We start from the raw sequence: 52,329 nt of genomic DNA on the forward strand, positions 1-52,329 counted from the left end.
GAAATCCCTAACCGGTCAGTACCTCTCCGGCAAAAAGAAAATTGCCGTACCGGAAGAACGCTACGTACCCGACCCGGACTATTTGTTGCGCCTCGAAGGGGCCAGTGGAAATAATTTACAGGACGTCGATCTGGAGATCCCAGTAGGATTATTTACCTGTGTAACCGGTGTATCCGGCTCTGGTAAGTCCACCCTGATTAATACAACCCTCTATCCACTTGCCGCCACTGCACTTAACAAAGCAACAACCCTTAAGGCCTCTCCCTATAAAGAGGTGCACGGTCTGGAGCACTTCGACAAATGCGTGGATATTGATCAGAGTCCTATCGGGCGCACTCCTCGCTCAAACCCGGCAACCTATACCGGTATTTTTACCCCAATTCGCGACTTGTTTGCTGGCACCCAGGAAGCCCGCTCACGGGGCTATAAACCTGGACGCTTCAGCTTTAACGTCAAGGGTGGGCGCTGTGAAGCCTGCCAGGGCGACGGGGTGATTAAGGTAGAAATGCACTTTTTGCCGGATGTCTATGTACCCTGTGATACCTGTCACGGCAAGCGCTACAACCGCGAGACCCTGGAGGTACACTACAAGGGCAAGAATATCCACGAAGTATTGGAAATGACCGTGGAAGATGCACGGGAATTCTTTGACCCTGTGCCCGCAATCGCGAAGAAGTTGCAAACCCTAATGGATGTCGGCCTCTCATATATCAAGCTAGGCCAGGCTGCCACCACTCTCTCAGGTGGTGAAGCCCAACGGGTAAAACTCTCCCGCGAGCTATCCAAACGAGACACTGGGCAAACCCTGTACATCCTCGACGAACCGACTACCGGCCTGCACTTTGCCGATATCCAATTACTGCTGGATGTTCTCCATCGCCTGCGCGATCACGGCAATACCATCGTAGTGATCGAACACAATCTGGACGTGATCAAAACTGCAGACTGGATTGTAGACCTGGGCCCGGAGGGTGGCTCTGGCGGCGGGCAAATTATTGCCACGGGGACACCTGAGGATGTTGCAGAAATGGACATTTCCCATACCGGGCGCTTTCTAAAAACCATGCTGAACTAATTGAATAGGAAAGGATGCCAATCTATAGACCGGCATCCTTTCTAGCTCAATTCACTTAAAAATAACTAGTAGGTAGGTGCGACAAGATATGAAGTTATTCAATCGCGACCGCTTAAACTCAGTGATCGCAGTAAGTGCAATTATGATTTCTCTGGCATCCTTCTATGCCACCTATTTACAAGCCAGAGCTGCCAATCAACAAGTCAAAATAATGACAATGCCTGTTATTCAGTTCAGCCATGGCAACTATGACGAGGAGAGCAATCAAAGCAAAATTACATTTGGCTTTCGCAATGCTGGGGCCGGCCCTGCCATCCTAAAATCCGTTAGCTTTAAATATAAAAATGTAGAATACTCAAGCACCCATGATTTTTTGCGCGCCTGCTGTCAGGAAGAGCATAAAATGATGAAAAATAAATTTAATAGAAACTATAATAATCACCACCCACCCCTTGACGAAGGCTTTCAAAGCTCTTCAGAAATAAATGAAGTTATCATTCCCTCACAGTCGGAGTACCCTTTCTATTCTTTAAGTCGTGGCACTGCAACTTCTGAACTATGGGAAAAAATTAATCAAGAAAGATGGAACCTTTCAATTTCCGCCTGCTTCTGCTCCCCACTGGGGAATTGCTATGAATCAAATTCAAAGAAAATCTCTATGGAAGTAAATCAGTGCCCTGACAATTAACTACTTTAATAGGCAGATTCTTAGCGTTAAAACCCATTCAAAATATATACAGGCAGGATGCCACAGTGAACATTGATATCAACTGCGATCTGGGTGAAGGTGCTGATTTACACAGCTGTGACAGGGACGCCCAAATCATGCCGTTTATTTCCCGTTGCAATATAGCTTGCGGCGGTCACGCTGGCACTCCCGAGATCATGGGTAGATCAATCGAAAACGCCCTAAAAAATAGTTTAAAAATCGGCGCGCACCCCAGCTACCCCGACAGGGAAAATTTTGGCCGCAAATCTCTAGTTATTCCTCAAAATAAATTACTCGATTCTCTTTGCGCACAAGTAAACCAACTAGAAAATATCGCGCGTAGCCTAGGAGCAACTTTAGACCATATTAAACTACACGGCGCTCTCTACAATGATACAGAGTCAAACAGAGAACTCGCTAAAAGTATTATTACCCTACTCGACAAAGAATATCCTTCACTGAAAATTATTGGGTTAGCCAACGCTGCCATGCAGTTCGCTGCTGCCAAACAAAATAAAACATTTATTCGCGAAGGATTTATGGATAGGCAGTACCTCAGCAATAACCAACTAGCTCCACGCTCAATGGCGGGTGCTGTTATTGCTGAGACAGAACAGTGCTTACAGCAGGCTATCTGCTTGGCAAAGGGCTTAGAATTTAACGATTATCTTGGTGAAAAATTGCAATTCTCTGTGGATACCATCTGCCTCCACGGCGATAATCCCCAAGCGCCCATTATCGCCAGACAACTTAATCAACATCTCAATGCAAACGGCGTGAGTATAGCTCGGTGACACACCCTGCCCCCCATATACCACTAGCTATTACCATTAACGGAGATTGTGCAGTAGATATCCGCTTTTCCGGCAAACCATGCAAAGCTCTTAGCCGGACAATTATCGGTTTGAGAGCGGCTCTATTAAATGAAGTGCATCCAGGTATCATTGATATCATTCCTGCATACCAGTGCTTAACTGTTATTTTCAATCCTTCCCTATGGGATCACAAAACCTTATACCAATTACTCACTAAAACTACCGAGGACTTTCTAAACAACCCTGCCCCCTTCACCAGTAGACCACGTATAGTGCGTATTCCCGTATGCTACGAAGAAGGCTTTTCTCCAGACCTTGAGGCATTATCAGAACATACCAAATTATCGTCACAGGAAATCATCAAACGACATACCGCACAACGTTACTTAGTGCATATGTTGGGCTTTACTCCAGGCTTCTTATACCTTGGCGGACTTGACCCAAAGCTATATTGCCCCAGAAAAGAAACTCCCCGAACCAGAATTCCCGCAGGCGCTGTCGGGATAGGTGGAGAACAAACAGGCATCTACCCACAAGCTACACCGGGGGGATGGCAAATTATTGGCCAGACACCCCTTAGTCTTTTTCAACCTGCGGAACCCTCCCCATTTATCGCTGCACCTTTAGATGAAATTGAGTTTTATGCAATAGATTCTCAGCAATTTCATATACTCTCGCAGAGTACTAAAAGTAGTTCACCCTAAAAAGGAGGGTCTATGGGTATTCACTTTCTTCGAGCAGGGCTACAGACAAGTATTCAGGACCTGGGTCGTCCAGGCATGATGCACTGTGGAATTCCATGGGGAGGTGCTGCCGACCCACTATCGATGAAAATAGCCAACCTGTTATTAGGAAACCCGTTAGGGCACCCAACCTTTGAGATCACCCTGCTCGGTCCTAGAATCGAATTCCTCTGCAATCTCACTATCGCTATAGCCGGAGGCCAATTCAGAGGTTCCTTAAATAACGAGTCAATTGATAATTTCCGAACCTATAGGGTTAAGCCTGGTGATATTTTGGATATAGCTCAAGCTATTTCCGGTGCAAGAACCTACCTTGCGATTTCTGCCAAGATAGACGCACCCAATATCTTAGGTAGCTCTGCAACTCACGTTATAAGTAAATTTGGCGCAAATAGTGGCAAACCGATCACATCTAACGAAGTCATCCACTTTAAAGAAGTCCACACCGCAAAAGAATCTGTACTAAATAAAAGGTTTCACCTTCACTACTCACATAATTCAAAGCTACGACTAGTGGCTGGACCAGAGAGCAATTTATTTTCCAAGAAATTTATTGAACACTTTTACGGCTCAACCTATCTGGTTTCTACCCAAAGCAATCGTATGGGCATTCGTCTATCCACTAAAAACAATTCTACAATTCATAAAATTACAAACGGAAAGACACAACTATCATCAGCAGGACTCTATCCCGGCAGCATTCAAGTACCACCCGATGCCAATCCTATTATTTCCTTTATTGAGGGACAGACTATTGGCGGGTACCCCCGAATAGGCCATATTATAAAATCGGAACTTCATCGCCTGGGTCAGCTAGCCCCAAAAAACAAAATCACATTTCAAGAAATAAGTATTGAAGAATCGCGTGAAATTTTCAAAAAGAAACAAGACCTAATTAAAAAACTCCAACAGAGCCTGAATCTTAATCACAGGGAGGCACTATCCCTTTAATGCAAGCATAAACATTATCAGATACAGAACTATTTAATACTCAAAAATAACAGCATAAAGTAGAGAATAAAAATTACGCCAAAATAGACAAAATAATTTTATTAAAAATTTAAATGGAATATTTTTGGACAAAAAAAGAAAAAATATTACAGAAATTCTGTGACCGGCAAGTTTCCCCTCATATCTTTCTAGACCAAAACATCATTATTAACTAACCTCATTGGGTTTTACCCAAACAGCGATTTGGACTAGCGTGCAAGTTGATTATCTATAGGGAGCAAATAAATCTCCAAACAATTATTTCAGGATCAACAAAGCACATTCCAAAGAGAAAACACACAATACCTTAAGGGGATTAATAATGATAAAAATTCTCCGCGGTTTTATTTCAATACTCTTAGCGAGTTCTCTACTTATCACAGGTCATGCAAATGCAGAACCGGGTGATTACAACTTCTGGACTACCCTAAAGCATTTGTTTGATCCACCCAATGCCGATGCGCCAGTCACCTCGCAGCAAGCTGAAGGGATGTATCCACTAACTATGGATGATCCCAGTTTTAATGATGATTTTGATCCTGGCGACTACAACACCTGGCAAAAAATTGATGTACCTACCAGTACAGGTGCCATGTGTGGGAATGGATCACCCTATAAGTTCTTTGTTCACCGTGTTCCAGATACCAGTAACACCATTTTCTATTTCGAGGGTGGTGGGGCATGCTGGGACTATGAAAGCTGCTCAGGACAAGCTGGTATTCGCGGGGCTCGCAACCCCAATGGCATTCCCGATGATTACCTAAGCAATGTGCATTTGTTAGATTTTACAAATTTCGAGAATCTTACTACCGCTGGCGTATCCCCTTTGATTTATACACATCATCCCTACGACCAGTATAAAACTGGCGAGTGGAATATGGTTTACGTGCCATACTGCACTGGGGATATCTACGTAGGCGATAAAACTGAAATATACGAGGACACTACTGGCGAGAACCCCGACCTTATCTGGCACCACAATGGATTACGCAACGTTCAGGCAGTTACTTCCTGGGTGAAAAATAATTTGCAAAAACCGAAGCAGATGCTCGCTGCGGGTTGTAGTGCGGGCAGTATTGGTGCCCTGTTTAATTATTCAAAATTGCGCGAGGATATGAATGTCGATTATGGCTATCTCCTCGATGATTCAGGCCCTCTCTATCAGGCACCTTTAGACGGGAGTGACAGCACCCAATATCCCTCATTACCGCTACATAAAGAAGTGCTGCGCTCTTGGACTACCTATACCGCCGATAGCGATGAAAGCTCGGAAAACCCCATCACTATGTTAAAAGCCATAACACCGGGATTCGAAGCCAATCAGCTAGCCTCACTTTATGCTGCGCTTTCCAATAAATTCCCCTCAGATCGATTGGGTATTACGCACTTTCTTGCTGACGGGAATTTTTCATCGTACTCCTACGAGAGATTTTATGAGGATATTTATAATGATCCCGATGCAGACTCCCGTTTAAATAAATTGCGACAGCGCTGGCAGAAAGATACCCATGAAAATTTGATTCCACTGCTGGATCAAACTAGTAACTGGGGCTATTACTTCCCGATGTTCCGCAACTTGAACGAGAGCCACTGCACAACCATTATCGATTTAAACTATGGTGAGATTGCCGAGCACGGGCTTGAATTAAAAGATTTCCTCGACAACATCGTCAATCATAACGGTGGAGGAATGATTCGGGCATACGAAACCGATGAGGTTTCAGATTATGAGGACAATAGTAACTGGTTCTATGATCTGATCGGCTTGTTTATGTAATTAAAATGCCCCCAGCGCTGCCGGTAACTAGCTGGCAGCGCTGAATGATAGAAAGCCTAACTGCCATATACCGCCTCACGGGCGTCCTGAAGGCGTTTACGTAAGTATTCATGTCTACTCATACCATCGGGAAAGGACGTCATCTGCTGAACTTCCTCAACGATCGAGCGCTCAAGATCCTTATAGGTGGAAAAGCCCGGAACCTCGACATGAGGGTCGTAATCCCTGATCACCGTTTGCGCTTTATCCCGATAAATATTAAATAGCTCTTCAGCTCTTTGGGTGAACTCTGCCTGGTTAAGGCTATTTTTTTCCAGCCAGGCCAACTTCATTGAAAGCGCTTCATAGCCTGTAATACGCGATTCCCGCTCTACTTTTTCAATTGCATCCCAAGCCTCTTCACCAGAGAGATTGCCCAGGCCTGCAAAGTAGTCCTTAAGCGCCTGCTTAACATTCTCACGGTCCAGATAAGCCTGAACCCGAGGATGATTTAATAACTCTTCGACCTCCGCATGTTCCAGCTGGGACCAGGGTATGCTGTCAGAAATATTCTTTACTAACTCACTATCATCTTTTAGTGGCTCTATCATCTGGCGCACCTTGGCCACACTTGAGCGCACATCAATATCGTAGTGATCAACCCCTACAACGGCGAGCGTTACTGCTCCGGCAAGCAAAATCAGCTTTTTCATAATTAGTTACCGAGCAAATTAGAAATTATGTATTTGTCTGTCGGTAACTATCTAAGCAGAGAATTGGGAGAGCATGAAAGAAAATAACGCCCTCACCAATGAATAAAGTGCCAATATCTTACAGACTGATTAGCTAGCCAACCCAGTTAACAGCTTGCTCATCGTCTTTTTTTCCTACACAGGGCTCATCCTTGGTCTTCGGCGCCACATAGCCTACCTGTTGCTCCCGCGGAAGGTTTGCGGACTCCCAATTGGAAACCGCTTCTGCGCAGAGGCTGCGTTGCTCAGGGGATAGCGCAACACCATTAGGCCATTTTCCAAGTTCAATGGCCCGCTTTAAGCTGCCCACAATCTCGGGATTCAAACTCTTTAACAGTTGCTCAAAAGACATACAAAAATCTCCTTATGGCAAAAAAAAGGCCGGTCAAAGACCGGCCTTCCGTAGCGCTATGGCTAATAACGCTTAAGCTTCAGCAGCTTCGTCTTCTACTTGAGGACGGTCTACCAGCTCAACGTATGCCATCGGCGCCTTATCACCAGCGCGGAAACCACACTTCATGATACGGATGTAACCACCAGGACGGGCTTCGTAACGAGGACCCAGCTCGTCGAACAGCTTGCGCACAGCATCCTTATCACGGATACGAGCGAAAGCCAGACGGCGGTTAGCAACACTGTCTTTCTTAGCCAGAGTGATCAGCGGCTCGGCAACGCGGCGCAGTTCTTTGGCTTTGGCCAGTGTGGTTTTGATCAGTTCGTGCTCCACCAGAGAGGCGCTCATGTTCTTGAACATGGCCTTGCGGTGAGCGCTCGTGCGGCTGAATTTACGGCCACTATAGCGATGACGCATGACTCAATTCCTTACGACCTAAGTTGCTGTCACAGCAGGTCGTTCTGGAGCGGTGTCGCGCTAAGCTGTAGCACCGCTCGGGTTCTTTCTACTAATCACGACACCGTCGCGACTACCAAATGCTTACAGGGGGCTTAACTTGCTGTCGCCTTTCAGGCTGGCCGGCGGCCAGTTTTCCAGGCGCATACCCAGGGACAAACCACGGGAAGCCAGTACGTCCTTGATTTCAGTCAGAGACTTCTTACCAAGATTCGGCGTCTTCAGCAGTTCTACTTCAGTGCGCTGAATCAGATCACCGATGTAGTAAATATTCTCTGCCTTCAGACAGTTCGCCGAACGTACAGTCAACTCCAGGTCGTCTACCGGGCGCAGTAGTACCGGATCAACTTCAGGCTCTTCAGCCTTCGGCTGTGCATCCTTCTCGCCTTCCAGGTCCACAAATACTGCGAGCTGTTGCTGCAGAATAGTGGCGGCGCGACGAATAGCCTCTTCCGGGTCCAGGGTACCGTTGGTCTCCAGATCCAGAACCAGCTTATCCAGGTCAGTGCGCTGTTCTACACGCGCGCTTTCCACGCTGTAGGAAACGCGACGCACTGGGCTGTATGAAGCATCCAGCTGCAGACGGCCAATTGCACGGCTTTCCTCTTCCTCGCCACGACGAGCATCGGCGGGCTGGTAGCCGCGACCGCGCGCTACAGTGAGACGCAGGTTGAGCTCGACATCACCAGTAATATTGGCGATCACGTGCTCAGGATTAACGATCTCGATGTCGTGATCTACCTGGATATCTCCAGCAGTCACCGCACCTGGGCCCTTTTTGCTCAGGCTCAATACCGCCTGATCCTTACCGTGCATAACAACGGCGATTTCTTTCAGGTTGAGCAGGATTTCAATTACATCTTCCTGCACACCTTCGATCGCGCTGTACTCGTGCTCGACACCTTCGATTTCCACCTCGGTGACGGCGCAGCCCGGCATGGAGGACAGCAGGATGCGACGCAGCGCATTGCCAAGAGTGTGGCCAAAGCCACGCTCCAGGGGCTCCAAAATCACTTTGGCGTGATTCGGATTGTACTCGGTGACGTCAATACGACGCGGTGTCAAAAACTCGTTGACAGCAGTCTGCATAGCCATACCTGTTTACAGTTGCATTCCTTAAAGTGGACTTATTGTTACTTGGAGTACAGTTCCACGATAAGGTTTTCGTTGATCTCTGCCGGCAGATCGACACGATCCGGAGTGCGCTTGAAAGTGCCTTCCAGTTTGCTCGCGTTTACGTCTACCCACTCGACATCGCCACGCTGGGCAGCGAGGGAAACGGAATTCTGGATACGCAGCTGCTTCTTGGCTTTCTCACGTACAGCGATAACGTCGCCTTCTTTAACCTGGAAAGAAGGGATGTTAACGGTAGTGCCGTTTACAAGAATCGCTTTGTGGGAAACCAGCTGACGCGCTTCAGAGCGAGTTGAGCCGAAGCCCATGCGGTAAACCACGTTGTCCAGACGCTGCTCGAGAAGTTGCAGCAGGTTTTCACCTGTAGCGCCCTTCAGACGTGCTGCTTCCTTATAGTAGTTACGGAACTGCTTTTCCAGTACGCCGTAGATACGACGAACTTTTTGCTTTTCACGCAGCTGAATACCGTAGTCGGACAGACGACCGCGACCAGCGCCGTGCTGACCGGGTTTGGATTCTGCGCGACACTTGGAGTCGTGCGGACGAACACCACTCTTCAGCTGCAGGTCAGTCCCTTCACGACGGGACAGTTTACATTTTGGTCCAATATAACGTGCCATTTTGTCAGCCCCCTCTTACACGCGACGCTTTTTAGGTGGACGACATCCGTTATGCGGGATAGGCGTCACGTCGGTGATGTTGGTGATCTTGTAGCCGCAGTTGTTCAGTGCACGAACGGCAGATTCGCGACCGGGGCCAGGGCCCTTAACTTCTACGTCGAGGTTTTTCAGGCCGTATTCCTGAGCTGCAGTACCTGCGCGCTCAGCGGCAACCTGGGCTGCAAACGGGGTGCTCTTACGCGAGCCACGGAAGCCAGATCCACCTGCGGTGGCCCAGCTGAGGGTATTACCCTGGCGATCAGTGATCGTCACGATCGTGTTGTTGAACGATGCGTGGATGTGGGCAATACCGTCGACAACGGTCTTTTTGACCTTTTTGCGAACAGTAGTTTTTGGCTTAGCCATACCAGTATCCTAAATCCTGTATCAAATCCCCTCGGCGATTAGCCGGACGGGGCATCTTGAACCGCGATTTCGCGCCTTTTAGTTAAGGCTTACTTGCGAATCGGCTTGCGCGGACCCTTACGGGTGCGAGCATTGGTCTTGGTGCGCTGACCACGCAGCGGCAAGCTGCGACGGTGACGCAGACCGCGATAACAACCCAGATCCATCAAACGCTTGATGTTCATGGATATTTCACGGCGCAGGTCGCCTTCCACGGTCAGTTTTGCAACTTCACCACGGATGGTTTCGATCTGCTCTTCAGACAGTTCGCGGATTTTGGTGGATTCAGCGATACCAACCGCTGCCAAAATAGACTTAGCCGTAGTGCGACCAACCCCATAAATGTGGGTCAGGGAGATTACGGCGTGCTTGTGGTCTGGTACATTGACACCAGCAATACGTGCCATAGAGGCGTACTCCACGTATTGGAGTCACTGCTTTATATTAAGTATGTGACTCTACTTTGATTTCGGCGCTGACAGCGACTAAAAAACCGGCGGCGCCACCAAAAAGGCGCGCAAGAATAGCTTTTCAGACACTAATTTGCAATAGCCAACGTCCGCATCGGTCCCCCGAAGCGGATGAAGACGACAGTCAACGCCCCCAGTTGGAAGTTTGCTGTTGCTAACTTCCCACCCCAAAAATCTTCCCGGGGTGTTGCCATTCGATACGGGGCTGTATCGAGTAGCGAATTTTTCCAGCTTTTACAGAGGCGCCCTGTGGGCGCTCTCCGCAAGGGGCTGGCCCCTTCTTAGCCTTGACGCTGCTTGTGACGTGGCTCAGCGCTGCAGATTACCCGCAGAACACCCTTGCGACGCACGATTTTGCAGTTACGGCAGATCTTTTTTACAGAAGCGCGTACTTTCATGACCTTACCTCAATTCAATCAAACTGCGAGCAGGCGACGCCCTAGCGACGACCGTAGCTTTGCAGGTTAGATTTTTTCATCAAACCCTCGTACTGGTGCGACAGCAGATGCGATTGTACCTGTGCCATAAAGTCCATCACTACGACTACAACGATCAGCAGTGAGGTACCCCCCAGATAGAAGGGAACGTTAAACCCAACCACCAGGAACTGCGGCAGCAGGGATACCAGTGCGATGTATACAGCACCCACCAGAGTGAGGCGAGTCAGCACGCTATCGATATAGCGGGCCGTCTGCTCTCCAGGGCGAATACCTGGCACATAAGCACCGGACTTTTTCAGGTTATCCGCAACTTCATTCGGGTTGAACATCAACGCCGTGTAGAAGAAACAGAAGAAACCAATCAACAGTGCGAACAGAATAATGTTCAGCGGTTGCCCTGGTCCAAGCTGCAACGCCATCCACTGCAGGATCTCTGCACCGAGACCTTCCCCGCCCTGACCAAACCACTGTGCCAGTGTGGCCGGGAACAACAGGATACTGCTGGCAAAGATTACCGGAATTACACCGGCCATGTTTACCTTCAGCGGCAAGTGGCTCGCCTGTGCAGCTGGAGCTGCAGAGTAACGTCCCGCTTGGCGCCTGGCGTGATTGATCGTAATGCGGCGCTGGCCGCGTTCCATAACAACCACAAAGAACACTACAGCAAGAGCGATGACGCCAATCATCAACAGCATGAGTATGTGCAGCTCACCCTGTCTCGCCTGTTCAAATGCCTGGCCGATGGCACCGGGTAAACCGGCGACGATACCGGCAAAAATCAGCATGGAAATGCCGTTGCCAACACCGCGCTCAGTGATCTGCTCACCGAGCCACATCATAAATACAGCACCAGTCACCAGTGACGTTACCGCCACAAAGTAAAAACCAAACGCGGGCTCAGATGAGTAAGCCAGGTTCTGCCCTGCCAGGCCGAAAGTCATACCGATCCCCTGAATCAGGGCCAGTATTACCGTCAGATAGCGGGTGTACTGGTTGATCTTACGTCTTCCGGCCTCCCCTTCCTTCTTCAACGCTTCCAGAGAGGGAGTCACCGCGCTCATCAACTGCATGATGATGGACGCGGAGATGTAGGGCATGATGCCCAGCGCCAGAATACTCATCCTTTCCAGGGCGCCGCCTGAAAACATGTTAAACAGGCCAAGGATGGTTCCCTGGTTCTGGTTAAACAGGTTTGACAGCTTTTCCGGATCAATGCCGGGCACCGGAATATGTGTCCCCAGTCGATAAACAAGAATCGCTAGAAACAGAAAACGAAGGCGAGCCCAAAGCTCGCCCAATCCCTTGCTGTTGCCCAGGGGATTTCCACCGGATCCTGGTCGTGCCATTGGCGCCTCGATTAGTCTTCTATTTTACCGCCAGCAGCTTCAATCGCTGCCTTTGCACCTTTGGTAACTCCCAGACCCTTAACGGTAACAGCTTTGGTCAGCTCACCTGAGAGGAACACTTTGGCGCGTTTAATATGGCTGCCGATGATATCGGCATTCTTAAGCGCTGCCAAATCGATTACGTCATTTTCTACCTTCGCCAGCTCAGCCAGACGTACTTCTGCGGTAAAGCGAGAAACACGAGCGGTGAAACCGTACTTAGGAAGACGCTTCTGCAAAGGCATCTGACCGCCTTCGAAGCCCGGACGAACACTGCCGCCGGAACGCGCTTTCTGACCTTTGTGGCCGCGGCCACCGGTCTTACCAATTCCGCTACCAATACCGCGACCAACGCGCTTGGCGCTGTGCTTGTGGCCTGGTGCTGGAGACAAGTCGTTCAAACGCATGTTATTCCCCCTCAACCTTAACCAGGTAGTTTACTTTGTTGATCATACCGCGCACGGAGGGAGTATCCTCCACTTCCACTGTGTGGCCGATGCGGCGCAGGCCCAGACCCGCAACGCACGCCTGATGACTTTTCAGGCGTCCGTTGATGCTTTTGGTCTGGGTCACTTTTATGGTCTTCTTAGCCATGGTCTTAACCCACCAATAACCTTAAATCCGAGCTGTAATTAGCCCAGAATCTCTTCGACAGATTTACCGCGCTTGGCAGCTACATCTTCCGGGCTCTGCATTTGCTCCAGAGCTTTGAAAGTTGCACGTACTACGTTCACCGGGTTGGTGGAGCCGTAACACTTAGCCAATACGTTGTGTACACCAGCCATTTCCAGAACGGAGCGCATAGCACCGCCGGCAATTACACCGGTACCCTGGGAAGCGGGCTGCATGTAAATCTTGGAACCGCCGTGGCGACCATTGGTAGCGTACTGGATGGTGTCACCATTCAGGTCTACCTGGATCATGTTGCGGCGTGCAGATTCCATCGCCTTTTGAATCGCTACAGGCACTTCACGTGCCTTGCCGCGACCAAAGCCAACACGGCCATTGCCATCACCAACTACGGTCAGTGCGGTAAAGGCGAAGATACGACCACCTTTAACAGTCTTGGCAACGCGGTTGACCTGGACCAGCTTCTCCTGCAGGCCTTCGTCGTTGCTTTTGTCTTTCTCTCTAGCCATAACTCAACCCTTAGAATTTCAGACCGGCTTCGCGGGCAGCGTCAGCCAGAGCCTTAACACGGCCATGGTATCTGAAGCCGCTACGATCGAAGGCAACTTGTTCAACGCCAGCGGCTTTCGCGCGCTCAGCGATCAGTTTGCCAACTGCGGCAGCAGCGTCAGCGTTGCCAGTTTTACCAGAGCGCAGGTCCTTGTCCAGGGTAGAGGCGGAAGCCAATACCGCGCTGCCTTCGGCAGACAGGATCTGTGCGTAAATGTGGCGCGGGGTGCGGTTCACGGTGAGGCGAACGGCGCCCAGCTCACGGATCTTGGCGCGGGCACGACGTGCACGACGCAAGCGAGATGCTTTCTTAACGTTCATATCTATGCCCTACTTACTTCTTCTTGGCCTCTTTGCGATACACGCGCTCGTCGGCATAACGGACACCCTTACCTTTGTAGGGCTCCGGCGGACGGAACGAGCGGATCTCAGCGGCCACTTGGCCCAGCAGCTGTTTATTGCTGCTCTTCAGTACGATTTCAGTCTGGGATGGAGTTTCCGCAGTCACACCTTCCGGCAACTGATAATCGATCGGATGGGAGAAGCCCAGGGTCAGGTTAACCGCTTTACCGGCTGCTTTCGCACGATAACCAACACCCAGCAACTGCAGCTTCTTCTCGAAGCCCTTGCTTACGCCTATCACCATGTTATTGACCAAAGCACGGGTGGTACCCGCCAAGGCTCTGGCCTGCTTGGAGTTATTGCGCGCGGCAAAAGTCAGCTGGCTTTCAGCCTCGCTCACTTCTACATCACCGTGAATAACCATATCCAGGTTACCGCTACCGCCTTTAACAGCGATATTTTGACCTTTCAGGTCTACGGTTACACCTGCGGGGATAACTACCGGACTATTTGCTACTCGAGACATTGCAACCCCCGCTTAGAATACGGTGCAAAGCACTTCGCCACCGATACCAGCCTGACGTGCAGCGCGGTCAGTCATCACACCATTAGAGGTGGAAACGATCGCGACACCCAGGCCACCACGTACGGTAGGCAGAGCTTTTTTACCAGTGTAAGCGCGCAGGCCCGGACGGGAAACGCGATTGAGCTCGGCAATAACCGGCTTGCCCTGGAAGTATTTCAGAGCAATGGTCAGTTCCGGCTTAGCGCCTTCGCTTACGTTTAAATCAGTAACGTAACCTTCGTCTTTCAGGACTTTGGCCACTGCTACTTTCAGTTTGGATGATGGCAGGGTGACTTCCGCCTTTCCGCGCGCCAGGGCATTGCGGATGCGAGTCAGCATATCTGCCAACGGATCTTGCATACTCATCTTATGAGACTCCTCAAATCTGCCTTAAACCAGCTGGTAATTACCAGCTGGACTTCACGAGGCCAGGAACATCACCACGCATCGCAGCTTCACGAAGCTTGTTACGGCACAGGCCGAACTTGCGGTATACAGCGTGGGGGCGACCAGTAATACGACAGCGGCGTTGCTGACGTACCGGGCTTGCATCGCGCGGCATTTTCTGCAGCTTGAGTTGAGCCTCCCACTGCTCCTCTTCGGAAGCAGTGGAACTGGCGATGATCGCCTTCAGCTCTTGACGCTTCTCGGCGTACTTAGCTGCGGTTCGAGCGCGCTTGTTTTCGCGCGCAATCATGGATTTCTTCGCCATGGAATCCTCTTAACCCTTGAAAGGGAAGTTGAACGCTTTCAGCAGCGCGCGACCTTGATCGTCGTTTGCAGCTGTAGTGGTAATACAAATATCCAGACCGCGGAGCTTGTCTACTTTGTCGTAGTCAATTTCCGGGAAGATGATTTGCTCAGTCACGCCCATAGAGAAGTTACCGCGGCCGTCGAACTGCTTCGGGCTAATGCCACGGAAGTCGCGGATACGCGGAATCGCGATGTCAACCAAACGCTCCAGGAACTCATACATGCGCTCACCGCGCAGAGTTACCTTACAGCCGATCGGCCAACCGTCACGAATCTTAAAGCCCGCAATAGACTTGCGCGCTTTAGTAACGATGGGCTTTTGACCAGTAATTGCTGTCATATCGTTGACAGCGTGCTCCAGCACCTTCTTATCACCAATCGCTTCACCAACACCCATGTTGATGGTGATCTTGGTGATGCGCGGCACTGCCATCACATTCTCGAGACCAAGCTCTTCTTTTAGCTTGGCCACGAGGTCCTTAGTGTAGAGCTCTTTAAGCTTTGCCATGATCTACCAACCTGCTTTTGCGTCAAGAGCCTTAGATGGCTTCGCCGCTGGATTTGAAGACGCGAATCTTAGTGCCGTCTTCCAGTACTTTAAAGCCCACCCGGTCAGCCTTCTGGGTGTTAGGGTTGAAGATGGCTACGTTGGAAGCTTGGATAGCAGCTTCTTTCTCAACGATGCCACCTGCAATACCCATCTGTGGGTTTGGCTTTTGGTGCTTTTTGATCATCTGTATGCCGGAGACAATCAGACGACCGTCGTTCAGTACTTTACGTACTGAACCACGTTTGCCCTTGTCACGACCGGCGATAACGATCACTTCGTCGTCACGCTTGATCTTGCGCATAACTCTTCTCCGCTCGAGGCCTAGATAACTTCGGGAGCGAGGGAGATGATCTTCATGAACTTCTCACCGCGCAATTCGCGAGTTACCGGACCAAAAATACGGGTGCCAACCGGCGCCAGTTGCTGGTTCAGCAGCACCGCTGCGTTATCGTCAAATTTAATCAGGGAACCGTCCGCGCGACGCACACCTTTTTTGGTGCGAACCACAACGGCGTTCATTACCTGACCTTTCTTCACTTTACCGCGGGGGATGGCTTCCTTAACGGTTACCTTGATAATGTCGCCCACGCCGGCATAACGACGATGGGAGCCGCCCAGCACCTTGATGCACATGACGCGGCGAGCCCCACTGTTGTCAGCTACTTCTAAGTAGGATTCCGCTTGAATCATTGTCTCTCTCCGAAACCTTTCAATTCGGCAGTCAATGCGCTAGGGGTTATACCTTCGCCGCACGCTCTACAATTTTCTGCAAAGCCCAAGATTTGCTCTTGGACAGAGGACGAGATTCCTCGATGGTTACAACATCACCGATGCTGCAATCATTGTTCTCATCATGTGCCTTGAGCTTTGTGGACTTGTTTACAATTTTGCCGTAGATCGGGTGCTTAACACGGCGCTCGATCAAAACGGTGATGGTTTTATCCATCTTGTCACTCACAACCTTGCCGGTCAGAGTACGCTTCAGTTTTGCTTCAGCCATGATTAATTACCTGCCTTCTCGGTCAACACAGTCTTTATGCGAGCAATGTCGCGACGAGTCTGCTTCAGCAGATGAGTCTGAGCCAGTTGACCGGTGGATTTTTGCATACGAAGCTTAAATTGAGCTTCGAGCTGGTTCAGCAGTTCCTGGTTCAGCTCTTCAACTGACTTTTCGCGTAGATCTGCAGTCTTCATTACATCACCGAACGCTTAACGAAAGTTGTTTTTACAGGCAGCTTGGCCGCAGCTAGTGCGAAAGCCTCACGAGCCAGCTCCTCGGACACACCCTCCATCTCATAGAGGACCTTGCCCGGCTGGATCTGAGCTACCCAGTATTCAACGCCACCTTTACCTTTACCCATTCGAACTTCGAGGGGCTTATTGGTAATGGGCTTGTCTGGAAACACACGAATCCAGATTTTACCGCCACGTTTAATGTGACGAGTCATTGCGCGACGAGCCGCTTCGATCTGGCGCGCAGTAATGCGACCACGACCGGTAGCCTTAAGGCCAAACTCGCCAAAGCTCACTTTAGAGCCGCGCTGAGCAAGACCGCGGTTGCGACCCTTCTGTACCTTGCGGAATTTTGTACGCTTTGGTTGCAGCATTTGCGTACCCCTTATTTAGCAGCTTTTTTGCGGCTCTTTACCGGCTTCTCATCGGGCACTTCGTCACCGATTACCTCGCCTTTAAAGATCCACACCTTGATACCGATGATGCCGTAAGTAGTCTTCGCTTCAACATTGGCGTAGTCGATGTTGGCGCGCAGGGTGTGCAGGGGCACACGGCCTTCGCGATACCATTCGGTACGCGCGATTTCTGCACCGCCGAGACGGCCACTTACTTGAATCTTGATACCTTCGGCACCCTGACGCATAGCGTTCTGTACGGCACGCTTCATAGCGCGACGGAACATAACACGGCGTTCCAGCTGCTGGGCAACGTTCTGGCCAACCAGAGCCGCGTCCATATCAGGCTTGCGCACTTCTTCGATGTCGATGTGCACAGGTACGCCCATCTGCGCGCTTACTTCTTTGCGCAGACGTTCTACGTCTTCACCTTTTTTACCGATCACGATGCCCGGACGTGCAGTGTGAATCTTCACACGTGCAGTGTTTGCCGGACGTTCGATCTCAATACGGCTCACAGAAGCGTGGGCCAGTTTTTTGCGAATGTATTCGCGAACTTTCAGATCCGTGTACAGCTTGTCTGCGTACTCGTCGCTGCCGGCATACCAAACAGAGGTATGCTTTTTAACGATACCCAGACGAATGCCGGTAGGATGTACTTTTTGTCCCATGGTTTTCTCGCCTGCTCTCTTATTTCTCGGCCACTTTCACAGTGATGTGACAAGTACGCTTAAGAATGCGATCAGCACGACCTTTAGCACGCGGCTTAATGCGCTTCATGGTCATACCTTCGTCCACAAAAATTGTGGAAACCTTCAGCTCGTCAACGTCAGCACCTTCGTTGTGCTCAGCGTTGGCAATGGCCGACTCCAGTACTTTCTTAATGATCGCCGCACCCTTTTTAGTACTGAAAGCCAGTATATCCAGGGCCTCTTCAACGCCTTTGCCGCGAACCTGATCAGCTACCAGTCGCGCCTTTTGCGCCGATAGACGTGCGCCGCGTAATTTTGCTGCTACTTCCATCTTTATAACCTCGGCTTAGCGCTTCTTCGCTTTCTTGTCCGCAGCATGACCGCGGTAAGTGCGGGTAGCAGCGAACTCGCCCAGTTTATGGCCAACCATTTCTTCGTTAACCAAAACGGGCACGTGTTGACGACCGTTGTGCACGGCAATCGTCAGTCCAACCATTTCCGGCATAATCATGGAACGGCGGGACCAGGTTTTAATCGGCCGACGATCGTTTGCTGCAATCGCTGCCTCCACCTTCTTGATCAAATGCAGATCAATAAAGGGACCTTTCTTTAATGAGCGTGGCACTGTCGATTCCTCTCTAGCTGCTCAGACATCGCGCGGCTTACTTGCCGCGACGACGTACTATCATCTTATCGGTGCGCTTGTTCTTGCGCGTTTTCTTACCCTTGGTCGGAACGCCCCACGGAGTAACCGGATGACGACCACCAGAGGTACGGCCTTCACCACCACCGTGCGGGTGATCTACCGGGTTCATCGCCACACCGCGAACGGTAGGACGAACACCACGCCAGCGTGCAGCACCAGCTTTACCCAGCTTGCGCAGGCTGTGCTCGGAGTTGCTCACTTCACCCAGGGTTGCGCGGCACTCAGCGAGAACCTTGCGCATTTCGCCGGAACGCAGACGAATGGTCGCATACTGACCTTCACGAGCTACCAGCTGCACAGAGGCACCAGCAGAACGGGCCAGCTGAGCGCCTTTGCCTGGCTTCAGCTCGATCGCGTGGATTACAGAACCTACCGGAACGTTGCGCAGAGGCAGAGTGTTACCCACAACAATCGGTGCGGCATCGCCGGACTGAATGGTGGCACCTGCTTTCAGGCCTTTCGGTGCGATAATGTAACGACGCTCACCGTCGGCGTAACACACCAGAGCGATGTGTGCGCTGCGGTTGGGATCGTACTCCAGACGCTCAACTTTAGCCGGAATACCGTCTTTGTTGCGCTTGAAGTCGATTACACGGTAGTGCTGCTTGTGGCCACCACCGATGTGACGGGTAGTGATACGACCATTGTTGTTACGGCCACCACTTTTGCTCTTGCTCTCCAACAGAGGAGCGTAAGGAGCACCCTTGTGCAGGTCGGTGTTAACAACCTTAACCAGGTGACGACGGCCGGCGGAGGTCGGTTTTGTTTTTACAATTGCCATTGTAACGGTCCCCTTTACTCAGCAGCTTCAAAATTGATGTCGCTGCCCTCAGCCAGGCGAACGTAGGCTTTTTTCCAATCGCTGCGCTGGCCCATGCCATTGCGAGTGCGCTTGGTTTTGCCCTTTACGTTCACGGTGCGAACCTGCTCAACGGAAACGTTAAACAGCTTCTCAACCGCAGCCTTGATCTCAGCTTTTTCGGCGTCGGTGGTAACCTTGAAAACTACCTGATTGGCGCTATCCGCCAGTCCAGCAGCTTTTTCGGAAATTACCGGGCCCAGCAGTACTTTGTAGAGTCGCTCTTGGTTCATCCCAGCACCTCTTCAATTTTCTTGAGCGCAGAAACGGTAACCACGACCTTATCAAAGCGAATCAGGCTTACTGGATCGATCGCCTGTACATCGCGGACGTCGATCTTGTGCAAGTTGCGTGCGGCCAGGTAGAGGTTTTCGCTAACCTCTTCAGTCACGATCAGCGCATCGGACAGGTCAAACTGAGCCAGTTTGCTTACCAGCTGCTTGGTCTTGGGTGCGTCCACATCAAAGGACTCAACCACTACCAGGCGCTCCTGACGAGCCAGCTCAGACAGAATGCAACGCAGTGCAGCGCGGTACATTTTTTTGTTCAGCTTAACGCTGTGATCGCGCGGATCAGCGGCGAAGGTTACGCCACCGGAACGCCACAGCGGGCTGCGGATAGTACCGGCACGTGCGCGGCCAGTACCTTTTTGGCGCCATGGCTTCTTACCACCACCAGAAACATCGGAACGATTTTTCTGCGCCTTGGTACCCTGGCGAGCGCCGGCCATGTAGGCCACAACTGCCTGGTGCACCAGATCTTGGTTGAACTCACGTCCGAAAGTCACTTCAGAGACAGCTACTGTGCCTTTAGCGCCTTCGGGAGTAGCGATATTCAGTTCCATATCTATTTCCCCTCAGACTTAGGCTTTAACTGCCGGACGAACGATAACGTTGCCACCGGGTGCACCGGGTACAGCGCCTTTAACCAACAGCAGGTTGCGTTCGGCATCGACACGAACCACTTCCAGGTTTTGCACGGTTACGCGCTCAGCACCCATATGTCCGGCCATCTTCTTGCCTTTCCATACGCGGCCAGGAGTCTGACATTGACCGATAGAACCGGGTGCGCGGTGAGACAGGGAGTTACCGTGGGTTGCGTCCTGGGTGCGGAAATTCCAACGCTTAACGCCGCCCTGGAAGCCTTTACCTTTGGAAGTGCCGGTTACGTCGATCATCTGGCCAGCTTCGAAGCTGGAAACAGTAATTTCAGAACCGATTTCGAAAGTCTCTTCGGAACCGTCAGTGCGCAGTTCGAAAAGATTTGTGCCAGCCTCTACATTGGCTTTGGCGAAGTGGCCCGCTGCGGGCTTGGAGACACGGGAAGCTTTGCGGCTGCCTACTGCTACTTGAACAGCGCTGTAACCGTCAGTTTCCTGAGTTTTCACTTGGGTGACGCGATTCGGAGCAACCTCAACAACGGTTACCGGAATGGATACGCCATCTTCAGTGAAGATGCGAGTCATGCCGCTCTTGCGGCCGACAATACCTATAGTCATCTTTTTTAACCTCTCAGTGCACGGGGCTTTAACCCACTGCGGCCGCCCAATTTCAGAGCGTTACACTACCCGGACCGTTTTCGTCCGGGATTCGGTAGTTAGTAAAAGTGTTAGCCGAGACTAATTTGGACCTCAACACCGGCCGCCAGATCGAGCTTCATCAGCGCGTCGACGGTTTTCTCGGTAGGCTCAACGATGTCCAGCAAACGCTTGTGAGTACGGATCTCATACTGATCGCGAGCGTCTTTATTAACGTGCGGGGAAATCAGTACGGTGTACTTCTCTTTGCGAGTCGGCAGCGGGATAGGACCGCGAACTTGTGCGCCAGTGCGCTTAGCCGTCTCTACGATCTCCTGAGTGGACGCGTCGATCAGCTTGTGATCGAAGGCCTTCAGGCGAATACGGATACGTTGACCCTGCATGGAATCAAACTCCAATTATTAACTAAAGAACGTCCTCTTACGCAGCCCCGAGGGCGGGCGAAAAGGAGCGCGAATTCTACGGGGAGCGCAGCAGGCTGTCAACTGTACAGGCTGATCAAATTTCAATCTGCTGAAACTACAATTGAGTACCCCAAGCGGAACGAGGTATCCACAATGACTATCGCCGCAACACTGAGTCAATATTTAAATGACCAATCGGTCGATTATCATCTGATTCAGCATCCACACACTCGCACCAGCCGGGAAAGTGCCCGCGCCGCCCATGTGCGTGAGGATCAGGTGGCAAAAGCGATTTTGCTTCAGGATATAGAGGGTTACGTAATGGCTGTGATCCCAGCCAGCAGCAGCCTCGACATGCGCTCTCTTCACAATGAGACAGGGCGAAACTCACTGCAAATGGTCTCGGAAACCGAGCTCGGCGCCATATTCCCAGACTGTGAACTGGGCGCCCTGCCCGCCCTAGGCCAGGCTTACGGAATTACCACCCTGCTAGACACCAGTCTTGGACACCGTGAAACCATTTACTTTGAGGCCGGTGACCACGAAGAGCTGGTCGAGATGAGCGGCCCTCAATTCACCAAGCTGTTTGCGGGCAGCAGAAGCTGTGATTTAAGCCGGGATTGGCCATAAGCTCGCTAGATTAAAAGCAAATATTAGCGGCCGCAGATATGCCGGAAAGGATTCAATATTGAGCCCCTAACAGAGAGGGGTGATGCTCGCAGCACCAAACAACACCAGCTGGTGCAAGTAGGCAATTATCGGGCACAAAAAAAGCCGCAGCGCGTCCGCTGCGGCTTTTTATTTAGATCAGGAGTAACTATTACTCGATGATCTTGGCAACAACCCCCGCACCTACGGTACGACCACCTTCGCGGATAGCGAAGCGCAGGCCGTCTTCCATGGCGATCGGAGCGATCAGGGTAACAACCATTTGAATGTTGTCGCCCGGCATTACCATTTCAGTACCTTCCGGCAGCTCTACCGCACCAGTTACGTCGGTAGTACGGAAGTAGAACTGAGGACGGTAGCCTTTGAAGAACGGGGTGTGACGACCACCTTCGTCCTTGGACAGTACATACACTTCCGCTTCGAACTTGGTGTGCGGAGTGATGGAGCCCGGCTTAGCCAGTACCTGACCACGCTCTACTTCGTCACGCTTGGTGCCGCGCAGCAGTGCGCCGATGTTCTCACCAGCACGACCTTCGTCGAGCAGCTTGCGGAACATTTCAACACCAGTACAGGTAGTAGTGGTGGTTTCTTTGATACCAACGATTTCGATCTCGTCGCCAGTGTTGATCACACCGCGCTCTACACGACCAGTTACAACGGTACCACGGCCAGAGATAGAGAATACGTCTTCGATCGGCATCAGGAACGGCTGATCTACAGCGCGCTCTGGCTCAGGGATGTACTCGTCCAGGGTCTCTACCAGCTTCTTAACAGCGGTAGTACCCATTTCGTTGTCGTCTTCGCCGTTCAGGGCCATCAGAGCGGAACCAACGATGATCGGAGTGTCGTCACCTGGGAACTCGTACTGGTCCAGAAGTTCGCGAACTTCCATTTCCACCAGCTCGAGCAGCTCTTCGTCGTCTACCATGTCCGCTTTGTTCAGGAATACAACGATGTAAGGTACACCTACCTGACGGGAAAGCAGGATGTGCTCACGAGTCTGAGGCATGGGGCCGTCAGCTGCGGAACATACCAGGATAGCGCCGTCCATCTGAGCAGCACCGGTGATCATGTTCTTAACGTAGTCGGCGTGTCCCGGGCAATCTACGTGCGCGTAGTGGCGAGTCGGGGACTCGTACTCAACGTGAGAAGTAGCGATGGTGATACCGCGCTCACGCTCTTCCGGTGCATTGTCGATACCGTCGAAAGCAACAGCGTCACCGCCCCAAACTTCCGCACATACGCGGGTCAGAGCAGCGGTCAGGGTGGTTTTACCGTGGTCAACGTGACCGATGGTGCCCACGTTCACGTGGGGCTTGGAACGTTCAAACTTTTCTTTTGCCATCTTTAGATGTCCTCTAGCTAAAAGTTTGCCAAAGGGGCCCCAGCTGTTGGCCCGGCCCCCTTTAAGCAGAAGTTAATTAGGCCTTAGTCTTGGCGATGATCTCATCGGCAACATTTTTCGGCGCTTCGGCGTACTTCAGGAATTCCATGGTGTAGGTAGCACGGCCCTGAGTAGCAGAACGCAGGTCGGTTGCGTAACCGAACATTTCTGCCAGAGGTACTTCCGCATTGACAACCTTACCGGAGGGGTTGTCTTCCATACCCTGGATGAGACCACGGCGACGGTTGAGGTCACCAACCACATCACCCATGTTCTCTTCCGGAGTTACCACTTCCACCTTCATCATCGGCTCGAGCAGCACCGCACCGCCCTGACTGGACAGCTTCTTGGTCGCCATAGAACCGGCGATCTTAAACGCCATTTCATTGGAGTCCACATCGTGGAAGGAACCGTCGTACAGAGTCGCCTTCAGGCCCAGCAGCGGATAGCCAGCCAGAACACCGTTCTTCATCTGCTCTTCGATACCTTTCTGTACCGCAGGAATGTATTCCTTCGGTACCGCACCGCCCACGATTTCGTTAACGAATTCCAGACCTTCCTGAGACTCGTCTTCGGCAGGCTCAAACTTCACCCATACGTGACCGTACTGACCGCGACCACCGGACTGACGAACGAACTTACCTTCGATCTCAGAGGTGTTGCGGATAGTTTCACGGTAGGCAACCTGAGGCTTACCGATGTTCGCTTCAACGTTGAACTCACGCTTCATGCGGTCAACGATGATATCCAGGTGCAATTCACCCATACCGGAGATAATGGTCTGACCGGTTTCCTCGTCAGTCTTCACGCGGAAGGACGGATCTTCCTGGGCCAGCTTGCCGAGGGCAATACCCATTTTTTCCTGGTCCGGCTTGGACTTGGGCTCAACCGCAACAGAAATTACCGGCTCGGGAAACTCCATACGCTCCAGAACAATCTTGTTGTCTTCGGCACACAGGGTGTCACCAGTGGTTACGTCTTTCAGACCAATCGCAGCAGCGATGTCACCAGCCAGTACTTCTTTAATTTCCTGACGATCGTTGGAGTGCATCTGCACCATACGACCGACACGCTCTTTCTTCATTTTTACGGAGTTGTATACCGCAGTACCGCTCTCCAGCTTACCGGAGTAAACACGGAAGAAAGTCAGGGTACCAACGAAGGGATCGGTAGCAATTTTGAACGCCAGTGCAGCGAACGGCGCGTTGTCGTCAGCTTCGCGGCTCTCAACAGTTTCGCCATCTTCCAGAGTACCTTCGATCGCCTTAACTTCAGTCGGCGCCGGCAGGTATTCGATAACTGCGTCCAGTACAGCCTGTACACCCTTGTTCTTGAACGCAGAACCGCCCAGAACCGGTACAATTTCGTTGGCCAGGGTACGCTGACGGATAGCTGCCTTGATTTCTTCTTCGGACAGCTCACCTTCTTCCAGGTATTTTTCCATCAACTCTTCGCTGGCTTCAGCGGCCGCTTCTACCAGGTACTCGCGCATTTCGTCGCACTCGTCCTGCAGCTCAGCGGGGATGTCAGCGTAGTCGAAAGTCATGCCCTGGTCGGCTTCATTCCACAGAATGGCCTTCATCTTCACCAGGTCAACAACACCCTTGAACTCGTCCTCAGAGCCGATGGTCATCTGCAGAGGTACAGCATTCGCGTTCAAGCGGTCTTTCAGCTGGCTCACAACGTTGCGGTAGTTCGCACCGGCGCGGTCCATTTTGTTTACGAATACCATGCGCGGTACTTCGTATTTGTTCGCCTGGCGCCATACGGTTTCAGTCTGAGGCTGAACACCAGAGGAGCCACACAGTACAACAACAGCACCGTCGAGTACGCGCAGGGAGCGCTCAACTTCAATAGTGAAGTCAACGTGTCCTGGGGTATCGATGATGTTTACGCGGTGCTGGTCGAATTGCTGCTGCATGCCAGACCAGAAACAGGTAGTTGCAGCAGAAGTAATGGTGATACCACGCTCCTGCTCCTGCTCCATCCAGTCCATGGTGGCAGCACCTTCGTGTACTTCACCAATTTTGTGGGATAGACCAGTGTAGAAAAGTACGCGCTCGGTAGTAGTGGTTTTACCGGCGTCTACGTGGGCACAGATACCGATGTTACGGTAACGTGCGATGGGCGTTTTACGTGCCACAGTTGTATCCTCGATATAACGGCAAAAGGCAGCCTGGAATTTTCCGTGCTGCCTTTCGGTATTAATTTCCGATGTTGGTATTCATCAGACTTAGAAGCGGTAGTGAGAGAATGCCTTGTTGGCTTCTGCCATGCGGTGTACATCTTCACGCTTCTTGACCGCGCCACCCTTGTTTTGGGCTGCATCGATCATTTCGTTGGCCAGACGCTGAGCCATAGATTTCTCACCGCGCTTACGGGAGAACTCCACCAACCAACGCATTGCCAGAGCCGTACGACGCGAGGGGCGCACTTCTACAGGCACCTGATACGTCGCACCACCAACACGGCGGGACTTTACTTCCACCATAGGCGCGATATTTTCCAAAGACTCCTCGAATACTTCGATCGGATCTTTGTTCAATTTTTCAGAAATAGTTTCAAGTGCACCGTATACGATACGCTCTGCAACTGACTTCTTGCCGCTGATCATGACGTGGTTCATGAACTTGGCCAGGGTGACGTTCCCGAACTTGGGGTCCGGTAGCACTTCGCGCTTGGCGACTACTCGTCTTCTCGGCATGGGTATTGCCTCTCTTCAGGGTTATTCTGAGACGCCGCCGTAAAACATTACAATCCGGCGAGCTCAGCCTTACTCCGGTTGGAAACCGAAACGCAAATCGTTAAAGGTGATTAACCTTTAGGACGCTTGGCGCCGTACTTAGAACGGCCCTGCTTGCGATCGTTTACGCCGGCACAGTCAAGTGCACCGCGTACAGTGTGGTAGCGCACACCCGGCAGGTCTTTTACACGACCGCCGCGAATCAGTACCACGCTGTGCTCTTGCAGGTTGTGGCCTTCACCACCGATGTACGAAGTTACTTCGTAACCGCTGGTCAGACGCACACGGCAAACCTTACGCAGTGCAGAGTTCGGCTTCTTCGGTGTAGTGGTGTACACACGAGTGCAAACTCCGCGACGCTGCGGGCTAGCCTGCAGAGCAGGAACGTCGCTTTTTTCAACTTTGCGTTTTCTCGGCTTACGAACCAACTGGTTGATCGTTGCCATTAAAAATCACTCCAAAAATAAAATGCCCCCACCTCTAACAGTGAGGGCCTATCGTCTGTGTGTATCGTCCGATCCTGGGATCAAACGGAACACCCCACATAAGCGGGGGCCGCATTCTATAAGCGACAACCCGCCTAGTCAATCGGCGACGGAAGTAAGTGCTTACATCACAGACAGTCGCCAATATCAGATCGGGCACCTAAGTGCCCCAACCTACCCCACTCCACCAACAGATAGAGTGGGATACGCCTTATTCGCCTGAGGACTTCAGTGCCTCAGTCAGAGCTGCTTCAACCTCAGCTGCGGAAGGTCCTTCACCGAAGGCCTCTTCCAACTGCAGGCTGCGCTTGCGCTTGCGCTCGCTGTGGTAAGCCAGACCGGTACCAGCCGGGATCAAGCGACCCACAACCACGTTCTCTTTCAAGCCGCGCAGGTTGTCTTCCTTACCAGTTACCGCCGCTTCGGTCAGAACGCGAGTGGTTTCCTGGAACGAAGCCGCTGACAGGAAGGACTCAGTTGCCAGAGACGCTTTGGTAATACCCAGCAGCAGGCGTTCGAACTGAGCGGGCTGCTTGTTCTCGGCACGCAGCTGTTCGTTTTCTTCGATCACGCGCTGGTATTCAACCTGGTCGCCCTTAATCAAGCTGGAATCACCCATCTCGGTGACTTCAACTTTACGCAGCATCTGACGCACGATGGTTTCGATGTGCTTATCGTTAATACCTACACCCTGGAGGCGGTAAACCTCCTGGATCTCGTTGGTGATGTATCGAGCCAGCTCTTCAACACCTTTCAGGCGCAGAATATCGTGCGGGTTGGACGGGCCATCGGAGATAACCTCACCCTTCTCTACGGTTTCACCTTCGAACACGGTCAGCTGGCGATGCTTTGGAATCAGAACCTCGTAGTGGTCCTTACCATTGGCCAGCGGCTTGCCGTCACGCGGAGTAATCTGCAGACGAACCTTGCCTTTGGTCTCTTTACCGAAGGAAACGGTACCGGAGATTTCCGCCAGAATGGACGGCTCTTTCGGCTTACGCGCTTCAAACAGGTCGGCAACGCGGGGCAGACCACCGGTGATATCCTTGGTACCGCCGGATTCCTGCGGAATACGTGCAATTACGTCACCCACGTTCACCTGCTTACCTTCAGCCAGGCTGAGGATTGCACGCGGCGGCAAGGCGTAGTGCGCAGGCGCATTACTGTTAGCCAGAGTCAGCTCTTCGCCGTTCTCATCCAGCAGGGTTACCGCTGGGCGCAGATCTTTACCCGCTGCCGGGCGCTCGGCCGGATCGATAATCTCGATAGAGGACAGGCCGGTGATATCGTCGGTCTGCTTGCGGATGGAGAGCCCTTCTTCCATACCGGACAGTTTCACCCAACCGGCTACCTCGGTGATGATCGGGTGGGTGTGCGGGTCCCACTTGGCCACGATCTGGCCACCGTCTACCTCGGCACCTTCGTAGACGCTGATCACAGCACCGTAAGGCAGCTTGTAGCGCTCGCGCTCGCGACCGGCGCTGTCGGCAATCGCCAGCTCACCGGAACGGGACACGGCTACCAGAGTGCCAACTTCGGTCTTAACCGTCTTAACATTATGCAGACGTACGGTACCGCCCTGCTTCACCTGGATGCTGTCCGCAGCGGAGGCACGGCTTGCAGCACCACCGATGTGGAAGGTACGCATGGTCAGCTGGGTGCCCGGCTCACCGATGGACTGTGCGGCAACAACGCCCACAGACTCACCCGGGTTGGCGCGGTGGCCACGGGCCAGGTCGCGGCCGTAACACTGGGCACAGATACCGTGTGCAGTCTCACAGGTGATCGGGGAGCGAACCAGAACCTCATCGATGCCCATGGCTTCGATGCGCTCTACCCACTTCTCGTCGATCATAGTGCCGGCAGAAACGGCGATTTCGTCACTGCCAGGCTTCAGTACATCGCGGGCCACTACACGACCGAGGATACGGTCACCGAGAGATTCGATAACATCACCGCCCTCGATTACCGGCGCCATGGTCAGACCGTCGTCGGTGCCACAATCCAGCTCGGTAATTACCACGTCCTGGGCCACGTCAACCAGACGACGGGTCAGGTAACCGGAGTTAGCGGTTTTCAGTGCGGTATCCGCCAGACCTTTACGAGCACCGTGGGTCGAGATGAAGTACTGCTGTACAGTCAGGCCTTCACGGAAGTTTGCCGTAATGGCGTTCTCGATAATGGAGCCATCCGGACGGGCCATCAGACCACGCATACCAGCGAGCTGACGGATCTGCGCTTCAGAACCACGAGCACCGGAGTCAGCGTACATGTATACGGAGTTGAAGGAGTCCTGCTTGGTCTCGTTGCCCTCGCGGTCGATCACCTTCTCTTTCTTGATACCGGCCATCATCGCCTGGGTTACCTTGTCGTTGGTGCGGGACCAAACGTCGATAACCTTATTGTACTTCTCACCCTGGGTTACCAGGCCGGAAGCAAACTGGCTTTCAATCTCTTTCACTTCCGCTTCAGCGGCATCGATCAGCTCAGCTTTCTCAGCCGGAATCTCAAAGTCGTTCACACCAATGGAGGAACCGGACTTGGTAGAGAAGTCGAAACCGGTGTACATCAGCTGGTCGGCAAAAATAACCGTCGCCTTCAGGCCTACCTTGCGGTAGCACTCGTTCAGGGCGCGGGAGATCGCCTTTTTCTTCATCGGCTGGTTGACGTGCGCAAACGGCAGGCCTTCCGGCACGATATTCCACAGCAGCGCGCGGCCTACAGTGGTGTCCTGAATGGAGATAGTCTCGTGCTTCTCACCGTCTTCGCCGACGATATTTTCGCGGATACGCACCTTGATCTTCGCTTGCAGACCAACCTGCTTGGCGTAGAAAGCACGGCTCACTTCTTTGATATCGGAGAAGAACATGCCTTCGCCTTTATCGTTAACGCGCTCACGGGTCATCCAGTACAGACCCAGTACCACGTCCTGGGACGGTACGATGATCGGCTCACCGTTGGCAGGCGACAGGATGTTGTTGGTGGACATCATCAGCGCGCGGGATTCCAGCTGCGCTTCGATCGTCAGCGGTACGTGTACCGCCATCTGGTCACCGTCGAAGTCGGCGTTATAGGCCGCACAAACCAGCGGGTGCAGCTGGATTGCCTTACCTTCAATCAGTACCGGTTCAAACGCCTGGATACCCAGACGGTGAAGGGTCGGTGCACGGTTAAGCAGTACCGGGTGCTCGCGGATCACTTCGTCGAGGATATCCCAAACGACAGCTTCCTCGCGTTCAACCATCTTCTTGGCAGCTTTGATCGTAGTGGCCAGGCCACGGGATTCCAGCTTGCCAAAGATAAACGGCTTAAACAGTTCCAGTGCCATCTTCTTGGGCAGACCACACTGATGCAGACGCAGGGTCGGACCTACCACGATCACGGAACGACCGGAGTAGTCAACACGCTTACCCAGCAGGTTCTGACGGAAACGACCCTGCTTACCTTTAATCATGTCAGCCAGGGACTTCAGCGGGCGCTTGTTGGAGCCGGTGATGGCGCGACCACGACGGCCGTTATCCAGCAGTGCGTCAACAGATTCCTGCAGCATGCGCTTTTCGTTGCGCACGATAATGTCCGGCGCGTTCAGCTCAAGTAGACGCTTCAGACGGTTGTTACGGTTGATCACACGACGGTAGAGGTCGTTCAGATCGGAGGTCGCGAAACGACCGCCATCCAGCGGTACCAGCGGGCGCAGATCCGGCGGCAGAACCGGCAGAGCCTTCATCACCATCCACTCCGGGTTATTACCGGACTTGTAGAAGGCTTCCAGCAGCTTCAGGCGCTTGGACAGTTTCTTGATCTTGGTTTCGGAGTTGGTCGCAGGGATCTCTTCACGCAGGCGCTGGATTTCCGCTGGCAGCTCGATGTCCGCCATCAGCTCCTGGATCGCCTCTGCACCCATCTTCGCTTCAAACTCGTCGGCGAACTCTTCCATCGCCTCAAAGTACTGCTCGTCATTCAGCAGCTGGCCGCGCTCCAGGGTGGTCATACCCGGCTCGGTAACCACGTAAGATTCGAAGTACAGCACGCGCTCGATATCGCGCAGGGTCATGTCCAGCAGCAGGCCGATACGGGACGGCAGGGACTTCAGGAACCAGATGTGTGCAACCGGGCTGGCCAGCTCGATGTGACCCATGCGCTCACGGCGAACCTTGGCCTTGGTCACTTCAACGCCACACTTCTCACAGATAATGCCGCGGTGCTTCATGCGCTTGTACTTACCGCACAGGCACTCGTAGTCTTTTACCGGGCCAAAGATCTTGGCACAGAACAAGCCTTCACGCTCAGGCTTGAAGGTACGGTAGTTGATGGTCTCCGGCTTTTTCACTTCGCCGTAGGACCAGGAGCGAATCATGTCCGGTGATGCCAGACCGATACGAATCGCATCAAACTCTTCCAGCTGCTCCTGGGACTTCACCAGATTTAATAAATCTTTCAAGGCCTTTCCTCCACTAGGGGGTAGTCAACCCGGCACTCGCACTAGCCGCCGGGCTAGCCAGCTGCCCCACTGCTTCGAGGGGCGCTGGCACTTGTCTCATTTCACCTGCCAACAGGCTTCGGTACGGGTTCGGATTTACTCGTGCTCAAGCTCGAAGTTCATACCGAGAGAGCGGATTTCCTTAACCAGTACGTTGAAGGATTCCGGCATGCCCGGCTCCATGCGGTGGTCGGAGTCCACGATGTTCTTGTACATCTTGGTACGGCCTTCCACGTCATCGGATTTAACCGTAAGCATTTCCTGCAGGGTATATGCTGCGCCGTAAGCTTCCAGCGCCCACACTTCCATCTCCCCGAAACGCTGACCACCGAACTGGGCTTTACCGCCCAGCGGCTGCTGGGTTACCAGGCTGTAGGAACCGGTAGAACGCGCGTGCATTTTGTCGTCTACCAAGTGGTTCAGCTTCAGCATGTACATGTAGCCCACAGTTACCGGACGCTCGAAAGCATCGCCGGTGCGGCCGTCGTGCAGGGTGATCTGACCGGAGTCCGGGATATCGGCAAGACGCAGCAGCTGCTTGATCTCACTTTCATCGGCACCGTCAAATACCGGGGTCGCCATAGGTACACCGCGACGCAGGTTTTGCGCCATGGTCATGACTTCCTCATCGGAGAACTCGTCGAGTTCTTCCTTGCGTCCACCAGTGGAGTTGTAGACCTCTTCCAGGAATCCGCGCACCTTGGCGATTTCCTGCTGCTCCTTGATCATCTTGTCGACTTTAACGCCGAGGCCTTTAGCGGCCATGCCCAAGTGCATTTCCAGAACCTGACCAACGTTCATCCGCGAGGGAACGCCCAGCGGGTTCAGGACGATATCTACCGGCTCACCGTTTTGGTCATAAGGCATGTCCTCAACGGGCTTGATTACGGAGATAACACCTTTGTTACCGTGACGACCGGCCATCTTGTCGCCCGGCTGGATGCGGCGTTTGATCGCCAGGTAAACCTTAACGATTTTCAGCACGCCCGGAGCCAGATCATCGCCGGACTCCAGTTTCTTCTTCTTGTCTTCGAAGGCTTCGTCGAGCAGCTTGCGACGCTCTTTCAGCTGAGCTTCCGCTTTTTCCAGCTGATCGTTCAGGCTGTCGTCTTCCATACGCAGCTTGAACCAGTCTTCGCGCGGCAGAGCGGCGAGGACTTCAGCGGTCATCTCATCGCCCTTCTTAACGCCCTTACCACCGGCGGCCTTTTGGCCCAGCAGAGCCTGTTGCAGACGCTCGAAGGTCGCACCTTCTACAATGCGATATTCCTCGTTCAGATCCTTGCGGACCTCGTCCAGCTGTGACTTCTCGATATCGAGGGAGCGCTGGTCTTTCTGCAGGCCGTCGCGGGTAAATACCTGAACGTCGATCACGGTACCGCGAGTGCCACTGGGCGCACGCAGGGAGGTGTCCTTAACGTCGGAAGCTTTCTCCCCGAAGATTGCGCGCAGCAGTTTTTCTTCTGGAGTCAGCTGGGCTTCGCCCTTCGGAGTGACCTTACCTACCAGGATATCGCCAGCGCCTACTTCTGCACCGATGTATACGATGCCGGACTCGTCCAGCTTATTCAGCGCAGATTCGCCCACATTGGGGATATCCGCAGTAATTTCCTCACTGCCCAGCTTGGTATCGCGGGCAATACAGGTCAGCTCCTGAATATGAATGGTGGTGAAGCGGTCTTCCTGTACAACGCGCTCACTGATGAGGATGGAGTCCTCAAAGTTGTAACCATTCCAGGGCATAAATGCGATACGCATATTCTGGCCCAGAGCCAGCTCACCCAGGTCTACAGAGGGACCATCGGCGAGGATATCGCCACGGACTACACGATCCCCGGTATTAACGATCGGGCGCTGGTTGATACAGGTATTCTGGTTGGAGCGGATGTATTTGGTCAGGTTGTAGATATCCACACCTGCATCACCGGCTTCCACCTCAGCGTCGGCCACGCGAACAACCACACGGCTGGAGTCAACGCGCTCAATAATGCCGCCGCGCTTAGCAACCACACACACGCCGGAGTCGCGCGCTACAGTGCGCTCCATACCGGTACCCACCAGCGGCTTTTCAGCGCGCAGGGTCGGTACCGCCTGACGCTGCATGTTCGATCCCATCAATGCACGGTTGGCGTCATCGTGCTCGAGGAATGGAATCATCGCCGCAGCTACGGAAACCACCTGCTTGGCGGAAACATCCATATACTGGATTTCGCCCGGTGCTTTCAGGGTAAATTCGCCCTGGTGACGTACGCTGATCAGGTCATCAACAAAGTTACCGTTGTCATCTACTTCCGCAGACGCCTGGGCAATAATGAAGTTGGCTTCATTGATCGCGGACAGGTACGCAATTTCATCAGTTACCTTGCCATCGACCACTTTGCGGTAGGCGCTCTCGAGGAAACCGTAATGGTTGGCGCGGGCGTAAGTAGCCAGGGAGTTAATCAGACCGATGTTCGGTCCTTCCGGCGTCTCAATCGGACATACGCGGCCGTAGTGAGTCGGGTGCACGTCGCGCACCTCAAAGCCAGCGCGCTCACGGGTCAAACCACCCGGGCCGAGGGCGGAAACACGACGCTTGTGAGTCACTTCCGACAGCGGGTTGTTCTGGTCCATAAACTGGGACAGCTGCGAGGAACCGAAGAATTCCTTCACGGCAGCGGCAACCGGCTTGGCATTGATCAGGTCCTGAGGCATCAGGCCTTCGGACTCCGCCATGGACAGGCGCTCTTTAACAGCGCGCTCTACACGTACCAGGCCAACGCGGAACTGGTTTTCAGCCATTTCGCCTACGGAACGCACGCGACGGTTACCCAGGTGATCGATATCGTCGACCATGCCCTGACCGTTGCGGATATCGATCAGAGTCTTCAGAACTTCGACGATATCTTCTTTGCTCAGAGTGCCGGGGCCAGTCTCGTCTTCGCGACCCAGGCGTCGGTTGAACTTCATGCGGCCAACAGCGGACAGGTCGTAACGCTCGTCGGTAAAGAACAAGTTCTCGAACAGCGCTTCTGCGGACTCCTTGGTGGGCGGTTCGCCCGGGCGCATCATACGGTAGATCTCTACCAGCGCTTCCAACACAGTGCGAGAAGGCTCTGCACGCAGGGTGTCGGAGATAAACGGACCGCGATCCAGGTCGTTGGTGTACAGGGTTTGGAAACTCTTAACGTTCAGTACACGCAGCTTGGCGATTACTTCATCAGTAATCTCGGTGTTACAGTCGATCGCGATCTCACCGGTGGACTCATCGATGATGTCGTTCGCCAGTACACGGCCAAACAGGTACTCGAGCGGTGCTTCCAGCTTTTCTACGCCGGCCTTTTCCAACTGACGGATATGACGCGGGGTAATACGGCGACCCTCTTCGACAATCACCTTGCCCTGGCCGTCTTTGATGTCAAAAGAAGCAACATCACCGCGCAGGCGAGACGGAATCAGCTCCAAGCTGACACGGTCTTCCAACAGCTCAAAGGTGCTGGTCTCGAAGAACATTTCCAGCATTTCCTGGGAGGTGTAACCCAGGGCACGCAGCAGAATAGTCGCTGGCAATTTACGGCGACGATCGATACGCACAAACACCAGGTCTTTCGGATCGAACTCGAAGTCCAGCCATGAGCCACGGTAGGGGATGACACGCGCGGCGTACAACAGCTTACCGGAAGAGTGAGTCTTGCCTTTGTCGTGATCGAAGAATACACCCGGGGAACGGTGCAGCTGGGATACGATAACGCGCTCGGTACCATTGATTACGAAGGTACCGTTGTCGGTCATGAGCGGAATCTCGCCCATGTAAACTTCCTGCTCTTTAATGTCCTTAATGGACTTATTCGCAGATTCTTTATCGTAAATAATCAGACGCACGCGCACGCGCAGCGGACATGCATAGGTAACGCCGCGCAGGGTACATTCCTTAACGTCAAAAGCGGGCTTACCCAGCGTATAACTTACGTACTCCAGGGCGGCATTGCCGGAATAGCTGACAATCGGAAATACAGATTTAAACGCCGCTTGCAGGCCAACGTCCATACGGTCGTCGGGGCGCTTGTCGGCCTGTGTAAAGTTGCGATAAGAATCGAGCTGTATCGCAAGCAGAAAGGGCACATCCATGACCTTAGGCAGTTTGCCAAAATCCTTGCGGATACGTTTTTTCTCAGTATATGAGTAAGCCATTCAAATTCCCCAGCTTGATCAGTGACAAGACTTCGTGGGACTCCAGTCCAGAGCCCCTCCGGGCGAGAAGCCTCTGGTCAATGCAACTTGCCTGCACTGGCCAGAAACCTCTCCGCTTGCTTTTGGGTAGCGCTACTGCGCTATGGTTAAATGAGGTTTGCCACGGTTTTTAAATCCCGCCGGCACCGGTAAAAACCTCAGTACCGCAAACGGCAAAAAGGCCGGCGGACAAAAGTCCACCAGCCTTACCGCTACCCGCCGCTTTACGCGACAGCTAGCGGGAGACGCAAGAACCGAATTACTTCAGTTCTACAACTGCGCCAGCTTCTTCCAGCTCTTTCTTAGCTGCTTCAGCTTCGTCTTTGCTTACGCCTTCTTTCAGCGGGCTCGGAGCGCCGTCTACCAGACCTTTAGCTTCTTTCAAGCCCAGGCCAGTGATGCCGCGAACAACTTTGATCACGTTCACTTTCTTGTCGCCTGGGGAGGTCAGGATTACGTCGAAAGAGTCTTTCTCTTCAGCGGCAGCTTCGCCACCAGCTGGGCCAGCTACAACTGCTGCAGCAGCAGTTACGCCGAATTTCTCTTCCATTGCTTCGATCAGCTCAACAACATCCTTAACGGACATTTCGGCAACAGCATTGATGATATCTTCTTTAGTCAGAGACATGATTCAGTACCTGAATTGGTTTGAGCAGTAGCTGCTCGTATTTCGTTTTGAAACTGCGATTCGCTCTAGCGAAAAAATTACGCAGCTTCCTGCTCTTTTTGGTCGCGAACGGCCGCAATAGTGCGAACCAGCTTGCCAGCAGATGCTTCTTTCAACACGCTCATCAGCTTGGCGATCGCCTCGTCGTAAGTCGGCAGGCTTGCCAACAATGCGACGTCGGTGATCGCGCCTTCGAAGGCAGCACCTTTCAGTTCCAGCTTGTCATTGCCTTTAGCGAACTGGCTCAGGATGCGCGCGCCGGCACCTGGGTGTTCGTTAGAGAATGCAATGATGCTAGGACCTACGAACTTGTCAGTCAGACATTCGTATTCGGTACCTGCCAGAGCGCGACGCGCCAGAGTATTGCGGACGACTTTCAACCAAACGCCGTTCTCGCGGGCCTCTTTGCGCAGAGTGGTCATGTCATTCACGGTTACGCCGCGGGAATCCGCAACAACCGCAGACAGAGCACCTTCAGCAGCTTGCTGGACATCTGCGACAATCGCTTTCTTGTCTTCGAGTCCAATAGCCATAGTGTCACTCCTGGATTTGAAAAAAACCGGACTTAAACGTCCGATCCGTTCCGGTGCATAAAGCTCAAATCCAGTAAAAATACTGGTTTGGGCGACACCGTCTGCGTAGGCTCGAACCTCGCAATGGCCAACCTGGCCGAAGTTCGGATTAAGCCAGGCACGTTAAACCTCAACGCACCTGACACCTACGGTCTTTGACGGCCCACCTTCTGCCGAAGCATTCAGGTGGACCCCAAAGTTCGATTTACTGAGAGGTGATCACACCCCGCAGTGATATTTAAATATTCAGGGAAGACTGGTCGATAACCAGACCCGGGCCCATAGTGGTGCTCAGGGTGATCTTCTTCAGATATACACCTTTTGCAGAAGCCGGCTTGGCTTTCTTCAGGTCGGCAACCAGAGCTTCCAGGTTCTCTTTCAGAGAGTTCGCATCGAAAGCAACTTTACCGATACCACCGTGGATAATGCCGCCCTTGTCAGCGCGGAAACGCACCTGACCAGCTTTGGCATTTTTAACCGCAGTAGCAACGTCTGGAGTTACAGTGCCAGTCTTCGGGTTCGGCATCAGGCCGCGCGGGCCGAGGATTTGACCCAGCTGACCTACAACGCGCATCGCATCGGGGGAAGCGATTACTACGTCGAAGTCCATCTTGCCTGCTTTAACGTCGGCAGCCAGCTCGTCCATACCGATCAAGTCAGCGCCCGCTTCTTTAGCGGCATCAGCGTTAGCACCCTGGGTGAAAACAGCTACGCGAACTTCTTTACCAGTACCGTGCGGCAGAGTAGTTGCACCGCGAACAGCCTGGTCGGATTTACGTGGGTCGATGCCCAGGTTTACAGAAGCGTCTACAGTTTCTGCAAACTTAACGTTGGACAGCTCTTTCAACAGAGCTACGGCTTCTTCCATGCCGTAAGCTTTACCAGCTTCAACTTTTTCAGCGATTACGCGCTGACGCTTGCTCAATTTAGCCACTTAGAGACCCTCCACTTCGATACCGGCGCTGCGAGCGGAACCGGCGATAGTACGCACGGCCGCGTCCAAGTCGGATGCAGTCAGGTCTGCTTTCTTCATTTCTACGATCTCTTCCAGCTGAGCGCGGGTTACTTTACCCACTTTCTCAGTGTTCGGACGACCGGAACCGCTCTTGATCTTGGCAGCCTTGCGCAGCAGTACAGCGGCGGGCGGCGACTTCATGATGAAGGTGAAGGAGCGGTCGTTGTATACAGAGATTACAACTGGAACTGGCAGACCTGGCTCGAGGCTCTGGGTCTGGGCGTTGAACGCCTTACAGAATTCCATGATGTTCACACCGTGCTGACCCAGTGCGGGACCAACGGGCGGACTCGGATTGGCCTGACCGGCCTTAACCTGCAGCTTGATATAAGCTTCTACTTTCTTAGCCATTACAGCTCTCCTCTAGTTGGGTATTAACGCCCGCCACTCAGCCATAAGGTTTAAGGGCAGGCTCCCCGAACCCCGAAATGAAAACTCATTTTTCGGGGACGCGAAAACCCCCTTCCACCTCGCGGCGAAAGGGGGCAAAAAATTTATACTGGAATCAGGTTTTCTCTACCTGACTGAACTCCAGTTCAACCGGGGTGGAACGTCCGAAGATCAACACAGCCACTCGCAAGCGACTCTTCTCGTAGTTAACCTCTTCAACCACACCGTTGAAATCATTAAACGGACCGTCGATAACTCGAACCATTTCACCGGGTTCAAACAGAGTCTTGGGCTTGGGCTTATCGGCGGAATCGTCGATGCGATTCAGGATAGCCTGCGCTTCGCGGTCAGTAATCGGGGCTGGCTTATCCGCCTTACCGCCGATAAAACCCAGTACTCGGGGAGTTTCTTTCACCAAGTGCCAGGTATCGTCATTCAATTCCATTTCTACCAGGACATAGCCCGGGAAAAACTTGCGCTCACTCTTACGCTTTTGCCCTGCGCGCATCTCAACCACTTCTTCCGTGGGAACCAGGACTTCACCAAACAGGTGGTCCATTTCGTTCAGCTCAATGCGCTCTTTCAGGGAGCTGGCGACACGCTTCTCATAGCCCGAGTAAGCCTGGACCACATACCAATTCTTTGACATGTATCAACCTTTAGCCGATAAATTTGGAAGCCGCCCAACCCAGAGCCGAATCAAGCGCCCACAAGATAAGCGCCATAATCAACACGAAAACAACCACAATCGCTGTGGTCTGGGTTGCTTCTTGGCGGGTCGGCCAAACCACACGCCTGACTTCAGTTTGCGCTTCGCGCAACAGTTGCCACAACGCATTGCCTTTGGCGGTATTTACAGCCACAACCAGAGCTACCAGACAGATGGCAGTTACTGCCAACACTCGGTAAAACAAAGGGAATTCGGCGTAATATGAATTGCCTGCAACAGCACCGCCCACCAGCAGCACTATTAACAACCACTTCAGACCGTCAAGACGAAAGGTTTTCGCTTCTGTTTTAGCATTCATATAAGAAGCCCTTAGCGCACTATAGATAATCTTTTAGCGCTCATAAACACAAAAGCCCCACTGACAAGTAGGGTTTTGCGACACCCCTAAGCTTATCTAAGCGGAGTGATTAAAAATGGCAGGCCAGGAGGGACTCGAACCCCCAACACCCGGTTTTGGAGACCGGTGCTCTACCAATTGAACTACTGGCCTGTACAGTGTGAGCACTTTCGCACTCAAAGATGAGAGAGCTACAGGAACTCTCCCACCTGGTGCACCACATAGAATATTGTGATGCAGAAATCAAAGATTACTCAATGATCTTAGCAACAACGCCCGCACCTACGGTACGACCACCTTCGCGGATAGCGAAGCGCAGGCCGTCTTCCATGGCGATCGGAGCGATCAGGGTAACAACCATTTGAATGTTGTCGCCCGGCATTACCATTTCAGTACCTTCCGGCAACTCTACCGCACCAGTTACGTCGGTAGTACGGAAATAGAACTGAGGACGGTAGCCTTTGAAGAACGGGGTGTGACGACCACCTTCGTCCTTGGACAGTACATACACTTCCGCTTCGAACTTGGTGTGCGGAGTGATGGAGCCCGGCTTAGCCAGTACCTGACCACGCTCTACTTCGTCACGCTTGGTGCCGCGCAGCAGTGCGCCGATGTTCTCACCAGCACGACCTTCGTCGAGCAGCTTGCGGAACATTTCAACACCAGTACAGGTAGTAGTGGTGGTTTCTTTGATACCAACGATTTCGATCTCGTCGCCAGTGTTGATCACACCACGCTCTACACGACCAGTTACAACAGTACCACGGCCAGAGATAGAGAATACGTCTTCGATCGGCATCAGGAACGGCTGATCTACAGCGCGCTCTGGCTCAGGGATGTACTCATCCAGAGTCTCTACCAGCTTCTTAACAGCGGTAGTACCCATTTCGTTGTCGTCTTCGCCGTTCAGGGCCATCAGAGCGGAACCAACGATGATCGGAGTGTCGTCACCTGGGAACTCGTACTGATCCAGAAGTTCGCGAACTTCCATTTCTACCAGCTCGAGCAGCTCTTCGTCGTCTACCATGTCCGCTTTGTTCAGGAATACAACGATGTAAGGTACACCTACCTGACGGGAAAGCAGGATGTGCTCACGAGTCTGAGGCATGGGGCCGTCAGCTGCGGAACATACCAGGATAGCGCCGTCCATCTGAGCAGCACCGGTGATCATGTTCTTAACGTAGTCGGCGTGTCCCGGGCAATCTACGTGCGCGTAGTGGCGAGTCGGGGACTCGTACTCAACGTGAGAAGTAGCGATGGTGATACCGCGCTCACGCTCTTCCGGTGCATTGTCGATACCGTCGAAAGCAACAGCGTCACCGCCCCAAACTTCCGCACATACGCGGGTCAGAGCAGCGGTCAGGGTGGTTTTACCGTGGTCAACGTGACCGATGGTGCCCACGTTCACGTGGGGCTTGGAACGTTCAAACTTTTCTTTTGCCATTGCAGCCTCCTATATATAGGCGAGCCGATAACGGCACCACCCACGTCCAGAACATGCACATCCGACCCGGAAAATCCGACCCCGGACACAAACAACCGCAAGAGCTTTCACTCTTGCGGTCATATAAAATGGAGCTCATGGGCGGATTTGAACCGCCGACCTCACCCTTACCAAGGGTGTGCTCTACCCCTGAGCTACATGAGCTAAAATCTTGCCGATAACGACATCTTAAAATGTTGCACCCTGGAGAGCATTCCAACCAACCCCAAAACTTGGAGCGGGCAGCGGGGATCGAACCCGCATCATCAGCTTGGAAGGCTGAGGTTCTACCATTGAACTATGCCCGCTTTCGGGACCTCCATGCGAAACCATTCGATTTCGCGCAACACCCTAAGGTGTAATATGGTGCAGGGGGGTGGATTCGAACCACCGAAGCTTTCGCGTCAGATTTACAGTCTGATCCCTTTGGCCACTCGGGAACCCCTGCTCAAAGCGGTGTGCATTGTCTACACATCTCGCTGCGCTGTCAACAATTTTTCTTTAAATTTCACATACTTAGCAGCGAAACCTAATTTTGACAGCAACGGGATAAAAATGGAGCTGGCGAGAGGAGTCGAACCCCCGACCGGCTGATTACAAGTCAGCTGCTCTACCAACTGAGCTACGCCAGCCCTATCCCGTTCATTGCCGAAGTTGTTAAGTCACCCTCGTCAATGGAGGCGGGATTCTATGGGAACTTATCTCGACACGCAACACCCTTTTTGCAGATAAATCATATTTTTTATGTCGCCTATTCCAACCTGCTGAAAAAAACAGCGATTCGAGACGCCTACTGGTGATTTTCTGATAAATCTGCTTTTTTGTTAGCCAAGTACTTCAGAACAAAGATTTGGGCGCCGATCCAGGTCCGGGTATTCACGCTGCAGTTGTCGCCAAAATTCTTCTGCAAGACTTTCTGTGCTGCCAGGGGGCATAACTATCCACCGCTCCATATAGGTTTGCGGCTCCTCCTTGAACTGCGCGGTAACCCCTCTCTCCTTCAAAACGGCAGTATGGGACTCAGCTCGGGCTCGCTCACTAAAAATCCCAAATGAAATGCCATTTTCCAATGCGCCTTTGGGAATGACATAGCTGTCGATCCCCTGAGACTGTAGTTCACGCAAGCGGTTGTAGGCCTCCCGCCTCGAACTCAGTGGCGGCAGATATACCCAGTAGCGCATCTGCCCCTGCATTTCTATATCACGCAGTTCGGCCTTAACCTGAAGGGACCGGATTCGCTGCAAGAGATTCTCGCCCTGGTACTCCTCCGCGAAAGGCCCCAACAGCGTACAAAGCTGCTCAACCTCAAAGGACTCCTTACTCAGTACCCCAGCCTTCTCTGGAGCAGGCAGCTCTTCAGGGGATATTTCGCTAACGAGGGTAATTTTCTTTCCCTCCGACTCGAGAGGGATCGGGCTCTTGCCGCTACTTAACTGCGGAGATGGCGCTACCAACATATACCAGGCAAAAAGCACAGCGTTCAGGGCAACTAAAGAAAGGGCTATCCAGCGCATAACAGAGTAAATTTTTATGGATTACTAAGGGCCAACCCATCCATCACCAAATCAGGAACCAGGCGATGTTCGTGCTGGTAAACTGCGGAGAGCAACTGCGCATCTCCACCGGTTAACCACAATAAAGGGAGGGAACCGGAGTGGACCTGCAATTCTTCCATTGCTCGATCAACCGCACCCAACACCATCAGCAAGAGGCCACGGTTTATCGCCTCATTGGTATTGCGTCCCGCGCCCAATGTTTTTGTCAGGGCCAGTGCCTCACGACTCTTTGCTGCATGGGTATCGACACTGAGAACGCGATTCATCAATCCGAAACCGGGAACGATATATCCCCCAATGTGGCGCCCGCTATTGTCCAGCAAATCTAAGGTGACCGCACTGCCGCAATCCACAATTAATGATGCTCGGGGAGATTGCTGGTAGGCCGCCAACATTGCCAGCCACCGATCCACCCCCAGGGCGGAGTGGTCTTCATACCCACAGATAACGCCGGCACATTGAGGTGCCACTGCAGAGAATTCAGCCTCCAGTGTGAACAGGTCTCGGGCCACCTGACTCAAGAATTCAGCAACAACGGGACCGGCGACATTCACTACCCGAAAACGGTAGGGGGTTAAGTCTGCCCAACCCTCAGGCAAAACCTGCTGGCGCAACTGCCCAGTTTCGATATCACCACGGGCTATCACCTCGCCTTCGACCAGGTAGCGCCACTTACCCCGTGTATTGCCGACATCCAGCTCTAGAATCACACCTGCCCCCGCAACGAGATTTCCCCCCCATGAAATGACTTTTGCCCTTTATCAGTGTCGAGTAACAAGGCTCCTTTTTCATCGACACCGGCCGCAACACCTTCCCAGCTCAAATTACCTGACCGCAACTGAACTGGCTGCCCGGCAAACTGGTCTAGGGTTGACCATGATTCCCGGTAAGTGGCGAACCCCCATTCCGGGTAAGTTTCCAGCATCGGTAACAGCTCGCTGAGTATCGCCGCAGTTAATTCACTGCGGCCAATACCAGGACGGACTTGCTGGAGATCTGCCCATGGTTGATCAATCTCCTCTGCTGTCTTTGCGTTGAGACCATTATTCAACCCAATACCGATAACCACTGAACAGCGGTCGGTTAAATCCCCTTTTAGCTCAAGTAATACACCGGCCAATTTACGGCCCTGGCACCACACATCATTTGGCCACTTCAGGCGCACGCCCGGTACAGAAAAACGCTCGAGCGCTTTTGCCACAGCAACACCGACGGCAAGACTCAACCCCTCCAGGCTTTGTACACCGCCATTAAACTCCCAGCCCACTGAGAGGCTGATACTTGTGGCATAGGGGCTGACCCAGTTGCGACCACGGCGGCCCCGACCGGCACTTTGCCGCTCGGCGAGAATCGCTACAGCGTGTCCCTTACCTTCTTCAAAACGCTCCAGTAACAGGGAGTTCGTTGAACTCAACTCATCAAAAACCTGCAACTCGCGCAGTAGCGCTCGGGCTGAACCATCCAGCTGAGCGGTAACAGTCTGCTCAGATAGCAGGTCGAGACCTCCCGGCAAGCGATAACCTCGCCCCTTAGCAGACTCAAGCGTCAGGCCGTAGCTCTCGAGCTTTTGTAGTTGTTTCCAAACAGCGGCTCGGCTGACACCAAGCGCACTCCCGAGGGATTCTCCCGAGTGTATTTCCCCATCCGCCAGAAGCTCCAGCACCGGGCGAAGCTGTTCTAATGGTGTTTTTGCGGCGACGTCCTGCAATTTGTTCAACCTTTTACATAATGGCGGCCATAGCGATGCCCGAGGCTCGTCAGGACTTCATAACCGATAGTCCCGGCATACCCAGCGACCTCATCCACCGTAAGCTGGTCATTGAGAATCTCGATCGACTGAAGGGAGTCCCGCTCCTCTTCGCTGAGACCCGAAATATCGAAAGTGGTAGAGTCCATTGATATACGCCCGACAATTGGCAGAGGGCGGCCGTGCCCCCATCCGCGCCCCCGCCCCCCTTGGGCTCGTATAATGCCATCGGCATATCCACCCCGAGCTACCGCAAGCCAACTATCTCCGGGAACTTCCTGGGTCGCACCATACCCCACAGACCGGGACTGACTGACATAGCGCTTTTGGACAATTGGCAAGCCCAAAGTCACCGTTGGACGCATCGGGTTTTCAGCCTCAGGGATAGGGTTAAGGCCGTATAGTGCGGAGCCCGGTCGGGCAATATCAAAGTGATAGTCCTCACCCAAAAAGATGCCGGATGAGTTCGCAAGGCTGAGCTGAATATCCGGGCACAGTTCCCGCAAGCGATCGCCCGCGGTCTTAAACTCGTTCAACTGAAGCTTGTTATGCGGATGTTGGGGCTGATCTGCACAGGCAAGATGACTGAAGAACATCCGAACATCGGCGGACTCTAAGAGAGGGCGGTCCTTGAGCAGCAATTCGAACTCATCTGGGGTCAATCCCAGCCGAGTCATGCCGGTATCAATTTTTACGGCGCAAGGGGCCTCCAACTGAGCTTTCTCGCAGATTTCAACCCAGCTCTTCAATTGATCCAGAGTAAACAATGTGGGGATCAAACCCGCGCGAGCGCACTCTAGTTCAGCACCAGGCCTGACACCGGTAAAAATAACTATATTCACATCGTTGCCGAGGTCACTGCGCAAGCGCTCCCCCTCGACTTGGGTGGCCACAAAGAAATCGCGGCATCCCTGAGCGTATAGCGCCGGTGCAACATGAGCCATTCCCAAGCCGTAAGCATCCGCTTTAACCACAGCACCGCACCGGGTGCCGGCTTTCAAGCGATTAGCCAGATCCTGATAGTTATCTGCTATAGACCTCAGGTTGATACTTAATAACCCTTCACGAAAGTCACTCATACCAGTACAACTCGCTAAATCAGTAAGCTAGGTAGCTCCGAGCAGACTCTCTCGCTGCAGCGCTCGGGCACCGCCTAATATACACCCAACAACCAACAAAAGGCTGACTAGTGAGCCAGCGATCATCAGAGATATGGAGACCGTATCCCCAACCAGTAGAGCCTTAAACCACTGCTGTTGCGCGACCAGCGGGACCAACTGCCAGGCAGGCTCCTCTAGCTCTATGGATGACATATCCAATATTAACAACATAGTGACAGGTAAAATCTGCAATATACTCAATTGAGTTTGGGCATCTTTAAATGACTGGGAACGCAACGCTAACAATATTTGCAGTACGGCAACCAATAGAGCCAGTGGGAGCAGGGCTAGCGCCATAGCAACCATGCCACTCAGCGTAGTTGCATGTTGTATCCCCATTTCAGCCAAGGGCAAAAATGGAAAAACAGCCATTAGCGAAACTAACGCGAGAATTGAAGATAACCAACTGATACTGGCTACAGCGAGCACCTTTGCCAGGACCACCTGCCAGGCGGCCAGAGGTTGTTGCAGTAATACCTCAAAACTCATTCTCTCCCGCTCACCGGCAGAGGCATCAATGGACGAGGACAGGCAACCTATAAACAGCGTCATTATCAAGAGTGTCGGTATTGAACCAACAATCCAGGCACTGCGGGTAGACGGGGTACTGACATCCCTAACCTGGACTTGCCAGGGTGCTATTGTTTTTAGTGGGACTCCCCTAGCGACCATTCTTTGTTGAACAATGAGCTGTTGTAGCTCACCCAGCTTTTGTTGAACATGACTCGCGCCTTGCCCGCTGAAACGATCGGAGCTATCAACATACAAATAAACCTTGGGGCTGCGGAAATTGCGATAATCGGTAGAAAAACCTTCATCAATTTTCACAACTGCATCGTAACCTTCATCAAGTAAAGCTATCGGGTCCCCTTCTGACAGGCTATCCAGTTCCACCCGCCCTTTACTCAGCTGCTGCTCTAATACTGGTAAATCCTGCCCGCCTAACAACGCTAGCTGAAATGTCCTCTCCCCTTGGGACTTAAACATAAACAGAGTCATCGATGCGATCATTCCGGGAAATGAAATGGCAAACAGCAAAGATAAATACAGTGCTCGCCGGTCACGCCAAACCTCTAAAGACTCCTTCTTCAGAAGAGCAGACATGGCGGGAGTAAATAATAGGTTTAAAAATTTCATGCCATCACCTCCCCTTTAACCCCGTAAGCCAGAGTGACGAAACTATCTTCCAGGTTTTTACAGCCTGTGCGTTCTACAAGCTCATCGGGGGTACCACTATCGACAATAGCACCGTTAGCCATCACCAATACTCTATCTGACAACTCAGTAACTTCAGCCATAATATGGCTGGAAAATAAAATGGCTACGCCCTCAGAGCGCAACCGCAGAAGTGTTTTCCGCAGCAGTCTCGCTGCAAGGACATCAAGCCCGCGAGTCGGTTCATCGAGTATCAAATGCGTAGGCCGGTGAACTAGTGCCCGCGCCAGCGACACTTTCATTCTCTCCCCCTGGGAAAAGCCTTTTGTCCGACGTTGCCACAAATCTTCTAATTCCAGCTCTTCTCGAACAGAATTCAATGCGCGCTTAAGCTCTGCCCCAAATAATCCCTGCGCACTGGCAAAAAATGATAAGTACTCCGCTACAGTAAGTCGTTCATACAAGCCTTCACGATCGCCGACAACGCCCAATTGCCGCTTTATTTCTAATGGCTTTTCGGCCACATTAAGCCCACTAACAATTACTGTACCTTCATCCGGTTTTACCAACCCCGTTATAATTCTGAGGCATGTAGTTTTACCGGCTCCATTAGCCCCCAGCAAAGCGGTTATTTGGCCATCAGGTATATTGAAATTCAGGTCTTTGAGTACTTTCTTTCCAGAGAATTGCTTGTGAATAGATTTAACAGCAATCATTTGTTATCCCCTTGGCTCGATAGCAACTCACTGGATACCGCTTTATCAATTTCAGGTCCAAAAGCACCCGCCATAAAAGGTGGTCTTTGAATATCCGCAATACAATCACTATCTAAAGAAGCAAGTGGAGATTTTAGAAAATCATCTATTAGCTTTGGTATACAACCGCGCATACTATTGATATGTCCACCACCTGGAACCACTACCTGTTTTAATTCTGAAAGATACCCCAAGCTTTGTTCCGCATAATAATGTGGGGTAATAGGGTCAGCTTCCCCGGAAATAATTAACACAGGATGATTTCTTTCTTCCGGGACTTCGTAAGTGATAGGAGATACGGGCCACACCTTGCAACCCTCAGCAAAAATCTCAAAAAAAGCATCACCTAAAAAGCTATCGCGAATATCTGCAGCCAGCTCTTCCTCTGTAGTGCGATTTAATTCTTCAGCGCAAGCAACCGATAAGGTGAGCCCCATAGACATACTTCCATCATCAGATAAAAGTCCAACCAACCCCGATAGCGGTAAATAATTACCCTCCTCAGCCTGGCTAATAGCGTATGGTAACTGCGCTGCCGTTTCAGGTGCGTAGAGCGCGGTCCTTATCAGGTTTTGTATGAAGCTACGGGGAACACTTGTTTCCATTGTGCGACCAGAGTGGGGGTCCGGGAAGTTCGATGCTCTTCCATCCCAGTCCCTAAGCAAGCTATCCAGGTCAGATCTCCAATCGCCAAATTCGGAGCACACCGGATCCTGACTGCAGTCTTTCTCCAATTTTAGCAGCGCCTTTTCAGCAGCTTGCGCAGTAAGAAAAACTTTTGACTCAATCGGGGCTACGGCATCCAGGATCAGGACACTTAAACTTTCGGGATACCATTGCTGGTAAAGAAGCGCGGTGCGAGTTCCCCAAGAACCTCCCCACAAAGCAATTTTTTTATGTCTCAACTGGAGGCGCACTTCCTCCAGATCATCAACCGCTTGACGGCTATGCAGCGCTTTCGCAAAGGAGGAGTTTTCAAGGTAGCAAGTTGAGAATTGATCGGTGACCGCCTCCAGATCCATATGGACTTCTCCGTCGATCCCACAGTCAAATGCAGCCGAGTAACCCGAGCCGCGCCTATCGACAAGAACGATCGCCCTACTCTGATTGACTTTATATAAGGCATTTAGAATCGGGGTCAGATAACTGGCTGCCTGACCGGGGCCACCGGCCAGTAAATAAAGTGGCTCCAGTCCAATGTCATTAACTGCTGGGGCTACCATTACCGCTAGATCTACTGCAGCTTCTCCCCCACCAACCGGTATCGTTGTACAGTGCAGAGCATGGCTCCAGCCGTCCAGGTAGCAGGACTCGAAGTTATTCTCTTCTCTCTCTTCTGCAACTGCTGGAGATAGCCCTATAAACAAGCTGATCGCGAAGATCGCAAACCTCTGTATCCAAACCACTGCCAACCCCCTATCCAACGAATTTATCCCAACCAGTGTATCGAACTGCTCCTAAGGTGTCGTCATCCAACAAAAGGCAGATAATTGCATTTGCATTAGCGCCCACCCCTGCACAGTGGTATGGTTTCTTATTTACTTGCCCATGATTGCACCCATGAGCTTTTCAGACCGAGAAAAACACCTAATCCGAGCCGCCTTTGCCTGGGGCCAAATCACACAACAGGAAGGCTATACACTTTCTGATCTTGAAATTGAAAAATCGGTTCTCTTCCGACGATTACTTGGCGGTCGGCCGCCATTGGCATTCCCGCCACCATTGCGTCACGGATTTCCCTGGTATGACGTTATTGAAGGGCGTAGCGAACACTTAGTGAGTGCATCCGAAGCCTCACCTGAATGCAGCATCATTGCACCGGGCTGTAAGCTCGGGGATACCTGCATTCTTATTGACGGCGCCTTTTGGCGCGTAGTCGAAACTGTTCGCGAGCACGAAGAATATATCGTTGAGTGGGGCCAATACCCAATGCAGTGGCGCTTGAAAAAGCATTGGGAAGTAAACTATGAAATGACACAACAGCTTCATAGTTTTCGTAAAGATAACCCCAATGCCGAAGTGAGCTTTGACAACTATTTAAGCCAAAGGGAGTACCGGGAATTTCGCATAGACGATGATCAGACGGTATGGCTCTGTGAATGGCAATTAAGCCGCACCAGCCTCTCTGGTTGGGTTTGGGTTGGGACAATACTACCTGTTCCCGATTATCAGCTCGTTCCAGTGTTCGACGATGATCACGGCCCGGTTATTCTCGGCGAGGATGGTAATTCCAATGGGCAGGCCTGGCTGCGTATTGAAGATGCCACAGATGAATACCGCTTCGTTAAACTACTGGGAACCTACGACTACCAGTCGCTAATTACTGCGAGCACCACTGAGCTGAAGACCTTTTTACAAGACCTACAGCAAGAAGAGTCAGCAGACATTGAAGTATTGGATTGGCACCAGAACAATGCCGCACGACGCTTTGCTCTCCCTGCCGAGCTGGTTCCACTAGAAGACCTCAGTTTGAATGATATGAACTTTGACCTCGTTCCAGATAACGCCTTTGCTTACTAGCCCACCCAAGCCCCACCTGGTGGGGCTTTTTTTATCCCCAAATTTTTCTTCTCTCGAATACTGGCGTACCAATCAGTCGCAGTAATCCACAGATTTATCGCTCATAACACTGTTAATAACTGATGTCCGTTTTATGGCGTCTTTGTTACCAACAGAAACCATGGATAGAGCTGTGTATAACTCCGGGATATCCCCGGCCAGCCCCGTGATTGCTTGGCTCTATTGAAGGCGGGTAAAAAAGCAGCACTTTTTGCGCAGATTTCCACAGCCAGCGGTTACTAACAGAAAGTCTGGATAGAGTTGTGCATAACTTTAATAAACGGGCTGCAGGCCCCGTGGTTACAGGGGATTACTGCAGAGACTAAAAAATCACCGATATTTTTACCGGCTAAATTTAATTTTTGGCGGGAGTGGTATGGGTACTTTTCTGAGTTTTACGCGAGTTATTTTTGTTGGATTATTTTTTGAGTGAGTGTAAAGGCATTTGGAGAGAAGATCGGTAAAGACCCATTTTTATAGGCTTTTTAGGAGAGCGTCTGTTTAAGGTGCTCAGGTAGTTTTAGGTTTTTCTTTTTTTAATTACTGACTGATTTTTTAAATAGAAAGTTGAGCATTAAAATTTTTCAGAGCTATTTTTATTTTTTCTATTTAATTTCTACTAAGTATTTTCTGCTTTCTCATTCCTATTTTTTGTTTTTATTTTTGTTTTTTTAAATATTTTTTCAGCTATAAAAAAAAGGGCCACCCTATTGGGTGGCCCTTTTCGGATTAGAAGCCTGACGATGACCTACTCTCACATGGGGAAGCCCCACACTACCATCGGCGATGTTGCGTTTCACTTCTGAGTTCGGCAAGGGATCAGGTGGTTCCACAACTCTATTGTCGTCAGGCAAACTGGCTTGGGTTGGCGTTGGTCTTATAAGCAAAGTGCTTGGCCTGCCGCGTTATCGCTGTTTGCCTCGGTCATATTATTGACCGGCGATAACCCCAAATAAGTCGGTAAAACAATCTGTAGTAATACACCGCAAGCGATCGTATGTCTCTAACTCACAATCCGCTAGCTTAGCTAGTCGTTAGTAACCATCTCTGTTGTATGGTCAAGCCGCACGGGCAATTAGTACTGGTTAGCTCAACGCCTCACAACGCTTCCACACCCAGCCTATCAACGTGGTAGTCTTCCACGGCCCTTCAGGAGGCTCAAGGCCTCAGGGAGATCTTATCTTGAAGGAGGCTTCCCGCTTAGATGCTTTCAGCGGTTATCCCGTCCGAACATAGCTACCCGGCAATGCCACTGGCGTGACAACCGGAACACCAGAGGTTCGTTCACTCCGGTCCTCTCGTACTAGGAGCAACTCTTCTCAAATCTCCAACGCCCACGGCAGATAGGGACCGAACTGTCTCACGACGTTCTAAACCCAGCTCGCGTACCACTTTAAATGGCGAACAGCCATACCCTTGGGACCGGCTTCAGCCCCAGGATGTGATGAGCCGACATCGAGGTGCCAAACACCGCCGTCGATGTGAACTCTTGGGCGGTATCAGCCTGTTATCCCCGGAGTACCTTTTATCCGTTGAGCGATGGCCCTTCCATACAGAACCACCGGATCACTATGACCTACTTTCGTACCTGCTCGACATGTCTGTCTCGCAGTCAAGCGCACTTATACCATTATGCTCATTGCATGATTTCCGACCATGCTGAGTGCACCTTCGTACTCCTCCGTTACTCTTTGGGAGGAGACCGCCCCAGTCAAACTACCCACCATACACTGTCCTCGATCCGGATAACGGACCAGAGTTAGAACCTCAAACATACCAGGGTGGTATTTCAAGGACGGCTCCACAACAACTAGCGTCGCTGCTTCAAAGCCTCCCACCTATCCTACACAAATAGGCTCAAAGTTCAGTGCAAAGCTGTAGTAAAGGTTCACGGGGTCTTTCCGTCTAGCCGCGGGTACACTGCATCTTAACAGCGATTTCAATTTCACTGAGTCTCTGGTGGAGACAGCGTGGCCATCGTTACGCCATTCGTGCAGGTCGGAACTTACCCGACAAGGAATTTCGCTACCTTAGGACCGTTATAGTTACGGCCGCCGTTTACCGGGGCTTCGATCAAGAGCTTCGCCGAAGCTAACCCCATCAATTAACCTTCCGGCACCGGGCAGGCGTCACACCCTATACGTCCTCTTACGAGTTTGCAGAGTGCTATGTTTTTAATAAACAGTCGCAGCCACCTGGTCACTTCGACCGGCCTCAGCTTAGGGAGCAAGTCCCATCACCAAAACCGGCGTACCTTCTCCCGAAGTTACGGTACCATTTTGCCTAGTTCCTTCACCAGAGTTCTCTCAAGCGCCTTGGTATTCTCTACCTGACCACCTGTGTCGGTTTAGAGTACGATTCACTATTACCTGAAGCTTAGAAGTTTTTCCTGGAAGCAGGGCATCAACCACTTCACCCACTAAGTGGGCTTCGTCATCAGTTCTCAGCCTTAGGGACCCGGATTTGCCTAAGTCCCCAGCCTACAACCTTAAACATGGACAACCAATCGCCATGCTGGCCTAGCCTTCTCCGTCACTCCGTCGCAGTAATAGCGAGTACAGGAATATTAACCTGTTTCCCATCGACTACGGCTTTCGCCCTCGCCTTAGGGGTCGACTAACCCTGTCCCGATTAGCGTTGGACAGGAACCCTTGGTCTTCCGGCGGGGAGGTTTTTCACCTCCCTTATCGTTACTCATGTCAGCATTCGCACTTGTGATACCTCCAGCAGACCTCCCGATCCACCTTCAACGGCTTACACAACGCTCCTCTACCATGCTCCTAAGAGCATCCGCAGCTTCGGTTATCAGTTTGAGCCCCGGTATATCTTCCGCGC

The 52,329-nt window shown here is 52.1% G+C and carries 58 protein-coding genes, 5 tRNA genes and 2 rRNA genes (2 of these 65 cut by a window edge); 8 read left to right on the forward strand and 57 right to left on the reverse strand.

The annotated features are described in order from the left end of the window. From uvrA to ACJJIR_RS18965, 6 genes are all read left to right on the forward strand, one after another. Positions 1–1,075, forward strand: the 3' end of a protein-coding gene (uvrA, locus tag ACJJIR_RS18940) for an excinuclease ABC subunit UvrA (protein WP_444906484.1). Its footprint begins 1,751 nt before the window's first position; the window shows 1,075 of its 2,826 coding nt (coding positions 1,752–2,826); its start codon lies beyond the left edge, outside the window; its stop codon occupies positions 1,073–1,075. Positions 1,076–1,163: 88 nt separating this feature from the next. Beyond that, positions 1,164–1,763 carry a hypothetical protein gene (locus ACJJIR_RS18945; protein WP_282934380.1) on the forward strand — a complete coding sequence of 200 codons (600 nt, stop codon included), beginning with the start codon at positions 1,164–1,166 and terminating at the stop codon, positions 1,761–1,763. Positions 1,764–1,828: 65 nt separating this feature from the next. Next, positions 1,829–2,578 carry a 5-oxoprolinase subunit PxpA gene (gene pxpA, locus ACJJIR_RS18950; RefSeq protein ID WP_282934381.1) on the forward strand — a complete coding sequence of 250 codons (750 nt, stop codon included), beginning with the start codon at positions 1,829–1,831 and terminating at the stop codon, positions 2,576–2,578. After that, the gene (gene pxpB, locus ACJJIR_RS18955; protein ID WP_282934382.1) at positions 2,575–3,303 is read left to right on the forward strand and encodes a 5-oxoprolinase subunit PxpB; all 729 of its coding nucleotides are present in this window, start codon (positions 2,575–2,577) and stop codon (positions 3,301–3,303) included. The genes pxpA and pxpB overlap by 4 nt, the downstream gene beginning before the upstream one ends. A gap of 12 nt (positions 3,304–3,315) precedes the next feature. Next, positions 3,316–4,293, forward strand: coding sequence for a 5-oxoprolinase subunit C family protein (locus ACJJIR_RS18960; protein WP_444895279.1), 978 nt, complete (start codon positions 3,316–3,318; stop codon positions 4,291–4,293). Between the two features lie 361 nt (positions 4,294–4,654). Continuing rightward, positions 4,655–6,109 carry a pectin acetylesterase-family hydrolase gene (locus ACJJIR_RS18965; protein ID WP_444895280.1) on the forward strand — a complete coding sequence of 485 codons (1,455 nt, stop codon included), beginning with the start codon at positions 4,655–4,657 and terminating at the stop codon, positions 6,107–6,109. 56 nt (positions 6,110–6,165) lie between these two features. On the opposite strand, the gene ACJJIR_RS18970 is transcribed toward ACJJIR_RS18965, so the two are convergent. The 30 genes from ACJJIR_RS18970 to rpsJ all read right to left on the reverse strand — a co-directional run bounded on the left by ACJJIR_RS18970 (position 6,166) and on the right by rpsJ (position 21,377). Further along, positions 6,166–6,801 (reverse strand): hypothetical protein, encoded by a 636-nt coding sequence (locus ACJJIR_RS18970; RefSeq protein WP_444906485.1) that lies wholly within the window; start codon positions 6,799–6,801, stop codon positions 6,166–6,168. Between the two features lie 133 nt (positions 6,802–6,934). Further along, positions 6,935–7,192: a YeaC family protein gene (locus tag ACJJIR_RS18975; protein WP_413664284.1), complete on the reverse strand. Its 258-nt coding sequence runs from the start codon at positions 7,190–7,192 to the stop codon at positions 6,935–6,937. 72 nt (positions 7,193–7,264) lie between these two features. After that, complete coding sequence (gene rplQ / locus ACJJIR_RS18980) at positions 7,265–7,651, reverse strand: 50S ribosomal protein L17 (RefSeq protein ID WP_108731671.1); 387 nt, start codon at positions 7,649–7,651, stop codon at positions 7,265–7,267. 123 nt (positions 7,652–7,774) lie between these two features. Then, a complete protein-coding gene (locus ACJJIR_RS18985; RefSeq protein ID WP_282934387.1) occupies positions 7,775–8,779 on the reverse strand; it encodes a DNA-directed RNA polymerase subunit alpha in 1,005 nt (334 codons plus the stop codon). A 44-nt stretch (positions 8,780–8,823) separates the two neighbouring features. Further along, complete coding sequence (gene rpsD, locus ACJJIR_RS18990) at positions 8,824–9,444, reverse strand: 30S ribosomal protein S4 (RefSeq protein ID WP_108731669.1); 621 nt, start codon at positions 9,442–9,444, stop codon at positions 8,824–8,826. 15 nt (positions 9,445–9,459) lie between these two features. Beyond that, the gene (gene rpsK / locus ACJJIR_RS18995; RefSeq protein ID WP_020411406.1) at positions 9,460–9,849 is read right to left on the reverse strand and encodes a 30S ribosomal protein S11; all 390 of its coding nucleotides are present in this window, start codon (positions 9,847–9,849) and stop codon (positions 9,460–9,462) included. Positions 9,850–9,938: 89 nt separating this feature from the next. After that, complete coding sequence (gene rpsM, locus ACJJIR_RS19000; RefSeq protein WP_282934388.1) at positions 9,939–10,295, reverse strand: 30S ribosomal protein S13; 357 nt, start codon at positions 10,293–10,295, stop codon at positions 9,939–9,941. 344 nt (positions 10,296–10,639) lie between these two features. Beyond that, positions 10,640–10,756, reverse strand: a complete 117-nt coding sequence (rpmJ, locus tag ACJJIR_RS19005; protein WP_010133825.1) for a 50S ribosomal protein L36 — start codon at positions 10,754–10,756, stop codon at positions 10,640–10,642. 41 nt (positions 10,757–10,797) lie between these two features. Then, positions 10,798–12,144, reverse strand: coding sequence for a preprotein translocase subunit SecY (gene secY / locus ACJJIR_RS19010; RefSeq protein ID WP_282934389.1), 1,347 nt, complete (start codon positions 12,142–12,144; stop codon positions 10,798–10,800). Positions 12,145–12,155: 11 nt separating this feature from the next. Further along, positions 12,156–12,590, reverse strand: a complete 435-nt coding sequence (gene rplO / locus ACJJIR_RS19015) for a 50S ribosomal protein L15 (protein WP_282934390.1) — start codon at positions 12,588–12,590, stop codon at positions 12,156–12,158. Between the two features lies 1 nt (position 12,591). Further along, entirely contained in the window at positions 12,592–12,777 is a 186-nt protein-coding gene (rpmD, locus tag ACJJIR_RS19020; RefSeq protein WP_020411402.1) for a 50S ribosomal protein L30, read from the reverse strand. 38 nt (positions 12,778–12,815) lie between these two features. Further along, on the reverse strand, positions 12,816–13,322 hold the full coding sequence (gene rpsE, locus ACJJIR_RS19025) for a 30S ribosomal protein S5 (protein ID WP_282934391.1): 507 nt from the start codon (positions 13,320–13,322) through the stop codon (positions 12,816–12,818). Positions 13,323–13,332: 10 nt separating this feature from the next. Further along, on the reverse strand, positions 13,333–13,683 hold the full coding sequence (gene rplR / locus ACJJIR_RS19030; RefSeq protein ID WP_282934392.1) for a 50S ribosomal protein L18: 351 nt from the start codon (positions 13,681–13,683) through the stop codon (positions 13,333–13,335). Positions 13,684–13,696: 13 nt separating this feature from the next. Continuing rightward, a complete protein-coding gene (gene rplF / locus ACJJIR_RS19035) occupies positions 13,697–14,230 on the reverse strand; it encodes a 50S ribosomal protein L6 (protein WP_282934393.1) in 534 nt (177 codons plus the stop codon). A gap of 12 nt (positions 14,231–14,242) precedes the next feature. Further along, positions 14,243–14,635, reverse strand: coding sequence for a 30S ribosomal protein S8 (gene rpsH / locus ACJJIR_RS19040; protein WP_282934394.1), 393 nt, complete (start codon positions 14,633–14,635; stop codon positions 14,243–14,245). Between the two features lie 40 nt (positions 14,636–14,675). Then, positions 14,676–14,981: a 30S ribosomal protein S14 gene (rpsN, locus tag ACJJIR_RS19045; RefSeq protein WP_020411397.1), complete on the reverse strand. Its 306-nt coding sequence runs from the start codon at positions 14,979–14,981 to the stop codon at positions 14,676–14,678. 9 nt (positions 14,982–14,990) lie between these two features. Beyond that, a complete protein-coding gene (gene rplE, locus ACJJIR_RS19050) occupies positions 14,991–15,530 on the reverse strand; it encodes a 50S ribosomal protein L5 (protein ID WP_020411396.1) in 540 nt (179 codons plus the stop codon). A 31-nt stretch (positions 15,531–15,561) separates the two neighbouring features. Continuing rightward, entirely contained in the window at positions 15,562–15,873 is a 312-nt protein-coding gene (rplX, locus tag ACJJIR_RS19055; RefSeq protein ID WP_108731661.1) for a 50S ribosomal protein L24, read from the reverse strand. A 20-nt stretch (positions 15,874–15,893) separates the two neighbouring features. Continuing rightward, positions 15,894–16,262 (reverse strand): 50S ribosomal protein L14, encoded by a 369-nt coding sequence (gene rplN, locus ACJJIR_RS19060; RefSeq protein ID WP_067151032.1) that lies wholly within the window; start codon positions 16,260–16,262, stop codon positions 15,894–15,896. Between the two features lie 46 nt (positions 16,263–16,308). Next, on the reverse strand, positions 16,309–16,572 hold the full coding sequence (rpsQ, locus tag ACJJIR_RS19065; protein WP_108731660.1) for a 30S ribosomal protein S17: 264 nt from the start codon (positions 16,570–16,572) through the stop codon (positions 16,309–16,311). Positions 16,573–16,574: 2 nt separating this feature from the next. Then, positions 16,575–16,766: a 50S ribosomal protein L29 gene (gene rpmC, locus ACJJIR_RS19070; protein WP_020411392.1), complete on the reverse strand. Its 192-nt coding sequence runs from the start codon at positions 16,764–16,766 to the stop codon at positions 16,575–16,577. Continuing rightward, positions 16,766–17,179 (reverse strand): 50S ribosomal protein L16, encoded by a 414-nt coding sequence (gene rplP, locus ACJJIR_RS19075; RefSeq protein ID WP_282934395.1) that lies wholly within the window; start codon positions 17,177–17,179, stop codon positions 16,766–16,768. The genes rpmC and rplP overlap by 1 nt, the downstream gene beginning before the upstream one ends. Positions 17,180–17,190: 11 nt before the next feature. Further along, the gene (rpsC, locus tag ACJJIR_RS19080) at positions 17,191–17,871 is read right to left on the reverse strand and encodes a 30S ribosomal protein S3 (RefSeq protein WP_282934396.1); all 681 of its coding nucleotides are present in this window, start codon (positions 17,869–17,871) and stop codon (positions 17,191–17,193) included. A gap of 19 nt (positions 17,872–17,890) precedes the next feature. Further along, complete coding sequence (gene rplV, locus ACJJIR_RS19085) at positions 17,891–18,223, reverse strand: 50S ribosomal protein L22 (protein WP_282934397.1); 333 nt, start codon at positions 18,221–18,223, stop codon at positions 17,891–17,893. A gap of 15 nt (positions 18,224–18,238) precedes the next feature. After that, entirely contained in the window at positions 18,239–18,517 is a 279-nt protein-coding gene (rpsS, locus tag ACJJIR_RS19090; RefSeq protein ID WP_069946924.1) for a 30S ribosomal protein S19, read from the reverse strand. A gap of 37 nt (positions 18,518–18,554) precedes the next feature. After that, positions 18,555–19,379: a 50S ribosomal protein L2 gene (gene rplB / locus ACJJIR_RS19095; RefSeq protein WP_108731657.1), complete on the reverse strand. Its 825-nt coding sequence runs from the start codon at positions 19,377–19,379 to the stop codon at positions 18,555–18,557. 14 nt (positions 19,380–19,393) lie between these two features. Next, a complete protein-coding gene (rplW, locus tag ACJJIR_RS19100) occupies positions 19,394–19,690 on the reverse strand; it encodes a 50S ribosomal protein L23 (protein WP_282934398.1) in 297 nt (98 codons plus the stop codon). Next, positions 19,687–20,301: a 50S ribosomal protein L4 gene (rplD, locus tag ACJJIR_RS19105; RefSeq protein ID WP_020411385.1), complete on the reverse strand. Its 615-nt coding sequence runs from the start codon at positions 20,299–20,301 to the stop codon at positions 19,687–19,689. Before rplD ends, rplW begins: the two co-directional genes overlap by 4 nt. Positions 20,302–20,319: 18 nt before the next feature. Then, a complete protein-coding gene (gene rplC / locus ACJJIR_RS19110) occupies positions 20,320–20,955 on the reverse strand; it encodes a 50S ribosomal protein L3 (protein ID WP_108731654.1) in 636 nt (211 codons plus the stop codon). A 110-nt stretch (positions 20,956–21,065) separates the two neighbouring features. Then, the gene (rpsJ, locus tag ACJJIR_RS19115) at positions 21,066–21,377 is read right to left on the reverse strand and encodes a 30S ribosomal protein S10 (RefSeq protein ID WP_010133849.1); all 312 of its coding nucleotides are present in this window, start codon (positions 21,375–21,377) and stop codon (positions 21,066–21,068) included. Between the two features lie 174 nt (positions 21,378–21,551). On the opposite strand from rpsJ, the gene ACJJIR_RS19120 reads away from it, so the two are divergent. Then, positions 21,552–22,028 carry an aminoacyl-tRNA deacylase gene (locus tag ACJJIR_RS19120; RefSeq protein ID WP_282934399.1) on the forward strand — a complete coding sequence of 159 codons (477 nt, stop codon included), beginning with the start codon at positions 21,552–21,554 and terminating at the stop codon, positions 22,026–22,028. Between the two features lie 190 nt (positions 22,029–22,218). Here the strand turns inward: ACJJIR_RS19120 and tuf (ACJJIR_RS19125) are convergent, their stop codons facing one another. The 25 genes from tuf (ACJJIR_RS19125) to ACJJIR_RS19245 form a co-directional block, all read right to left on the reverse strand. Further along, positions 22,219–23,412 carry an elongation factor Tu gene (gene tuf, locus ACJJIR_RS19125; protein ID WP_108731642.1) on the reverse strand — a complete coding sequence of 398 codons (1,194 nt, stop codon included), beginning with the start codon at positions 23,410–23,412 and terminating at the stop codon, positions 22,219–22,221. Between the two features lie 76 nt (positions 23,413–23,488). Further along, a complete protein-coding gene (gene fusA / locus ACJJIR_RS19130) occupies positions 23,489–25,594 on the reverse strand; it encodes an elongation factor G (RefSeq protein ID WP_444892717.1) in 2,106 nt (701 codons plus the stop codon). A 90-nt stretch (positions 25,595–25,684) separates the two neighbouring features. Next, on the reverse strand, positions 25,685–26,155 hold the full coding sequence (gene rpsG / locus ACJJIR_RS19135) for a 30S ribosomal protein S7 (protein WP_152451131.1): 471 nt from the start codon (positions 26,153–26,155) through the stop codon (positions 25,685–25,687). Positions 26,156–26,265: 110 nt separating this feature from the next. Beyond that, the gene (rpsL, locus tag ACJJIR_RS19140) at positions 26,266–26,640 is read right to left on the reverse strand and encodes a 30S ribosomal protein S12 (protein WP_108731651.1); all 375 of its coding nucleotides are present in this window, start codon (positions 26,638–26,640) and stop codon (positions 26,266–26,268) included. A 250-nt stretch (positions 26,641–26,890) separates the two neighbouring features. Further along, complete coding sequence (gene rpoC, locus ACJJIR_RS19145) at positions 26,891–31,120, reverse strand: DNA-directed RNA polymerase subunit beta' (protein WP_282934401.1); 4,230 nt, start codon at positions 31,118–31,120, stop codon at positions 26,891–26,893. A 135-nt stretch (positions 31,121–31,255) separates the two neighbouring features. Continuing rightward, positions 31,256–35,329 (reverse strand): DNA-directed RNA polymerase subunit beta, encoded by a 4,074-nt coding sequence (gene rpoB, locus ACJJIR_RS19150; protein WP_444892716.1) that lies wholly within the window; start codon positions 35,327–35,329, stop codon positions 31,256–31,258. 298 nt (positions 35,330–35,627) lie between these two features. Beyond that, entirely contained in the window at positions 35,628–35,996 is a 369-nt protein-coding gene (rplL, locus tag ACJJIR_RS19155; RefSeq protein ID WP_282934403.1) for a 50S ribosomal protein L7/L12, read from the reverse strand. 77 nt (positions 35,997–36,073) lie between these two features. Next, complete coding sequence (gene rplJ / locus ACJJIR_RS19160) at positions 36,074–36,568, reverse strand: 50S ribosomal protein L10 (RefSeq protein ID WP_282934404.1); 495 nt, start codon at positions 36,566–36,568, stop codon at positions 36,074–36,076. A 277-nt stretch (positions 36,569–36,845) separates the two neighbouring features. Continuing rightward, complete coding sequence (gene rplA / locus ACJJIR_RS19165; RefSeq protein ID WP_444895283.1) at positions 36,846–37,541, reverse strand: 50S ribosomal protein L1; 696 nt, start codon at positions 37,539–37,541, stop codon at positions 36,846–36,848. After that, complete coding sequence (rplK, locus tag ACJJIR_RS19170) at positions 37,542–37,973, reverse strand: 50S ribosomal protein L11 (protein ID WP_108731645.1); 432 nt, start codon at positions 37,971–37,973, stop codon at positions 37,542–37,544. It abuts the gene before it with no gap. A 154-nt stretch (positions 37,974–38,127) separates the two neighbouring features. Further along, positions 38,128–38,661 carry a transcription termination/antitermination protein NusG gene (gene nusG / locus ACJJIR_RS19175; protein WP_108731644.1) on the reverse strand — a complete coding sequence of 178 codons (534 nt, stop codon included), beginning with the start codon at positions 38,659–38,661 and terminating at the stop codon, positions 38,128–38,130. A gap of 10 nt (positions 38,662–38,671) precedes the next feature. Next, entirely contained in the window at positions 38,672–39,040 is a 369-nt protein-coding gene (gene secE, locus ACJJIR_RS19180) for a preprotein translocase subunit SecE (protein ID WP_108731643.1), read from the reverse strand. A 116-nt stretch (positions 39,041–39,156) separates the two neighbouring features. Beyond that, positions 39,157–39,232 (reverse strand) — tRNA-Trp (locus ACJJIR_RS19185). Between the two features lie 97 nt (positions 39,233–39,329). Then, entirely contained in the window at positions 39,330–40,523 is a 1,194-nt protein-coding gene (tuf, locus tag ACJJIR_RS19190) for an elongation factor Tu (protein ID WP_108731642.1), read from the reverse strand. 129 nt (positions 40,524–40,652) lie between these two features. Next, positions 40,653–40,727 (reverse strand) — tRNA-Thr (locus tag ACJJIR_RS19195). 69 nt (positions 40,728–40,796) lie between these two features. Next, positions 40,797–40,870, reverse strand: a tRNA-Gly gene (locus tag ACJJIR_RS19200). Positions 40,871–40,926: 56 nt separating this feature from the next. After that, positions 40,927–41,010 (reverse strand) — tRNA-Tyr (locus ACJJIR_RS19205). A gap of 108 nt (positions 41,011–41,118) precedes the next feature. Next, positions 41,119–41,194, reverse strand: a tRNA-Thr gene (locus ACJJIR_RS19210). 192 nt (positions 41,195–41,386) lie between these two features. After that, a complete protein-coding gene (locus ACJJIR_RS19215) occupies positions 41,387–42,076 on the reverse strand; it encodes an SPOR domain-containing protein (protein ID WP_444906486.1) in 690 nt (229 codons plus the stop codon). Between the two features lie 14 nt (positions 42,077–42,090). Further along, a complete protein-coding gene (locus tag ACJJIR_RS19220) occupies positions 42,091–42,828 on the reverse strand; it encodes a type III pantothenate kinase (RefSeq protein WP_444906487.1) in 738 nt (245 codons plus the stop codon). Continuing rightward, the gene (gene birA, locus ACJJIR_RS19225) at positions 42,825–43,826 is read right to left on the reverse strand and encodes a bifunctional biotin--[acetyl-CoA-carboxylase] ligase/biotin operon repressor BirA (protein ID WP_444906488.1); all 1,002 of its coding nucleotides are present in this window, start codon (positions 43,824–43,826) and stop codon (positions 42,825–42,827) included. The genes ACJJIR_RS19220 and birA overlap by 4 nt, the downstream gene beginning before the upstream one ends. Before the next feature lie 5 nt (positions 43,827–43,831). After that, positions 43,832–44,944: an alanine racemase gene (alr, locus tag ACJJIR_RS19230; RefSeq protein WP_444906489.1), complete on the reverse strand. Its 1,113-nt coding sequence runs from the start codon at positions 44,942–44,944 to the stop codon at positions 43,832–43,834. 27 nt (positions 44,945–44,971) lie between these two features. Beyond that, positions 44,972–46,162: an ABC transporter permease gene (locus tag ACJJIR_RS19235; protein WP_282934410.1), complete on the reverse strand. Its 1,191-nt coding sequence runs from the start codon at positions 46,160–46,162 to the stop codon at positions 44,972–44,974. Then, on the reverse strand, positions 46,159–46,896 hold the full coding sequence (locus tag ACJJIR_RS19240) for an ABC transporter ATP-binding protein (protein ID WP_282934411.1): 738 nt from the start codon (positions 46,894–46,896) through the stop codon (positions 46,159–46,161). The genes ACJJIR_RS19235 and ACJJIR_RS19240 overlap by 4 nt, the downstream gene beginning before the upstream one ends. Beyond that, complete coding sequence (locus tag ACJJIR_RS19245; RefSeq protein ID WP_444906490.1) at positions 46,893–48,341, reverse strand: alpha/beta fold hydrolase; 1,449 nt, start codon at positions 48,339–48,341, stop codon at positions 46,893–46,895. Before ACJJIR_RS19245 ends, ACJJIR_RS19240 begins: the two co-directional genes overlap by 4 nt. Positions 48,342–48,495: 154 nt before the next feature. Here ACJJIR_RS19245 and ACJJIR_RS19250 point away from each other — a divergent pair, with 154 nt between their 5' ends. Further along, positions 48,496–49,455 (forward strand): hypothetical protein, encoded by a 960-nt coding sequence (locus ACJJIR_RS19250; RefSeq protein WP_444906491.1) that lies wholly within the window; start codon positions 48,496–48,498, stop codon positions 49,453–49,455. 774 nt (positions 49,456–50,229) lie between these two features. On the opposite strand, the gene rrf is transcribed toward ACJJIR_RS19250, so the two are convergent. Then, a 5S ribosomal RNA gene (gene rrf, locus ACJJIR_RS19255) occupies positions 50,230–50,345 on the reverse strand. A 203-nt stretch (positions 50,346–50,548) separates the two neighbouring features. Continuing rightward, positions 50,549–52,329, reverse strand: a 23S ribosomal RNA gene (locus ACJJIR_RS19260) (it continues 1,101 nt past the right edge of the window).

This window comes from Microbulbifer maximicatervae (SeqCode), assembly GCF_052467385.1.

Excerpts from the sequence above, each read along its gene's own strand:
- rplJ (WP_282934404.1), bottom strand. The coding sequence starts at position 36,568 with ATGGCTATTGGACTCGAAGACAAGAAAGCGATTGTCGCAGATGTCCAG.
- nusG (WP_108731644.1), bottom strand. The coding sequence starts at position 38,661 with ATGTCAAAGAATTGGTATGTGGTCCAGGCTTACTCGGGCTATGAGAAG.
- tuf (WP_108731642.1), bottom strand. The coding sequence starts at position 40,523 with ATGGCAAAAGAAAAGTTTGAACGTTCCAAGCCCCACGTGAACGTGGGC.
- rplE (WP_020411396.1), bottom strand. The coding sequence starts at position 15,530 with ATGGCAAAGCTTAAAGAGCTCTACACTAAGGACCTCGTGGCCAAGCTA.
- ACJJIR_RS18970 (WP_444906485.1), bottom strand. The coding sequence starts at position 6,801 with ATGAAAAAGCTGATTTTGCTTGCCGGAGCAGTAACGCTCGCCGTTGTA.
- rpsC (WP_282934396.1), bottom strand. The coding sequence starts at position 17,871 with ATGGGACAAAAAGTACATCCTACCGGCATTCGTCTGGGTATCGTTAAA.
- rplO (WP_282934390.1), bottom strand. The coding sequence starts at position 12,590 with ATGCGTTTGAACGACTTGTCTCCAGCACCAGGCCACAAGCACAGCGCC.
- rplQ (WP_108731671.1), bottom strand. The coding sequence starts at position 7,651 with ATGCGTCATCGCTATAGTGGCCGTAAATTCAGCCGCACGAGCGCTCAC.
- rplX (WP_108731661.1), bottom strand. The coding sequence starts at position 15,873 with ATGCGCAAGATCAAGCGTGACGACGAAGTGATCGTTATCGCCGGTCGT.
- rplW (WP_282934398.1), bottom strand. The coding sequence starts at position 19,690 with ATGAACCAAGAGCGACTCTACAAAGTACTGCTGGGCCCGGTAATTTCC.
- rpsQ (WP_108731660.1), bottom strand. The coding sequence starts at position 16,572 with ATGGCTGAAGCAAAACTGAAGCGTACTCTGACCGGCAAGGTTGTGAGT.
- rplL (WP_282934403.1), bottom strand. The coding sequence starts at position 35,996 with ATGTCTCTGACTAAAGAAGATATCATCAATGCTGTTGCCGAAATGTCC.
- rplN (WP_067151032.1), bottom strand. The coding sequence starts at position 16,262 with ATGATTCAAGCGGAATCCTACTTAGAAGTAGCTGACAACAGTGGGGCT.
- tuf (WP_108731642.1), bottom strand. The coding sequence starts at position 23,412 with ATGGCAAAAGAAAAGTTTGAACGTTCCAAGCCCCACGTGAACGTGGGC.
- ACJJIR_RS18960 (WP_444895279.1), top strand. The coding sequence starts at position 3,316 with ATGGGTATTCACTTTCTTCGAGCAGGGCTACAGACAAGTATTCAGGAC.
- rpsH (WP_282934394.1), bottom strand. The coding sequence starts at position 14,635 with ATGAGTATGCAAGATCCGTTGGCAGATATGCTGACTCGCATCCGCAAT.
- rpmJ (WP_010133825.1), bottom strand. The coding sequence starts at position 10,756 with ATGAAAGTACGCGCTTCTGTAAAAAAGATCTGCCGTAACTGCAAAATC.
- ACJJIR_RS18945 (WP_282934380.1), top strand. The coding sequence starts at position 1,164 with ATGAAGTTATTCAATCGCGACCGCTTAAACTCAGTGATCGCAGTAAGT.
- ACJJIR_RS18985 (WP_282934387.1), bottom strand. The coding sequence starts at position 8,779 with ATGCAGACTGCTGTCAACGAGTTTTTGACACCGCGTCGTATTGACGTC.
- rpsN (WP_020411397.1), bottom strand. The coding sequence starts at position 14,981 with ATGGCGAAGAAATCCATGATTGCGCGCGAAAACAAGCGCGCTCGAACC.
- ACJJIR_RS19240 (WP_282934411.1), bottom strand. The coding sequence starts at position 46,896 with ATGATTGCTGTTAAATCTATTCACAAGCAATTCTCTGGAAAGAAAGTA.
- rpmD (WP_020411402.1), bottom strand. The coding sequence starts at position 12,777 with ATGGCTAAGAAGACCATAAAAGTGACCCAGACCAAAAGCATCAACGGA.
- ACJJIR_RS19215 (WP_444906486.1), bottom strand. The coding sequence starts at position 42,076 with ATGCGCTGGATAGCCCTTTCTTTAGTTGCCCTGAACGCTGTGCTTTTT.
- rpoB (WP_444892716.1), bottom strand. The coding sequence starts at position 35,329 with ATGGCTTACTCATATACTGAGAAAAAACGTATCCGCAAGGATTTTGGC.
- rplC (WP_108731654.1), bottom strand. The coding sequence starts at position 20,955 with ATGACTATAGGTATTGTCGGCCGCAAGAGCGGCATGACTCGCATCTTC.
- secY (WP_282934389.1), bottom strand. The coding sequence starts at position 12,144 with ATGGCACGACCAGGATCCGGTGGAAATCCCCTGGGCAACAGCAAGGGA.
- rpsG (WP_152451131.1), bottom strand. The coding sequence starts at position 26,155 with ATGCCGAGAAGACGAGTAGTCGCCAAGCGCGAAGTGCTACCGGACCCC.
- rpsJ (WP_010133849.1), bottom strand. The coding sequence starts at position 21,377 with ATGCAGGGTCAACGTATCCGTATTCGCCTGAAGGCCTTCGATCACAAG.
- alr (WP_444906489.1), bottom strand. The coding sequence starts at position 44,944 with ATGAGTGACTTTCGTGAAGGGTTATTAAGTATCAACCTGAGGTCTATA.
- rplB (WP_108731657.1), bottom strand. The coding sequence starts at position 19,379 with ATGGCAATTGTAAAAACAAAACCGACCTCCGCCGGCCGTCGTCACCTG.
- rpsD (WP_108731669.1), bottom strand. The coding sequence starts at position 9,444 with ATGGCACGTTATATTGGACCAAAATGTAAACTGTCCCGTCGTGAAGGG.
- rpsL (WP_108731651.1), bottom strand. The coding sequence starts at position 26,640 with ATGGCAACGATCAACCAGTTGGTTCGTAAGCCGAGAAAACGCAAAGTT.
- rpmC (WP_020411392.1), bottom strand. The coding sequence starts at position 16,766 with ATGAAGACTGCAGATCTACGCGAAAAGTCAGTTGAAGAGCTGAACCAG.
- secE (WP_108731643.1), bottom strand. The coding sequence starts at position 39,040 with ATGAATGCTAAAACAGAAGCGAAAACCTTTCGTCTTGACGGTCTGAAG.
- rplD (WP_020411385.1), bottom strand. The coding sequence starts at position 20,301 with ATGGAACTGAATATCGCTACTCCCGAAGGCGCTAAAGGCACAGTAGCT.
- rplF (WP_282934393.1), bottom strand. The coding sequence starts at position 14,230 with ATGTCTCGAGTAGCAAATAGTCCGGTAGTTATCCCCGCAGGTGTAACC.
- rpsK (WP_020411406.1), bottom strand. The coding sequence starts at position 9,849 with ATGGCTAAGCCAAAAACTACTGTTCGCAAAAAGGTCAAAAAGACCGTT.
- ACJJIR_RS18975 (WP_413664284.1), bottom strand. The coding sequence starts at position 7,192 with ATGTCTTTTGAGCAACTGTTAAAGAGTTTGAATCCCGAGATTGTGGGC.
- ACJJIR_RS19120 (WP_282934399.1), top strand. The coding sequence starts at position 21,552 with ATGACTATCGCCGCAACACTGAGTCAATATTTAAATGACCAATCGGTC.
- ACJJIR_RS19235 (WP_282934410.1), bottom strand. The coding sequence starts at position 46,162 with ATGAAATTTTTAAACCTATTATTTACTCCCGCCATGTCTGCTCTTCTG.
- rpsE (WP_282934391.1), bottom strand. The coding sequence starts at position 13,322 with ATGGCTAGAGAGAAAGACAAAAGCAACGACGAAGGCCTGCAGGAGAAG.
- rplP (WP_282934395.1), bottom strand. The coding sequence starts at position 17,179 with ATGCTGCAACCAAAGCGTACAAAATTCCGCAAGGTACAGAAGGGTCGC.
- ACJJIR_RS19250 (WP_444906491.1), top strand. The coding sequence starts at position 48,496 with ATGAGCTTTTCAGACCGAGAAAAACACCTAATCCGAGCCGCCTTTGCC.
- rpsM (WP_282934388.1), bottom strand. The coding sequence starts at position 10,295 with ATGGCACGTATTGCTGGTGTCAATGTACCAGACCACAAGCACGCCGTA.
- rplK (WP_108731645.1), bottom strand. The coding sequence starts at position 37,973 with ATGGCTAAGAAAGTAGAAGCTTATATCAAGCTGCAGGTTAAGGCCGGT.
- ACJJIR_RS18965 (WP_444895280.1), top strand. The coding sequence starts at position 4,655 with ATGATAAAAATTCTCCGCGGTTTTATTTCAATACTCTTAGCGAGTTCT.
- rplV (WP_282934397.1), bottom strand. The coding sequence starts at position 18,223 with ATGGAAGTAGCAGCAAAATTACGCGGCGCACGTCTATCGGCGCAAAAG.
- rplR (WP_282934392.1), bottom strand. The coding sequence starts at position 13,683 with ATGAACGTTAAGAAAGCATCTCGCTTGCGTCGTGCACGTCGTGCCCGC.